Source organism: Microbacterium sp. GW821-FHT01D02 (assembly GCF_059422585.1).
Map to the genome: position 1 here is coordinate 170093 of NZ_JBWKXB010000004.1, position 56317 is coordinate 226409.

At 70.4% G+C, this 56317-nt stretch carries 55 protein-coding genes (2 of these 55 cut by a window edge); 28 read left to right on the plus strand and 27 right to left on the minus strand.

Features of this window, described 5'->3' with window-relative positions; genetic code table 11:
- Window positions 1–522: the final stretch of an arylsulfatase gene (locus AC07VM_RS17840; RefSeq protein WP_494912551.1), read on the plus strand. The gene continues 1833 nt to the left of window position 1, outside the view; only the last 522 of its 2355 coding nucleotides appear in the window; its start codon lies off the left edge, out of view; the stop codon is at window positions 520–522.
- A gap of 52 nt (window positions 523–574) precedes the next feature.
- Here AC07VM_RS17840 and AC07VM_RS17845 read toward each other — a convergent pair whose 3' ends face one another.
- The 5 genes from AC07VM_RS17845 to AC07VM_RS17865 all read right to left on the minus strand — a co-directional run bounded on the left by AC07VM_RS17845 (window position 575) and on the right by AC07VM_RS17865 (window position 6699).
- The gene (locus AC07VM_RS17845) at window positions 575–2788 is read right to left on the minus strand and encodes a heavy metal translocating P-type ATPase (protein WP_494912553.1); all 2214 of its coding nucleotides are present in this window, start codon (window positions 2786–2788) and stop codon (window positions 575–577) included.
- 68 nt (window positions 2789–2856) lie between these two features.
- Window positions 2857–3117, minus strand: coding sequence for a YHS domain-containing protein (locus AC07VM_RS17850; RefSeq protein ID WP_267418063.1), 261 nt, complete (start codon window positions 3115–3117; stop codon window positions 2857–2859).
- A 19-nt stretch (window positions 3118–3136) separates the two neighbouring features.
- The gene (locus AC07VM_RS17855) at window positions 3137–5464 is read right to left on the minus strand and encodes a heavy metal translocating P-type ATPase (protein ID WP_494912554.1); all 2328 of its coding nucleotides are present in this window, start codon (window positions 5462–5464) and stop codon (window positions 3137–3139) included.
- A 63-nt stretch (window positions 5465–5527) separates the two neighbouring features.
- Window positions 5528–6490, minus strand: a complete 963-nt coding sequence (locus AC07VM_RS17860) for a DUF8832 domain-containing protein (RefSeq protein ID WP_494912555.1) — start codon at window positions 6488–6490, stop codon at window positions 5528–5530.
- Window positions 6490–6699 carry a heavy-metal-associated domain-containing protein gene (locus AC07VM_RS17865; RefSeq protein WP_267418060.1) on the minus strand — a complete coding sequence of 70 codons (210 nt, stop codon included), beginning with the start codon at window positions 6697–6699 and terminating at the stop codon, window positions 6490–6492. Before AC07VM_RS17865 ends, AC07VM_RS17860 begins: the two co-directional genes overlap by 1 nt.
- A 214-nt stretch (window positions 6700–6913) precedes the next feature.
- Between AC07VM_RS17865 and AC07VM_RS17870 the strand changes: the two genes are divergently transcribed.
- Window positions 6914–7849 carry an HAD family hydrolase gene (locus AC07VM_RS17870; RefSeq protein ID WP_494912558.1) on the plus strand — a complete coding sequence of 312 codons (936 nt, stop codon included), beginning with the start codon at window positions 6914–6916 and terminating at the stop codon, window positions 7847–7849.
- Here AC07VM_RS17870 and AC07VM_RS17875 read toward each other — a convergent pair.
- Genes AC07VM_RS17875 through AC07VM_RS17885 form a run of 3 tightly spaced genes read right to left on the minus strand, consistent with a single transcriptional unit; the run spans window position 7833 to window position 10012 of the window.
- Window positions 7833–9176 carry a hypothetical protein gene (locus tag AC07VM_RS17875; protein WP_494912559.1) on the minus strand — a complete coding sequence of 448 codons (1344 nt, stop codon included), beginning with the start codon at window positions 9174–9176 and terminating at the stop codon, window positions 7833–7835. The two genes, AC07VM_RS17870 and AC07VM_RS17875, sit on opposite strands and share 17 nt — an antisense overlap.
- A 58-nt stretch (window positions 9177–9234) precedes the next feature.
- Entirely contained in the window at window positions 9235–9576 is a 342-nt protein-coding gene (locus tag AC07VM_RS17880; RefSeq protein WP_267418056.1) for an SHOCT domain-containing protein, read from the minus strand.
- 1 nt (window position 9577) lies between these two features.
- Window positions 9578–10012, minus strand: a complete 435-nt coding sequence (locus tag AC07VM_RS17885; RefSeq protein WP_494912561.1) for a DUF6325 family protein — start codon at window positions 10010–10012, stop codon at window positions 9578–9580.
- Window positions 10013–10170: 158 nt separating this feature from the next.
- Here AC07VM_RS17885 and AC07VM_RS17890 point away from each other — a divergent pair, with 158 nt between their 5' ends.
- A complete protein-coding gene (locus AC07VM_RS17890; RefSeq protein ID WP_267418054.1) occupies window positions 10171–10557 on the plus strand; it encodes an SHOCT domain-containing protein in 387 nt (128 codons plus the stop codon).
- Between the two features lie 12 nt (window positions 10558–10569).
- The gene (locus AC07VM_RS17895; protein WP_494912563.1) at window positions 10570–11013 is read left to right on the plus strand and encodes a DUF6325 family protein; all 444 of its coding nucleotides are present in this window, start codon (window positions 10570–10572) and stop codon (window positions 11011–11013) included.
- 22 nt (window positions 11014–11035) lie between these two features.
- Here AC07VM_RS17895 and AC07VM_RS17900 read toward each other — a convergent pair whose 3' ends face one another.
- Together AC07VM_RS17900 and AC07VM_RS17905 are read right to left on the minus strand one after the other, a co-directional pair.
- Window positions 11036–13492 (minus strand): winged helix-turn-helix domain-containing protein, encoded by a 2457-nt coding sequence (locus AC07VM_RS17900; protein ID WP_494912564.1) that lies wholly within the window; start codon window positions 13490–13492, stop codon window positions 11036–11038.
- Window positions 13493–13650: 158 nt separating this feature from the next.
- Window positions 13651–14718 carry a DUF998 domain-containing protein gene (locus AC07VM_RS17905; RefSeq protein ID WP_267418051.1) on the minus strand — a complete coding sequence of 356 codons (1068 nt, stop codon included), beginning with the start codon at window positions 14716–14718 and terminating at the stop codon, window positions 13651–13653.
- A gap of 56 nt (window positions 14719–14774) precedes the next feature.
- Here AC07VM_RS17905 and AC07VM_RS17910 point away from each other — a divergent pair, with 56 nt between their 5' ends.
- From AC07VM_RS17910 to AC07VM_RS17945, 8 genes are all read left to right on the plus strand, one after another.
- Complete coding sequence (locus tag AC07VM_RS17910) at window positions 14775–15710, plus strand: mechanosensitive ion channel family protein (RefSeq protein ID WP_267418050.1); 936 nt, start codon at window positions 14775–14777, stop codon at window positions 15708–15710.
- Between the two features lie 77 nt (window positions 15711–15787).
- Window positions 15788–16939 carry an AI-2E family transporter gene (locus AC07VM_RS17915; protein WP_494912565.1) on the plus strand — a complete coding sequence of 384 codons (1152 nt, stop codon included), beginning with the start codon at window positions 15788–15790 and terminating at the stop codon, window positions 16937–16939.
- 141 nt (window positions 16940–17080) lie between these two features.
- Complete coding sequence (locus AC07VM_RS17920; RefSeq protein WP_494912567.1) at window positions 17081–18760, plus strand: SulP family inorganic anion transporter; 1680 nt, start codon at window positions 17081–17083, stop codon at window positions 18758–18760.
- The gene (locus AC07VM_RS17925) at window positions 18761–19432 is read left to right on the plus strand and encodes a GAP family protein (protein ID WP_494912569.1); all 672 of its coding nucleotides are present in this window, start codon (window positions 18761–18763) and stop codon (window positions 19430–19432) included.
- Between the two features lie 27 nt (window positions 19433–19459).
- Window positions 19460–19891, plus strand: a complete 432-nt coding sequence (locus AC07VM_RS17930; protein WP_267418046.1) for a DUF6325 family protein — start codon at window positions 19460–19462, stop codon at window positions 19889–19891.
- 7 nt (window positions 19892–19898) lie between these two features.
- Window positions 19899–20240: an SHOCT domain-containing protein gene (locus AC07VM_RS17935; protein WP_267418044.1), complete on the plus strand. Its 342-nt coding sequence runs from the start codon at window positions 19899–19901 to the stop codon at window positions 20238–20240.
- A 30-nt stretch (window positions 20241–20270) separates the two neighbouring features.
- Window positions 20271–20987 (plus strand): GAP family protein, encoded by a 717-nt coding sequence (locus AC07VM_RS17940; protein WP_267418043.1) that lies wholly within the window; start codon window positions 20271–20273, stop codon window positions 20985–20987.
- Window positions 20988–21047: 60 nt separating this feature from the next.
- Window positions 21048–23390, plus strand: a complete 2343-nt coding sequence (locus AC07VM_RS17945) for an arylsulfatase (RefSeq protein WP_494912571.1) — start codon at window positions 21048–21050, stop codon at window positions 23388–23390.
- Window positions 23391–23420: 30 nt separating this feature from the next.
- Here the strand turns inward: AC07VM_RS17945 and AC07VM_RS17950 are convergent, their stop codons facing one another.
- The 3 genes from AC07VM_RS17950 to AC07VM_RS17960 form a co-directional block, all read right to left on the minus strand.
- Window positions 23421–26012, minus strand: a complete 2592-nt coding sequence (locus AC07VM_RS17950; RefSeq protein ID WP_494912573.1) for a winged helix-turn-helix domain-containing protein — start codon at window positions 26010–26012, stop codon at window positions 23421–23423.
- Window positions 26013–26111: 99 nt separating this feature from the next.
- Entirely contained in the window at window positions 26112–27092 is a 981-nt protein-coding gene (locus AC07VM_RS17955) for an FUSC family protein (RefSeq protein WP_494912574.1), read from the minus strand.
- 123 nt (window positions 27093–27215) lie between these two features.
- Window positions 27216–28889 (minus strand): SulP family inorganic anion transporter, encoded by a 1674-nt coding sequence (locus AC07VM_RS17960; RefSeq protein WP_494912576.1) that lies wholly within the window; start codon window positions 28887–28889, stop codon window positions 27216–27218.
- Between the two features lie 189 nt (window positions 28890–29078).
- On the opposite strand from AC07VM_RS17960, the gene AC07VM_RS17965 reads away from it, so the two are divergent.
- The 3 genes from AC07VM_RS17965 (at window position 29079) to AC07VM_RS17975 (ending at window position 31013) form a co-directional block, all read left to right on the plus strand.
- Window positions 29079–29546, plus strand: a complete 468-nt coding sequence (locus AC07VM_RS17965) for a MarR family winged helix-turn-helix transcriptional regulator (RefSeq protein WP_494912578.1) — start codon at window positions 29079–29081, stop codon at window positions 29544–29546.
- A gap of 22 nt (window positions 29547–29568) precedes the next feature.
- Complete coding sequence (locus AC07VM_RS17970; RefSeq protein WP_494912580.1) at window positions 29569–30546, plus strand: zinc-binding dehydrogenase; 978 nt, start codon at window positions 29569–29571, stop codon at window positions 30544–30546.
- Between the two features lie 65 nt (window positions 30547–30611).
- On the plus strand, window positions 30612–31013 hold the full coding sequence (locus AC07VM_RS17975) for a RidA family protein (protein WP_494912581.1): 402 nt from the start codon (window positions 30612–30614) through the stop codon (window positions 31011–31013).
- Window positions 31014–31025: 12 nt separating this feature from the next.
- Here AC07VM_RS17975 and AC07VM_RS17980 read toward each other — a convergent pair whose 3' ends face one another.
- The 5 genes from AC07VM_RS17980 to AC07VM_RS18000 are packed head-to-tail and all read right to left on the minus strand — an operon-like array spanning window position 31026 to window position 35098.
- Window positions 31026–32102, minus strand: coding sequence for a DNA polymerase IV (locus AC07VM_RS17980; RefSeq protein WP_494912583.1), 1077 nt, complete (start codon window positions 32100–32102; stop codon window positions 31026–31028).
- 45 nt (window positions 32103–32147) lie between these two features.
- Window positions 32148–32540 carry a DUF1304 domain-containing protein gene (locus AC07VM_RS17985; RefSeq protein WP_494912584.1) on the minus strand — a complete coding sequence of 131 codons (393 nt, stop codon included), beginning with the start codon at window positions 32538–32540 and terminating at the stop codon, window positions 32148–32150.
- Window positions 32541–32596: 56 nt separating this feature from the next.
- Complete coding sequence (locus AC07VM_RS17990) at window positions 32597–33484, minus strand: CPBP family intramembrane glutamic endopeptidase (protein ID WP_494912586.1); 888 nt, start codon at window positions 33482–33484, stop codon at window positions 32597–32599.
- Window positions 33481–34206 (minus strand): tRNA (guanosine(46)-N7)-methyltransferase TrmB, encoded by a 726-nt coding sequence (gene trmB, locus AC07VM_RS17995; RefSeq protein ID WP_267418032.1) that lies wholly within the window; start codon window positions 34204–34206, stop codon window positions 33481–33483. Before trmB ends, AC07VM_RS17990 begins: the two co-directional genes overlap by 4 nt.
- 52 nt (window positions 34207–34258) lie before the next feature.
- Window positions 34259–35098 carry a DUF3097 domain-containing protein gene (locus AC07VM_RS18000; protein WP_267418031.1) on the minus strand — a complete coding sequence of 280 codons (840 nt, stop codon included), beginning with the start codon at window positions 35096–35098 and terminating at the stop codon, window positions 34259–34261.
- 122 nt (window positions 35099–35220) lie between these two features.
- Here AC07VM_RS18000 and AC07VM_RS18005 point away from each other — a divergent pair, with 122 nt between their 5' ends.
- The 4 genes from AC07VM_RS18005 (at window position 35221) to AC07VM_RS18020 (ending at window position 39371) form a co-directional block, all read left to right on the plus strand.
- A complete protein-coding gene (locus AC07VM_RS18005; protein ID WP_494912588.1) occupies window positions 35221–37260 on the plus strand; it encodes a TPM domain-containing protein in 2040 nt (679 codons plus the stop codon).
- Between the two features lie 58 nt (window positions 37261–37318).
- Complete coding sequence (locus AC07VM_RS18010) at window positions 37319–38062, plus strand: PspA/IM30 family protein (protein WP_267418029.1); 744 nt, start codon at window positions 37319–37321, stop codon at window positions 38060–38062.
- Between the two features lie 65 nt (window positions 38063–38127).
- Window positions 38128–38931: an arginase family protein gene (locus tag AC07VM_RS18015; RefSeq protein WP_494912589.1), complete on the plus strand. Its 804-nt coding sequence runs from the start codon at window positions 38128–38130 to the stop codon at window positions 38929–38931.
- Window positions 38928–39371 (plus strand): Fe-S oxidoreductase, encoded by a 444-nt coding sequence (locus AC07VM_RS18020; protein WP_494912591.1) that lies wholly within the window; start codon window positions 38928–38930, stop codon window positions 39369–39371. The genes AC07VM_RS18015 and AC07VM_RS18020 overlap by 4 nt, the downstream gene beginning before the upstream one ends.
- Window positions 39372–39375: 4 nt before the next feature.
- Here AC07VM_RS18020 and AC07VM_RS18025 read toward each other — a convergent pair whose 3' ends face one another.
- The 3 genes from AC07VM_RS18025 to AC07VM_RS18035 form a co-directional block, all read right to left on the minus strand.
- Complete coding sequence (locus AC07VM_RS18025) at window positions 39376–39846, minus strand: SIP domain-containing protein (protein WP_494912592.1); 471 nt, start codon at window positions 39844–39846, stop codon at window positions 39376–39378.
- Window positions 39847–39911: 65 nt separating this feature from the next.
- The gene (locus tag AC07VM_RS18030) at window positions 39912–40634 is read right to left on the minus strand and encodes a tyrosine-protein phosphatase (RefSeq protein ID WP_267418023.1); all 723 of its coding nucleotides are present in this window, start codon (window positions 40632–40634) and stop codon (window positions 39912–39914) included.
- Window positions 40631–41107: a carboxymuconolactone decarboxylase family protein gene (locus tag AC07VM_RS18035; RefSeq protein WP_267418021.1), complete on the minus strand. Its 477-nt coding sequence runs from the start codon at window positions 41105–41107 to the stop codon at window positions 40631–40633. Before AC07VM_RS18035 ends, AC07VM_RS18030 begins: the two co-directional genes overlap by 4 nt.
- 173 nt (window positions 41108–41280) lie before the next feature.
- Between AC07VM_RS18035 and AC07VM_RS18040 the strand changes: the two genes are divergently transcribed.
- From AC07VM_RS18040 to AC07VM_RS18065, 6 genes are all read left to right on the plus strand, one after another.
- On the plus strand, window positions 41281–42207 hold the full coding sequence (locus AC07VM_RS18040) for an alpha/beta fold hydrolase (RefSeq protein WP_494912594.1): 927 nt from the start codon (window positions 41281–41283) through the stop codon (window positions 42205–42207).
- A gap of 92 nt (window positions 42208–42299) precedes the next feature.
- Entirely contained in the window at window positions 42300–43814 is a 1515-nt protein-coding gene (locus tag AC07VM_RS18045) for an ABC transporter substrate-binding protein (RefSeq protein WP_494912595.1), read from the plus strand.
- Between the two features lie 17 nt (window positions 43815–43831).
- Complete coding sequence (locus AC07VM_RS18050) at window positions 43832–44782, plus strand: ABC transporter permease (RefSeq protein WP_267418018.1); 951 nt, start codon at window positions 43832–43834, stop codon at window positions 44780–44782.
- A complete protein-coding gene (locus tag AC07VM_RS18055; protein ID WP_267418017.1) occupies window positions 44779–45648 on the plus strand; it encodes an ABC transporter permease in 870 nt (289 codons plus the stop codon). The genes AC07VM_RS18050 and AC07VM_RS18055 overlap by 4 nt, the downstream gene beginning before the upstream one ends.
- Complete coding sequence (locus AC07VM_RS18060; RefSeq protein ID WP_267418016.1) at window positions 45645–46436, plus strand: ATP-binding cassette domain-containing protein; 792 nt, start codon at window positions 45645–45647, stop codon at window positions 46434–46436. Before AC07VM_RS18055 ends, AC07VM_RS18060 begins: the two co-directional genes overlap by 4 nt.
- Complete coding sequence (locus AC07VM_RS18065) at window positions 46433–47230, plus strand: ABC transporter ATP-binding protein (RefSeq protein WP_494912596.1); 798 nt, start codon at window positions 46433–46435, stop codon at window positions 47228–47230. Before AC07VM_RS18060 ends, AC07VM_RS18065 begins: the two co-directional genes overlap by 4 nt.
- A gap of 113 nt (window positions 47231–47343) precedes the next feature.
- On the opposite strand, the gene AC07VM_RS18070 is transcribed toward AC07VM_RS18065, so the two are convergent.
- From AC07VM_RS18070 to AC07VM_RS18080, 3 genes are all read right to left on the minus strand, one after another.
- Window positions 47344–47961, minus strand: a complete 618-nt coding sequence (locus tag AC07VM_RS18070) for a GNAT family N-acetyltransferase (RefSeq protein WP_267418014.1) — start codon at window positions 47959–47961, stop codon at window positions 47344–47346.
- A gap of 728 nt (window positions 47962–48689) precedes the next feature.
- Entirely contained in the window at window positions 48690–49406 is a 717-nt protein-coding gene (locus tag AC07VM_RS18075; protein WP_494912598.1) for a uracil-DNA glycosylase, read from the minus strand.
- Between the two features lie 2 nt (window positions 49407–49408).
- Complete coding sequence (locus AC07VM_RS18080; RefSeq protein ID WP_267418012.1) at window positions 49409–50191, minus strand: SDR family oxidoreductase; 783 nt, start codon at window positions 50189–50191, stop codon at window positions 49409–49411.
- A gap of 196 nt (window positions 50192–50387) precedes the next feature.
- On the opposite strand from AC07VM_RS18080, the gene AC07VM_RS18085 reads away from it, so the two are divergent.
- The 3 genes from AC07VM_RS18085 (at window position 50388) to metX (ending at window position 54073) form a co-directional block, all read left to right on the plus strand.
- The gene (locus AC07VM_RS18085) at window positions 50388–51710 is read left to right on the plus strand and encodes a bifunctional o-acetylhomoserine/o-acetylserine sulfhydrylase (RefSeq protein ID WP_267418011.1); all 1323 of its coding nucleotides are present in this window, start codon (window positions 50388–50390) and stop codon (window positions 51708–51710) included.
- 128 nt (window positions 51711–51838) lie between these two features.
- The gene (locus AC07VM_RS18090; protein WP_494912599.1) at window positions 51839–52783 is read left to right on the plus strand and encodes an endonuclease/exonuclease/phosphatase family protein; all 945 of its coding nucleotides are present in this window, start codon (window positions 51839–51841) and stop codon (window positions 52781–52783) included.
- Between the two features lie 84 nt (window positions 52784–52867).
- Window positions 52868–54073 carry a homoserine O-acetyltransferase MetX gene (gene metX / locus AC07VM_RS18095; protein WP_267418009.1) on the plus strand — a complete coding sequence of 402 codons (1206 nt, stop codon included), beginning with the start codon at window positions 52868–52870 and terminating at the stop codon, window positions 54071–54073.
- 55 nt (window positions 54074–54128) lie between these two features.
- Here metX and AC07VM_RS18100 read toward each other — a convergent pair whose 3' ends face one another.
- The 3 genes in view from AC07VM_RS18100 to AC07VM_RS18110 are tightly spaced (at most 9 nt apart) and all read right to left on the minus strand, a layout consistent with a single transcriptional unit that may run on beyond the window.
- Complete coding sequence (locus AC07VM_RS18100) at window positions 54129–54740, minus strand: NUDIX hydrolase (RefSeq protein WP_494912601.1); 612 nt, start codon at window positions 54738–54740, stop codon at window positions 54129–54131.
- A 9-nt stretch (window positions 54741–54749) separates the two neighbouring features.
- Window positions 54750–55979 carry an MFS transporter gene (locus AC07VM_RS18105; RefSeq protein ID WP_267418006.1) on the minus strand — a complete coding sequence of 410 codons (1230 nt, stop codon included), beginning with the start codon at window positions 55977–55979 and terminating at the stop codon, window positions 54750–54752.
- Window positions 55980–55988: 9 nt separating this feature from the next.
- Window positions 55989–56317 carry the 3' portion of a GNAT family N-acetyltransferase gene (locus tag AC07VM_RS18110; RefSeq protein WP_267418005.1) on the minus strand. It continues 148 nt past the right edge of the window, so only the last 329 of its 477 coding nucleotides appear in the window; the start codon falls outside the window, past its right edge; its stop codon occupies window positions 55989–55991.

Genomic DNA, 56317 nt, shown 5'->3' on the forward strand with positions numbered 1-56317 from the left:
GTCGCGCTGAACGTGAAGAACCGTTCCTACTCGGTGACCGCGCAGATCACGGTCCCGGCGGACGGCTCGCTGGAGGGCGCGCTCGTCGCGCAGGGCGGGCGCACCGGAGGCTGGTCGTTCTTCGCGGAGGACGGGAAGCTCGGATACCACTACAACTACTGCGGGCTGGTCCGCACGACGGTGATCTCCGACAACCCGATCGGCAGCGGTGAGCACCTCGTCCGCGTGGAGTTCGCCTACGACGGCGGCGGGATCGGGAAGGGCGGCGACGTCTCGCTGTTCATCGACGGCACCGCGGCGGGCACGGGGCGCGTGGAGCACACCCACCCGCTGTACTTCTCATTCGACGAGGGCATGGACACCGGTGAGGACACCGGCATGCCCGCCTACGAGGGCTACAAGGAGTGGGGCGGCAGGTTCAGCGGGACGATCTCCTGGGCGGAGGTCGCGCTCGGCACGGACGACCACAACCACCTGGTCGATCCCGAAGAGCACCTGAACGCCGCACTGCGGCACCAGTAGATCGCGACACGAAGAGGGCCCCGTCCGCACGGACGGGGGCCTCTTCGTGTGATCAGCGGTCGAGGATGGCGCGGGTGGTGACCTCGGGCCGCAGGTCGAGGCGACGTAGCAGCTGCGCGTTGAGCGCGACGACGATGGTCGACAGCGACATCAGCACCGCGCCGACGGACATCGGCAGCACGAAGCCGATCGGCGCCAGCACGCCCGCCGCCAGCGGCACGGAGAGCAGGTTGTACCCGGCCGCCCACCAGAGGTTCTGCTTCATCTTCCGGTACGCGGCGCGCGACAGCTCGATCACGGAGAGCACCGAGCGCGGGTCGTCGCCGGCGAGGATGACTCCGGCGGATGCGATCGCCACATCGGTGCCCGCGCCGATGGCGAGGCCCACGTCGGCCTGAGCGAGCGCAGGGGCGTCGTTGACGCCGTCGCCCACCATCGCGACCTTGCGCCCCTCACGCTGCAGCTCCTGCACCTTCGCGGCCTTGTCCTCCGGGCGCACGCCGGCGAAGACCCGGTCGATGCCGAGATCCGCGGCGACGGTCTGCGCGACCGCCTCGGCGTCGCCCGTGATCATGACCACCTGCACCCCGAGCGCATGCAGCGCGTCGACGGCCTCCCGCGACTCCGGTCGCACCTCGTCCGCGAGCTTGAGCGCCCCGATCACGCGTCCGTCCTGCACGACATGGAGGATGATCGCCCCGTCCTCGCGCCACTGCTCGGCGACCGAGAGCTCGTCCGCGTGCTCCTCCGACAGCAGGTGCGGACCGCCGACGCGGACGGTCCTGCCCTCGACCGTGGCGGTGACGCCGACGGCCGGCGACGACGTGAAGTCGCGGCTCGCCGGTACCGTCAATCGCTTCTCCGCGGCGGCCCGGACGATGGCCTTCGCGAGCGGATGCTCGCTGTCGGCCTCCGCCGCGGCGGCGAGCGCCAGGACCAGATCGGCGTCCTGCTCCCCCGCGACCGAGACCTCGGACACGACCGGCTCGCCCTTCGTGAGCGTTCCGGTCTTGTCGAACAGCACGGTGTCGACCGTGCGCATGCTCTCCAGCGCCAAGCGGTCCTTGACGAGGACGCCGCCACGCGCGGCACGCTCGGTCGCGATGGAGACCACGAGCGGGATGGCCAGCCCGAGGGCGTGCGGGCACGCGATCACGAGGACGGTGATCGTGCGGATGACGGCGGCGTCCGGGAACCCGACGAGCGTCCAGACGATCGCGGTGATCGCCGCGGAGCCCAGCGCGAACCAGAACAGCCAGCCCGCGGCGGTGTCCGCGAGGCGCTGCGCACGGGACGAGGAGCTCTGCGCCTCGGTCACCAGACGCTGGATACCGGCGAGAGTGGTGTCGTCCCCGGTCGCGGTGATCTCCACGCGGAGTCCCGAGTCGGTGGCGACCGTACCGGCCGTGACCTGGTCCCCGAGGCCGCGCGCGACGGTGCGGGACTCGCCCGTGACCATCGACTCGTCCATGGACGCGCGTCCGTCGACGATGCGCCCGTCCGCCGGGATGCTGCCTCCAGGACGCACCACGACGATGTCGCCCACGGCGAGGTCGGACGGCGAGACCACCACGACCTGTCCGTCCTCCACCCGCTCGGCCTCGTCCGGCAGCAGCGCGGCCAGCGAGTCGAGCGCCGAGGTGGTCTGCGCGAGCGAGCGCATCTCGATCCAGTGGCCGAGCAGCATGATCACGATGAGGAGCGCCAGCTCCCACCAGAAGTCGAGCTCGTGGTGCAGGATGCCGAGGCTCGCACCCCACGACGCCAGGAAGGCGACCGTGATGGCCAGGCCGATGAGCAGCATCATCCCGGGCCGGCGAGCGCGGATCTCGCTGACCGCACCGACCAGGAAGGGCTTCCCACCCCAGACGTACATGACAGTGCCGAGGACCGGAGACACCCACACCAGTCCGGGGATGTCGGGGAGCGGATAGCCGAGGATCATCGCGAACATGCCGGAGAGGGCGACGGTCGGGACGGCCAGGACCAGCATGATCCAGAACAGGCGCCGGAACTGGCCGACGTGGTCGCCATGACCGCCATGACCGCCATGCCCCGCGTGCGCGTCGTGTCCGCCCTGCGCCTCGTGACCGGCATGCGCCTCATGCCCGCCGTGACCGCCGTGCATGTCGTGACCGGCATGCATGTCGTGACCGGCATGCGCGTCGTGCGCCGTCGGCACGTCCGCGGCGGCGACGGGCTGTGGCGTGGTGCCGTGCGGCGCGTGCTCCGCGTGCGGGGTGTGGTCCTCGTGCGGGGTGCTCATGACTCGTCCTCCTCGGAAGATTCTCCGTGCGGGGCCGCCGGGTGGTGAGCCCCGCACGGGTGCAGCGGTCAGGCTGCGGCGGCGTACTTCGCGGGGTCGGCGTCGAACGCCGGTCCGCATCCTGCGCAGCAGAAGTAGTAGCGGGTGCCTTCGTAGTCGCGGTAGAGCCCGGCGGCCTCGGCATCCGCGATGACCACGGCGCTGCCGACCATCACCGGGCACTCCGCCATGCCACCCGCCGGCGGGGCGAGCAGATCCTTGCGGCCGTCGGCCGAGACGGCGGCGGTGCTGTTGACGCTGCAGCAGGAACCTGCGGGGGAATCGGACATGGTGCTCCTCTTTCGGATTTCAGTGGGTTCCTGCGGATGCCGGCGACACCGTGCGCTCGCGCGGTGCAGCGGTCTCCGTGGGAGAGGGATCCGCCGCCTGGCTCCGGAAGGACCGCAGGCGGAGGCTGTTGCCGACGACGAAGACGCTGGAGAACGCCATCGCCGCGCCGGCGAGCATGGGGTTGAGCAGCCCGAGGGCCGCGAGCGGGATGGCCGCGACGTTGTACGCGAACGCCCAGAACAGGTTGCCCTTGATCGTGCCGAGCGTCTTCCGGGAGAGACGGATCGCATCCGCCGCGCTCCGGAGGTCGCCCCGCACGAGCGTGATGTCGCTCGCCTCGATTGCGACGTCGGTGCCGGTCCCCATCGCGAGTCCCAGATCGGCCTGCGCGAGGGCGGCCGCGTCGTTCACGCCGTCGCCGACCATCGCGACGACCTTGCCCTCGCTCTGGAGCCGGGTGATGACGTCGACCTTCTCCTTCGGGAGCACCTCGGCGATGACCTCGGTGATGCCGACCTCGGCCGCGATCTGCTCGGCGACCGCCCGGTTGTCGCCGGTGAGGAGGATGGGCGTGAGTCCCAGCGCCTTGAGCTGCGTGATGGCCTGGGCGCTGCTCGGCTTCACCGTGTCCGCGACGACGAGCACACCACGCGCCTCGCCGTCCCAGCCCACCGCGATCGCGGTCTTGCCCTGACGCTCCGCCTCGGACTTCGCCGCCGACAGCGCGGCGGGGAGGTGCTGAGACCAGTCCGCGAGCAGGGAGTCGCGCCCGACGAGCACCGCGTGCCCCTCGACGACGCCCTGCACACCCTGGCCCTCGATGTTGGCGAAGTCCTCCGGGGTCGGCAGTGCGCCGACCTCCTGTGTCGCGGCCTTGGCGATCGCCTGGGCGATGGGGTGCTCCGAGGCGTCCTCCACGGCTCCCGCGAGCCGCAGCAGGTCGGCGCGGTCCACTCCGTCCGCCGTGAACACGTCGGTCAGGGTCATCTTGCCGCTCGTGACGGTCCCGGTCTTGTCGAGCACGACCGTGTCGACCTTGCGGGTCGACTCGAGGACCTCCGGTCCCTTGATGAGGATGCCCATCTGAGCGCCGCGACCCGTGCCGACCAGCAGCGCGGTGGGGGTGGCCAGACCGAGGGCGCACGGGCAGGCGATGATCAGCACCGCGACGGCGGCGGTGAACGCCGCGGAAGCGGGGAATCCGGCGCCGAGCCAGGCGCCGAGGGTGCCGAGCGCGACCGCGATGACGATGGGGACGAAGATCCCCGACACGCGATCGGCGAGGCGCTGCACCTCGGCCTTCCCGGTCTGCGCGTCCTCCACGAGTCGCGCCATCTGCGCGAGCTGCGTGTCGGAGCCGACACGGGTGGCCCGGACGACCAGTCGGCCGCCGGCGTTCACGGTCGCGCCGGTCAGCGCGTCGCCCTCGCCGACCTCGACGGGAACGGACTCCCCGGTCAGCATCGACGCATCGACGGCCGAGGTCCCCGAGACGATGATCCCGTCCGTGGCGATCTTCTCGCCGGGGCGGACGACGAACTCATCGCCGACCTGGAGCTCCGCGGTGGGGATGCGCGTCTCGACGCCGCCGCGGATCACCGCGACCTCCTTCGCACCGAGCTCCAGCAGGGCGCGGAGCGCGGCCCCCGCCTGTCGCTTGGAGCGCTTCTCGAAGTACCGGCCGGCGAGGATGAACATGGTCACACCCGCGCCCACCTCGAGGTAGATGTTCGCCGCGCCGTCGCTCGGCGCCACCGTCAGCTCGAACGGGTGCGTCATGCCGGGAACACCGGCGGTGCCGAGGAACAGGGCGTAGAGCGACCACAGCAGCGCGGCGATGGTCCCCATCGAGATGAGGGTGTCCATGGTCGCGGCGCCGTGGCGGAGGTTCGTCCAGGCCGCCTTGTGGAACGGCCAGGCCGCCCACACGATGACGGGTCCGGCCAGCGCGAGCGAGAGCCACTGCCAGTACGTGAACTGCAGCGCCGGGATCATGGCCATCGCGATGACCGGGACGGTCAGCACGATCGAGGCGATGAGGCGGTGCTTCAGGCTCGTCAGCTCGGCGTCGGGTGCGTCGTCCGCCTCCTCCGGCCCGGCCTTCCGCTCGGGAGCGGGAAGCGCTGCGGTGTACCCGGTCTTCTCGACCTCGGCGATGAGCAGCGCCGGGTCGAACCCGACGGGCGCGGTCACCTTGGCCTTCTCCGTCGCGTAGTTCACGGTCGCGACGACCCCGTCGATCCGGTTGAGCTTCTTCTCGATCCGCATCGCGCACGATGCGCACGTCATGCCGCCGATCTCCAGCTCCACGCTGGCTGCCGCGGCCGCGGACTGCGTGTCCGTCATGATGATCTCCTCGATCCTTGCCGTCCGTGTCCGAGGACGCGGCGGGAGTGCTGCGGGGCGGGGTCAGTGTCCGCCGTGGTCGTCGTCGCCCGAATCGGTCGACGCGTGTTCTGCGGATGCCGTGGCGTCCAGCACGAACGGCGCGGTGTGGACCTTCCCGTCGACCTGGAAGTCGAGGTAGAGCAGGTATCGCCCGGCTGTCGGCGCCTGCGCGGTGAAGACCACCTCGGGACCGGCCAGGTCTCCCGCTTCGGGTTCCTCGCCATGGGCGTGCACGTGCAGGTAGGCGAGGTCTCCCTCACGCAGGGCCACGAGGTGTCCGAACGCGCCCAGATACGGCTCCAGCGTGGTGACCGGCTCTCCGCCACGAGCGACCTCGACGGTCAGCTCGCTTCCGGTGCCGGCGACCAAGTCGCCCCTGATGGTCACATCGAAGCCGTCGACCGTCGCGCGGGTCTGCGTTCCGACCGGCGGCTCCGGTGCGAACGCTCCGGCGACGTCGACCGTCCGCGAGAGCGTGGTCCCCGAACCGCCCTCCGCCGTGAAGTCCGCGTACACCCGATAGGTGCCGGCGGCATCCCAGGTCCACGGCAGCGACCAGGTGCCCGTCTTCGCGTCCAGCTCGGGGTGCACGTGCCGGTATCGGCTGCCGTCGTTGCGGACGACGATCAGGTGCAGCTGCTTGCCGTGCGCCGTCTCGTAGGCGGTGACGGGTTCACCGGCGGCGTCCCGGATCTCGAAGGACAGGTCGCCCGCGAGGCCCGGCTCCCCCGGCGTGCTGACGGCTCCGAGGATGTACCCGGATGCCGCGATGGTGACTCCGCTCACGTCTGTTCCCTCTTCTTCCCCTGGTCCTGCGTTCTGTGCCGCTTCTTCGGCGGACTTCTCCTCGTGCCCCGCCGCGCCGCGCTCCGTCCAGGACGCCACGGCGCTGTCCGGGACGAGGGCGCCGGCCGCCGCGAAGGCGACGCCGAACACCACGACGAGCCCCGCGCCGTAGAGGCCGAGACGGCCAGCGGTGTTCATCAGGCTCGTACCGCCTGGTATCCGGCCTCGTCGACGGCCGCGAGGATCGCCGCGTCGTCGACCGGCTCGGTGCTCGTCACGACGAGCCGACCGGTCTGGGCGCTGACGTCGATCGAGTCGACACCCGGGATCTGGCCGACCTCGCCGCGGATCGCGACCTCGCAGTGGCCGCAGCTCATTCCGGTGACCTGGTACTCGCTCGTGCTCATGACGTTTCCTCTCTTCACAACCAACATACCCAGGTGGGGTACTCCTTCGGGTCAACCCTATACCCTCCAGGGGTATTCCCGTCAAACCGAGACGGCACGAAAAGGAGCGAAAACGCCTCACCCGGCCGGGGTGATCGACGCGCGAGGGAACCCGCCGACGATGCCAGGCTGAAGCTCCCCCGCCGGACTCGCGATCGAGACAGAAGGACCCGATATGGCCGACGACGTTTCCCTCTCCTCCTGGCGCGACACCGCCACCCGCCGTGCGATCGAGCAGTTCGTGGCCGCGGTCGTGGACGGTCCGGATGCCGTACCCGCCGTCGAGCGCGTGGCCGTGTTCGACAACGATGGGACGCTGTGGTCGGAGAAGCCGATGCCGACGCAGCTGCACTATGTGGTGGAGCAGTGGCGCGCAGCCGCGGAACGCTCTCCCGACCTCGCGGGACGGCAGCCCTATCTCGCTGCGGTGAGCGGCGACTTCGCCTGGCTGAGCACCGCGATCGACAAGCACTACTCGGGGGACGACTCCGATCTGAAGATCATCATCCAGGCCCTCGTCGGACTCACCGACGGGATGAGCGTGGAGGACTATGCGCGATCCGTCGCGGAGTTCTACCGCACCGCGCAGCACCCGACGCTCCGGCGTCCGTATGCGGACGCGGTCTATCAACCCATGGTCGAGCTCCTGCGCTACCTGGAGCACCACGGCTTCACCTGCTACATCGTCTCCGGCGGCGAGCGCGACTTCATGCGCCCGATGACGCAGGCCAACTACGGCATCCCCCCGGAGCGGGTCGTCGGATCCGCCTTCGGCCTCACGTGGGACGAGGCCGCGGGGACCGTGCGCTACTCCTCCGCCCTCGCCTTCTTCGACGACGGCCCGGAGAAGCCCGTGCGGATCTGGAGTCGCATCGGACGACGGCCCCTGTTCGCGGGTGGCAACTCCAACGGGGACACCGCGATGCTCGACTTCGCCCGTCGTGGCGAGCGCCCCGGCTTCGCGATGCTCATCCATCACGACGATCCCGATCGCGGGGATGCGCCCTATGACGCGGGCGCGGAGAAGGCTCTGGCCAGCGCGGCGGACGCCGGGTACACGGTCGTGAGCGTGCGGGACGACTGGGCGACGGTGTTCACACGGAGGGTGTGAGCTCCGTCGGGCTCTGCGCGATCTCCTCCTCCGCCGGCGGCACCTCCGCGTCACCCGACGTCGGACGCCGGAGCAGCTCGACCAGGATCGCGAAGACGATGAGCCCCAGCGTCACACCGAAGACCGTCCCGAACGACACCGGTCGCGTCACCATGAGGATGAGCAGCGCGAGGACCATCCCGACGATGAGGATCGGCCCGTGGAAGCGGTCGACTGCGAGGCCGAACCGCCCGGTCGACAGCCCCCGTCGCTCCCAGGTGCCGCGGACCGCCGAGAACAGGCCGTCGAGGACGCCCCGGACGCTCGCGGCGCTGCGGCTCGACCCCGCCAGCCACGCCCAGACGGCGACCAGCACCCCGACCAGGGCCAGCGCGACGATCGTCGAGCTCAGCAGCGAGGTCACCTCGTCGAAGAGGGACTGGGCGGCGGCCGCCGTCATGATCGACGGGCTGACCGCGCCGATGAAGAACGTCCTTCCGATACCCATCCCCGCGGAGAGCAGGAGGAAGGCCACGGCGAACGCCGCACTCGTCCAGAACAGGGCACGCGCACGGTTGCGGGCGAGCAGGATGCCGACGACGACCAGGCCGAGCACGACCCACGGGAGCCAGAACCCGGCAGCCACGGCGATCTGATAGACGGTCCACACCAGGACGAGTGCATCCGCCTGCGCGATGGGTATCGTCCGGTCGATCTGCGGGATGAGGTCGGCGAACCCGACGCCCCGCTCCGACAGCGTCGACTTCACCCTGTCGATCACGACTCCGAGGTCGATCGACAGCACGCCGTCGTCCGCGAGCTGCAGCGCCGTGTCGGGGCTGTCCTGCATGATCGCGACCGCGCGCTCGTGGGTCACGCGCAGCGTCTGCGCCCAGATGTCGGCGAACTGGTCGGAGGCGACGACGTCGTGGATGACGCCGTCGACGAGCGAGGTCAGCCCGCTGGCGGCCGGGGCCTCGAGGAGCGTGAGCGCCGATGCGGCGCGCGGGGGGAGGTCCAGCTCCCGCAGACCGTCGAACACCTCGCCGACCACGGCGGTGAGATCGACCTGCCCCTGGATCGCGGTGCTCACCTGGTCCGCGACGAAGTCCTGCACGTCGGGGTCCTGCGCCAGGGGTGCGAAGGTCGCCACGAACCGATCGGCGTCGACGAGCTGCAGCCGCGCCCAGGTCCCCATCGCCGCGATCGGCGCCATCAGCACCGCGAGTCCGAGCACGATGCCGGCGACGATGCTCCTCGCGACCGGTCGGCGACGCGGTGTCTTCAGCGCCTCGTTCTCCTGTTCGAGGAGGAGGACGCGGGCACGCAGGTCATCCAGTTCGCTCATTCGTCCTTCTCCTCGTCAGGCACACGTGCTCGGTCGCCGGCGACGGCGCATCCCCTCCTCAGCTCAGGAGCTTCTGCTTCGCCGCGACGAACTCCTCCTCCGACAGCACCCCGGAGTCCTTCAGGGCGGCCAGCTGCTGCAGCTTCGCGATCATGTCGTCGGCGGCCGCGGGGCCCGGTGCGGACGGAGCCGCGTACGACGAGGCCGCGCTCTGCGCCGCCGCATCGATCTGCGCCTGCTGCTGCGCGGCCTCGTACTGCTCCTGCTCGTACTGCCCCTGTGCTCGTCGTTCCTGATGCCGCATCGCCGCTCCGCTCACGGCGGTCGCGGTGCCGGCGACGACGGCGGTCCGGGCGGCGAGGCCGATCAGGCCGGGACGGCCGAATCTTCTCAGTGGCATGTCATTCACCTTCCTGATCGAGGATGTCCATCATGGCGTTCACGACCGGGGCCGGCACGCGCTCGCTGCGCAGCACCTGCCCTCCGGCGGCGGCGAGGCTCAGCGCGAGCGCCCGTGCGAAGGCGAGTTCCAGGACGACGACGGCCGCGGACTGCCCGGGCGGGAGCGTGCTCGCGAGCGCCTCGACGTCCTCCTCCCCCGCGAGTCCTGCCGCGATCGGCTGGAACTCCCCGAGCCCGAGCGTCCCCTCGTCCGATTCAAGTTCGACGATCTCGACCTCGCCGTCCGACGACTTGGTCAGGATCACGAAGTCCAGCAGGCGGACCACCCCGCTCTCGATGAGGTCGGCCAGGGCGCGGAACGTCGCCGGATCGGGACGCTCCCCCTCGAAGCCGACGAGATAGAACTCGGCCGGGCCGAATCGGAAGTCGTTCATGGGGTGCCCTTTCACGCGAGGAGGCGACGCGATCATGCTCGCACCGGCCCGTGCGGAGCGGATGCGGCGCTCACCCCAACCGGGTGAGCGCCCCGCCCGTGCGGCCCCGCGCACTGCCACGATCGCGATACGCCGTAACTCAACGAAAGGAGTCGGACGTGTCCATATGGACTAGCTTCTGGGACATCATCTGGTGGTTCTTCTGGGTCTTCGTGTTCATCTCCTACCTGATGGTGCTCTTCAACATCGTGGCGGACCTGTTCCGGGACCATGCCCTCAACGGGTGGTGGAAGGCCTTGTGGATCATCTTCCTCATCTTCGTCCCGTTCCTGACGGCACTCGTCTACCTGATCGCCCGCGGCAAGGGCATGGGCGAGCGCAGCGTGTCCGCCTACCGCGACCAGCAGCACGCGGCCGACGAGTACATCCGCACGGTCGCGGGTTCCAGTCCGAGCGACGAGATCGACAAGGCGTCGAAGCTCCTCGCGTCCGGCACCATCACCCCCGACGAGTTCGCGTCCATCAAGGCGCGTGCGCTGAGCTGACGACGAGGACGGGTGGTCGGTGTGAAGGAGCGCACGCTCGGCGACGTCGAGTTCGTCGTCGTGCACCTCGACACCGGCCACCTCAGTCCGACCGTCCTCGAAGCGCTCCTGCGTCAGGTCGAGGCCGGTGCCGTGCGCCTCCTCGACCTCCTCGTCGTCGAGCGGCTCACCCGCGACGAGTACCGCCTCACTGAGGTCGACCGCGACGAGTTCACCCTCGCCGGCCTCGGCTTGCACACCCCCGGGCTGGTCGGCGACGAGGATGTGCGGCACTTCGCCTCGGGGCTCCCCATCGGCGCCGTGGCCGCGCTGATCCTGGTCGAGCCGACCTGGGGCGAGCGGTTCTCCCGCGACATCGGCCGGCGCGGGGCTCGCATCCTCGCCCGACAGCCCATTCCCGCCGCGGTGGCGAACACCGTGCTGGCCTCCTCCCCGAAGCAGCCGCCTCCGCGCTGAGCCCCCGCCGCCGGTCGCCCGGTCAGACCGTGGTCTGCACCGCCTCGCGCCGGGAGGACACCCCGAGCTTCCGGTAGATCGCGCGCTGATGCGTCTTGACCGTGTTGATCGACACCTCCAGCTCCCGGGCGATCTCATGCAGGGTGCGTGCGGTCTGGAGCTGCTGGAAGACGTCGTGCTCGCGTTCCGAGAGCGAGCTCACCGGGGACCCCGCGGCGTCCACGGCGAGGCAGCGGCCGATGAAGTCCTCATACTGGGTGCCGAAGTGCACGTGCTCGCCCAGCAGCCGGCGCACGGCCGACTCCCGCGGTCCGAAGGGCAACCGGATGCCCTCCCCGGCGGCGACGGCGACGGCGGCCTCGCACAGCTCATGCGCCTCGTCACGATGACCCGCGTGACGCCGCAGCACCGCCGCGGTGCTCAGGGTGGCGACCTTCACGTAGGAAACCTCCGCGAACACGTGCAGGGAGCGCAGCATCTCCAGCGCGGTCGAGTACTCGCCGGCACGCCGCAGCACTCCGGCGAGCGCCACGCTGACGACGGGAAGATCAGGGCACTGCACGTACTTCCTGGCGATCCGCAGGGCACGGTCCGGGCGTCCGACCGCCTCTTCGAGCAGAGCGACCGACGACTCCCGGAAGGCCGGCCAGGTGATCCCGTGGAGAACCTCGAGCGGGATCTCCTGGATCCCGATGGCCGCGCGCCGGCACGCGGCGACGTCGCCGGTCTCCGCGGTGGAGTAGGCGATCATCATGCGGGCGATCCCCGTGAACGAGCGATCCGAACCGCCGTTGGCGATCATGGCGCGGAACACTCGGATCGCCTCGTCGAACTCTCCCGCCCAGTAGGACGCGTATCCCGCCGCCGCTGCCGCACTTCCCCCCGCGTATGTGCTCCAGGGCAGGCTGACGTCGGCCGAGCCGTCGACGTACGCCAGCGATTCCCGCGCCTCGACCAGCCGCCCTGCCCAGGTCTGCCCGAAGGCGAGATGGCCGAGTGCGCGCTTCGCGAGCTCGCGATCGTCGGAGCCGCGCGCCTCTCGGGCCGCCGCGGTGAAGTACTCGAGCGGCACGGACGGACTGCCGCGATGGCGGATCCCGGTCCACCCCATGAGGTGGTACAGCGCCGCACGGTCGCCGAGATCGGTCGAGTCCGCATCCAGCAGCATCTGCCGCACGCTCTCGCCGGCACGGACGACCTCCGCGCGATCGTCGGCGACGAACAGGCGGGCGAGCTGCAGGACCGCGGGCTCCGCCGCGGCGCCGCTCCTGGCGATCACCGATTCCGCCCGTCGGAACAGCTCACGCGCCACCCGGTGGTCGCCAAGCACGTCGCTCGCGCTCGCCCGGACGAGGAGCACCTGTGCATCGTCGGGGGTGCGCCGCAGCATCTCCGTCGCCGTGCGCTCGACCTCGGCGGCGTGCGCACCGACCACGAGTCCGAGCCAATGACGCAGCAGGGTGTCCCTGGCCGTCCTTGGCTCCCCGGCCCCCAGGGAATGCGCGATCGAGGCGATCGGGTCGCCGACTTCGAGGGCCTTCGCCGCGCGTCGATGCGCCGCCGCCGCACGAGGACCGTCCAGCCCCGCGATCTCCGCGCATCGGCGCGCGAAGGAGGTGTGCCATCGATACACCGGTCCGTGCGGACCGTCGTACCGATCGAGGAAGAGCCCCGAGCGCACGCACCTGTCGAGCAGTTCGCCCGCATCCGCGCGCCCGGTGACCGCCGCGGCGAGCTCCGGGGTGAGTTCGCCGCAGACGCTGGCGTCGAGCACGAAGCCCGCGATGTCCGGGGCGAGCGCACCGAGCACGTGCTCCCGCACGTAGTCGCCGAGGAACCGCGCGGCGGTCTGCGCATCCGAGTCGGGACGTGCGCCGCCGATCAGCATCAGCCGCACGGCGATGGGCCACCCCCGCGTCTCCTCGAAGATCGTCTCGGCGGTGAGACCGTCCGGCTCCGCCGCGTGCAGGAGGCGGACCTCGTCCGGCGTGAAGCTCAGCAGGTCGGCGCCGAGAAAAGACTCCGGATGGGTCACGCCGAGCCGGGAGAGGGTGACCTCCAGCAGCGTCGTCCCCACGAGCAAGAGGTGGAGGGCGTCCGGCGGCTGCTCGGCGAGCATCCCCAGCAGACCCCGCCCCCAGTCCTCCCCCGCCCGGTGCGCGTCGTCCACGATGAGGTGGACGGGACCGTCGACCTCCTCCAGAGCCGCGCAGATCTCCTGATACGCGTGCTCCGGGTCGTCGAGGTCACGGGAGAGCGCGAGAGGGCTCCCCGTGCGCTCGGCACCGATGCGCAGCGCGTTCACGACGCCCTGGCTGAGCCGCCCGGGGTCGGAGTCGAAGGAGCTGAGCGCGAGCCAAGCCACCTGGTCGCGTCCGGCGGCCCAGTCGGCGACCGCGGTCGTCTTGCCGAAGCCGCTGGGAGCGCTCACCACCGTGAGGGCGCCGTGCGCCGTCGCCGCGGAGATCGCCGCGCTCACCCGGTCCCGCCGGATGGCGCCCGGTTGCGGGGCCGGGGGCCGGAAACGCACCGTCGGTCCTGGCCTCGCCGAGCGCACGGGGGGCGACATGGCACCAAAGCTAGTGTCCGCCTCACCCAGCTCTCAAGGGGATCACGAGCGCCTCGCCCTGGTGATCTTCACCCCTCCGGCGGTGCATGGGCGTCGCGTCTGAGCGCATCGGCGGTGCGGATGAAGAGGATGATCCAGGTGAACACCACGGTCCCGGCCACGAGCTCCACCGCCGTCAGGGTGTAGTAGCCGACCGCGAACAGGACCGCGAGCACGACGACCAGCGCGAGGAACAGGTAGCCGAGCATCAGGAAGGTGCGGGAGACCCCGGGAATCCAGCGCCGCAAGGCGAAGACGAGCACCCCGTACGCGACCACCATTCCCGATGCCACGGCGGTGTGCAGCGCGAAGAAGTCGTCGACCGGGAACACTCCGACGAGCCCCAGGAAGATGCCGACGATGATCAGACATGTCCGCACGCCGACCACCCCGCGCGGGTGGGTCGTGGGGATCCCTCGGGTGGCGTAGCGGGCGAGCGTCGTCACGAGGATGCCGGCGACGATCAGGGTGAGGTTGAAGGTCCGCGCCGACAGGTCGTCGGTCATCCCGAGCGCGCTGAGGTTCTCCTTCCACCACAGCGGATCGCTCGCCGTGAGCATGCTCGCGAGCACCCCGAACACGAGGAACAGCGCGAGCACCGTCGCCAGCAGCTGCAGGTCGAGGTGCGTCGCGGAGTAGTACGTCACGTAGGCGGTCAGCGCCGCCGCCGCCCCGGACAGCATGAGGACCGGGATCGGGAAGACGACGGCCCCCTGGAGGCCCGCCTCCATGATCGTGGCGGCCAGCGTCCACCCCAGCAGGGCGATCATCGCGTGGGCGAACGAGAACGCCGCGATGTCGATGATGTCGAGGACCCCGCGCTTCCGGCTCCGCTCCGGATCGGAGGCGATGACGCGGCCCAGGACGAAGACCACGATCGCGGTCACGGCGGACGCCAGCGCGACGAACTGCCCGATCGAGTCGGGACCGGAGATCGGAGCCGACCCGAGCCGGAACACGGGGAGCGCGACGAGCGCGGCGAGCACGAAGGCGAAGATCGCGATCTGGAGTCCGATCGCCTCCCGCGCGCGCTCCCTCGTCTCCCCGTGCGAGCGGGCCGCCGTGAGCAGATCCCGTGATGGTGGTGTCGTGGCCATGCGGACAGTCTCGATCTCCGCCGGTGCTCCGCGCGACGGGTACTCATCCGCGAGGGGTGATCCTGCTCGCGGGCGATGGCTCGGACCCGGCATCCTGTTCGTATGAGGAGCAGGATCAGCACCCGGACCAGTACTCGGACCCCGACGGGCCGGCGATCGTGAGCCTGGACGCGCTGTTCCCGTCGGGGGTGACGGCCTGGCAGGTCGTGCTCGCACTCCTCTGCATCCTCGTCGGATGGCTCCTCTCCCGGTTCGCCCGCAAGGGCGTGCTCAAGCTGACCAAGAGGACGCCGGGCATCTCCGACTCGGTGGCGCAGCTGGCCGCCCGGTTCACCCAGTACGCGCTGATCCTGGTCGGCATCGGCGTGGGCCTCGCGTTCCTCGGTGCGAACGTCCAGCCGCTGCTCGCGATCACCGCGATCGCCGTGGTCGTGCTCATCCTGGTGCTGCGCGGCGTCGCCGACAACTTCGCCGCCGGAGTGCTGATCCAGTCGCGGCAGTCGGTGAAGATCGGCGAGGAGATCTGCGTCGACGGCCCCGACGGACCGATCCTCGGCATCGTGCAGGAGCTCAACGGACGCGCCGTCATCCTCACCACCGTCGACGGGCGCACCGTGCACGTGCCGAACGCGGCCCTGCTCACCGGCGTCCTCGTGAACGACTCGCGGCACGGATCGCGACGCAGCGCGGTGTCGGTGCGCATCGACCGCTCGGGTGCGCACGGGCTCGACGAGGTGATCGACATCCTCAGCCGCACCGCCGGTGAGGTCGACGGCGTCCACGCGCGCGAGCACCCCGGTGTCGCGGTCGCCTCCGTCTCCCCCACACGATGGGTGCTGACCCTTCGGATCTGGCACCATCCCCTCCACGGCGCGACCGTCCTCTCCGACACCGTGCGCGGCGTCGCGGAGGCGCTGGAGGCCGCGGGCGTACCGGCCGTCGTCACCCCCGAGCAGGGCCCGCCGCCGCTCGTCGCCCCGGAGCCGTTCTGAGCCTGCGTCGGCAGCGGGACGACCGAACGGCCCGCGAGGCTGCGGAGATCGCGGGTGCCGGCGGCTACGCTGACCGCGTGACCCCCACACCCGCGACCACGCCCGATCCCCCGAGCGGGATGCTGTCCCCGAGCCTGCGGGTGCTCCTCACCCTCGCGGCTTCCGCGATCGCCCTCGCCGGGCTCTACTTCGTGCGCGACATCTTCGGCCCCATCGCGCTGGCCATCGTCATCGTCATCGTCTGCGAGCCGCTGCGCCGCCCCCTCGACCGGCGCGGGTGGCCGCGATGGGCGAGCACGACGGCGGTCATCGCCCTCGCGTACCTGATCCTGCTGGCGATGGGCGCGCTGCTCTGGCTCGCCGGCACCCAGTTCGCGCGTCTGATCGGGGATCTCGTCTCCGAGGGCGGCCTGACGAAAACGGCCGACCAGCTGGTCGCCTGGCTGCAGTCCCTCGGGCTGGACGAGGAGGCGTCGGCAGCCGCCGCCTCGGTCCTCGATCCCACGACCCTGCTGGGGATCGCACGCAGCCTGGGCGGCACCGTGATCGCGGTCGCCACCGCGCTCTTCTTCGTGTTCGCATACATCATCTTCATGGCCGTGGACGCCGCCCGATACCGGCAGGCGCCCGCGCTGTTCGGCGCCACGAAGGGTGCGGTCATCGAGCGGATCACCCGGCTCAACTCCGGCATCCGCCGCTACTACATCGTCAACGCCGCGTTCGGCGCCATCGTCGCCGTCATCGACGGCCTGGCCCTGTGGTGGATGGGCATCCCGGTGCCCATCGTCTGGGCGATCCTCGCCTTCGTGACGAACTTCATCCCCAACATCGGGTTCGTCCTCGGGCTGGTCCCCCCTGCGATCCTGGCCTTCGTCGTCGGCGGATGGCCCCTGTTCCTCGGCGTGATCGCCGTGTACTGCGTCGTGAACGTCGTGCTGCAGGTGCTGGTCCAGCCGAAGTTCGTCAGCGACGCCGTCGATCTCAGCCTCACCCTGAGCTTCTTCTCCGTGATCTTCTGGACCTTCATCATCGGTCCGCTCGGGGCGATCCTGTCGATCCCGCTGACCCTGCTCGCCCGCAGCCTGGTGCTCGAGGGCGATCCCGGAGCGACGTGGCTGCGCTGGCTCTCGGGCGACCGCACGGCGGTCCCGCCCGACCCCGCACCCGAGCCCGAACCCGCCGGGGGATTCCGCCGGCGACGCCGGCGTCCCCGCTCCGGTCGCGACTGACGGCGACCCCGCGCCCTCTTCGCCCTCCCACCCCCGGAAATCACCAGGGGGAGCTTGCCCGCCGAGTCTGTCCCACGGCCCGTTCCCGGTGGGATCGTGGAGGCGAGCTCGCTCGGACGGAGCGCAGCCGAAGGAGGGGGCATGCAGCGACCACTCGCCGGGCTGACCACGCGGAACCTCGTCACGGAGCTGACCGCGGGCGTGACACTGCTCGCGATCGCGATCCCCCTGAACATCGGGTACGCGCAGATCGCCGGGCTTCCCGCGACCGCCGGTCTCTACGCGCTGATCGTGCCGACCATCGTCTATGCCCTGGTCGTCTCGTCCCGGCAGCTGGTCGCCTCGCCCGATGCCGCGGCCGCCGCGCTGGTCGCCTCGTCGATCGGCGGCCTCGCCACGGCCGGGAGCGCGAGCTACGCCACCCTCGCGCTGGCCCAGGCCATCATCTGCGGCGGGATGTTCGCGCTCCTCGCCATCTTCAAGCTGGGGTTCCTGGCGAACTTCCTGTCGAAGCCCATCCTGATCGGCTTCGTCGGCGGGCTCGCGCTCGACATCATGGTCAGTCAGATCGCGAAGATGCTCGGCGTGAAGATCGACTCCGGGGCCGACTTCCTGGGCAAGGTCGGCGACCTGGTCTCGGGCTTCACCGGGCTCAACGGCTGGTCGGTGCTGATCTCGGCCGCCTCGGTCGCGGTGCTGCTGCTCGGACGCGTCTTCCTCCGCGCGGTGCCCTGGGCGCTGGTGGTCCTCGTGCTCACGACCGTCATCGTGGTCATCGCCGGCCTCGACTCGCAGGGGGTGTCGGTCCTCGGGGAGGTGCCGGCCGGTCCGCCCGCGCTGACCTGGCCGGTGATCGACTGGTCGCTCTGGCTCGCCCTGGTGCCGTCGGCCATCGCGCTGACCCTGGTCACGACCGCCGAGGGGCTGCTGGTCTCGCGCTCCTACTCGGAGAAGCACCGCTACCCGTTCCACGCCAACCGCGACCTCTGGGCCTTCAGCGTCGCGAACATCGCCGCCGGCGCGCAGGGGAGCTTCACGGTCGGCTCCTCGACCTCCCGCACCGCGGCGATGGACCAGGCGGGATCCCGCACGCAGCTCCCGGCACTGGTGCTCGCGGTCGGGACGCTGCTGCTCCTGCTGTTCGGGACCGCGCTCCTCGCCGACATCCCCTCCCCGGCCATCGGCGCGATCGTGGGCGTCGCGATCATCCCCCTCCTCGGGATCCGGGATTTCATCGGCCTGTGGCGCAGCGATCGGTTCGAGTTCCTGATCGGCGCCACCTGCTTCCTCGTCACGCTCCTGATCGGCTCGATCCCCGGCATCCTCGTGGCCTTCGTCCTCGCTCTCATCAACATCGCCAAGCGCGCCTCGAACCCCGCGATCGACGTGCTGGAGTCCAGCGGCGATCCCGGTGAGTCGCTGCTCGAGGATGCTCCGGCCGGCACCGTCACGGCTCCCGGGGTGATCGTCATCCGCCTCGCCGCCCCGCTGTTCTTCGCGAACGGGTCCGTGTTCGCCACCGCCGTCAAGGACGCGATCCGCTCCGCGGGCGAAGGGACCGTGCACCACCTCGTCGTCGACATGGAGGCCGTGACGGACGTGGACGTCACGGGTGCGGAGTCGTTCGCCTCACTCAAGGAGTGGCTCGCGGACCAATCGGTCTCCCTTGCGTTCTCCCGGGTCCGACCGAACACCCTGCATCGGCTCACGAAGCTCGGTCTGCTCGCGTCGGAGCCCGTGTACGCCACCAACCGCGCGGCCATCACGCAGCTCGCGCCGACCGCCGGTGCGCCGTCGTCACCCGAGAGAGAAGGTCAGTAGATGGGATCCGTCATCGGGGAGATCCTCCCCCTCGCCCTCGGCATCGCGATCAGCCCCATCCCGATCATCGCGGCGATCCTCATGCTCCTGTCCCCGAAGGCCCGCGTGACGAGCGTCGGGTTCCTGCTCGGCTGGGTGGTCGGCATCGTCGTCGCGGTGACGGTGTTCACGCTGCTGTCCGCGATCCTGCCCGCGGAGGACCCGGACGCCTCGCGTCCCATCCGCGGCGTGGTGCAGCTGGTTCTGGGACTGCTGCTGTTCGTCCTCGCGTTCGGACAGTGGCGCAAGCGCCCGAAGCCCGGCGAGGAGGCCGCTCTGCCGAAGTGGATGCAGGCCATCGACAAGGTCACGTTCATGGTCGCGCTGGGACTCGGATTCCTCCTGTCGGCGCTCAACCCGAAGAACCTCATCATGGCCGTCGGGGCGGGCGTGGACATCGGCAGCGCCGCCCTTCCCACCGGTTCGACCGTCGTGGTCATCGCCATCTTCACCCTCATCGCCGCCTCGACCGTCCTCGTCCCGGTCGTCGGCTATCTGATCGCCGCGGAACGGCTCCGCGCACCCCTGGACGCCCTGCGCGGATGGCTCGCCAGGGAGAACGCGGTCATCATGGCGGTGCTGCTGCTGGTCATCGGCGTCTCGATGGTCGGCAAGGGCATCGGCAGCTTCTAGAACGACCCGGAACGAAGGGAACAGCACATGGAGAGATCAGCGTTCGGCCCGATCGAGTTCTACCTCGTGGGCTTCGCCGGGGACGGACCCGGAGAGGAGTTCCCGACCGTCCTCGCCGACCTGCTCGAGAATCCGAGCATCCGCCTGCTCGACCTGGTCATCATCCGGAAGTCGGCGGACGGCGCGGTCGAGGTCGTCGAAGTCGAGGAGGACCCCGGCGCGCACGGCTTCGTCGACATCGAGATCGCCGCCGCCGGCCTCACGGGCGACGAGGACATCGACGAGTTCGCGTCGCTCGTCCCCGCCGGGAGCGCCGCCGCCCTGGTCTGCATCGAGCTGCGGTGGGCGGCGAAGCTCGCGCAGGACGTGGCGGCATCCGGCGCGACCGTGCTGGCCGTGGAGCGGATCCCCGCGCCGGTGGTCAACGCCCTCGTCGACGCCGTGTCGGCCGGAGAGTGAGAGAGCCATGCCGTTCATGAGACGATTCGGCCGTCCGGGGCTGCTGGGCCTCGCCGCGCGCACCGCGGTCGTGGCCGGGACCGCGACCGCCGTGTCCGGGGGGATGATGCGCCACCGCGAGCGCCGCGCCCAGGAGGAGTACGAGCAGGAGCAGTACGAGTCGGCGCAGCAGCAGGCCGCGATCGACTCCGCCGCGCAGGCCGCGGCGGTTCCCCGCACGGCCGCCCCGCCCGCCGCGGCGGGTGGATCCGACATGGTCGCCGAGCTGCAGAAGCTCGCGGCGCTGCGGAGCTCCGGCGCTCTGACCGAGCAGGAGTTCGACGCCGCCAAGGCCCGGCTCCTGGCCTGACGTCGTCGAGGACAAGACGGGGAGGACAGCATGGGCGAACTGATCCTGGCCCTGGTTCCGGTCGCGCTCGGCGTGGTCCTGAGCCCCCTCGCGATCATGGCGCTCGTCGCCGTGCTGCTCTCCCGCAACGCCCGCGCCAACGGCATCGCCTACCTCATCGGCTGGTTCATCGGCCTTGCGGGACTCGTCGTGCTGTGCCTGTGGCTCTTCCGGCTGTTCGCCGTGCACGAGTTGAGCGAGCCGCCGCTGTGGGTGCCCGTCGTCCGCCTGGTCCTCGGGCTCTTCCTGACCGCCGCGGCCGTCTGGGTGTATCGCAAGGGACGAGCGCACATCGTGCAGATGGCGGCCGCCGCCTCCCCGAAGGACGTCGTGGCCGCGTCGCCGCAGCTGCCGGGCTGGCTCCACTCGGTGGAGTCGTTCCGCCCCGGGCGCACCCTGCTGCTCGGACTCGGGCTGTTCGTCCTGAATCCGGTCGATGCCTCGTGCGCGGTGATCGCGGCCCTCGACATCTCGCTGGCCGATGTCAGCACGAGCTCGGGCGCGTGGGTCGCCGCGATCTTCGTGGTGATCGGCACCCTGCCGATCGCGGTCCCCGTGATCTACGTCGTCGTCCGTGGTGCGGCCGCCCAGCCGCTGCTCGACCGCGTGCGGACCTGGATCGCCGGGAACACGCACGTGCTCAACGCGGCGCTGCTGCTCGTGATCGGCGCCCTCCAGCTCGAGAAGGGGATCGCCGCGCTCCTCTGAGCGCCGTCGGTCGCCCTCGCCCTGACCCCGTCGCATCGTTCCACCGAGAAGGAGAAGAACATGGCTCGTGAATTCCAGGGAAAGATCGAACTCGACGTCCGCGATTCCGTCGCGGACTGGGACGCCTTCCGAGCGCCGAAGCCGCAGGACGGCGCACCCAACGTGCTCGTCGTGCTGTACGACGACACGGGCATGGCGGCGTGGTCCCCGTATGGCGGACGGATCAGCATGCCGACCATGGACCGTCTGGCGCGGAACGGCCTGACCTACTCGCAGTGGCACACGACGGCGCTGTGCTCGCCCACGCGCTCCACGTTCCTCACCGGTCGCAACCATCACCAGAACGGGTTCGCGACCATCTCGGAGTCCTCGACCGGCTTCCCGGGCTACAACTCGCACATCCCGGAGTCGAACGCCACGATGGCGCACATCCTCCGCGATGCCGGATGGTCGACGTTCTGGGTGGGCAAGAACCACAACATCCCGATCGACGAATGGACCGCCGGCGCCTCCAAGAAGCACTGGCCGCTGGCGCAGGGCTACGACCGCTTCTACGGATTCATCGGTGGCGAGACCAACAACTGGTACCCCTCGCTCGCCGAGGACAACCACTACATCGATCAGCCGTACCTTCCGGAACAGGGATACCACCTGTCGAAGGATCTCGCGGACCAGGCGCTGACGATGATCCGCGACGTCAAGCAGACCGAGCCCGACAAGCCCTGGTACCTGTGGTTCTGCCCGGGCGCCAACCACGCGCCCCACCACGCGCCGCAGGAGTACATCGACAAGTACAAGGGGCAGTTCGACGACGGCTACGAGGCGTACCGCGACTGGGTCCTCGAACGGATGGTCGAGAAGGGCATCCTCCCGGCCGACACGGCGCTGACGGACCTGAATCCGATTCCCGACGGCCGATTCAACCCGACCGATGAGGTGCGCCCCTGGGACTCTCTGAACGCCGACGAGAAGGCAATGTTCTCCCGGATGGCAGAGGTGTACGCCGGCTTCAGCGAGTACACCGACTCGCAGGTGGGTCGGATCGTCGACTACCTCGAGGAATCGGGTCAGCTCGACAACACGCTCATCATCTACTGCGCCGACAACGGTGCCTCCGGTGAGGGCAGCCCGAACGGATCGGTCAACGAGGGCAAGATCTTCGGCGGCTACCCGGACGACGAGGCGGAGAACCTGCGCATGGTCGACGAGCTCGGCTCCCCGGCCACCTACAACCACTACCCCACCGGGTGGGCGGCGGCATTCTCGACGCCGTACAAGATGTTCAAGCGCTACACCTACCAGGGCGGCGTCTGCGACCCGCTGGTCATCCACTGGCCCGCCGGGATCACGGCGCGGGGCGAGGTCCGTCATCAGTACCACCACTCGACGGACATCGTGCCGACCATCCTGGAAGCCTGCGGGGTGGAGTTCCCCGAGGTCTACAACGGGGTCGAGCAGACACCGCTCGCCGGCGTGTCGATGGGCTACTCCTTCGACGCCGCGCCGGAGGGGCCGACGCGGAAGAAGACGCAGTACTACGAGATGCTCGGCCAGCGCGGCATCTGGCACGAGGGCTGGAAGGCCGTCGCGGTCCACGGACCCATGAGCGGGCTCAGCGACTTCGCGAACGACGAGTGGGAGCTGTACCACACGGACGTCGACCGCGCCGAGGCCACAAACCTCGCGGCGCAGCACCCGGACAAGGTCGAGGAGCTCAAGGCGCTCTGGATGGAGGAGGCGAAGGCGAACGACGTGCTCCCCCTGAACGACCTGCAGATCATCGGCAATCCGAAGGACTTCGAGACGTTCGTCGGGATGGAGTTCCACCAGCCCGCGCCGCCGTCCGGACAGTTCGTCTACTACCCCGGCACGACGGAGGTGCCGGAACGGGCGGCCGCGAACGTCCACGGCGTCTCCTACAAGATCGCGGCGGAGGTCGAATTCACGCCCGACACCGAGGGGGTGATCTTCGCTCACGGCTCGCGCTTCGGCGGTCATGCGCTCGTCGTGAAGGACGGGCAGGTGCACTACGTGTACAACTTCCTCGGCATCCCGCCGGAGGATCACGTGTCCGCACCCGTGCCGACGTCGGGAAAGCACATCATCGGCGTCGAGTTCACGAAGGAGGGCGTGGGCGAGTACCGCGAGGGCATCGGTCCCGTCACGCTGTACATCGACGACCAGCAGGTCGGCCAGAAGCGGATCCGCACGGTGCTCGGTCACTTCTCGCTCTGCGGCGAGGGACTGACGATCGGCCGCGACAGCGCCGACCCGGTGTCGTCGCTCTACGGCTACGGGTTCGACTTCACCGGCGGAGAGATCGTGAAGGTCGTGTTCGACATCGCGGACGACGCCTACCTCGACCTCGAGGCGCACCTGGCGGCGGCCATGGCGCGCGACTGACGCCCCGCCACCCGCGGCGGCCGCGTGCGCTCACTCGATCCCGAGCGCGTGCGCGGCCGCCGTCACGCTGTCCCGGTCCGAGACGCCGAGCTTCCGATAGATGTTCCGCACGTGCGTCTTCACCGTGTTCGGGGAGATGAACTCCTGCTGGGCGATCTGCCGGAGGGTCGCGTTGCGGCTCAGCGCCGCCAGCACGATGCGCTCGCGCCGCGTGAGCTCCTCCTCGACGAGGACGCCCTCGGCGGCCAGCCGCTCCCGCACCCGGTCGGCGAAGCGCGACCGCGCACCCGTCGTGGCCCGGGCCGCGAGGAGGCGCGCGACGACCGGACCGGCCTCGGCGATGCGTCGCACGTGCTCCTCGGGCTCGGCGAGGACCAGGGCCATGGAGAGCGACACCTGGGCCTGCTCCGTGTCTCCGGCCTCCACGTCGAGCACCGCCGAGACGAGCCACGCGTCCACCATCGACGCCGCCACGAGCGGAGGGGCGGTGCCGTCGAGCACCACGGCGAGCGCCGCACGGGCCGCGTCGGGACGGTGGTCGTGCAGCGCGGCGATCGCGTGCAGCACCGCCACGTCGCCCGTCGCCCCGAGCGCGCGCTCGGTGTCGGCGATGAAGCGGTCGCGCATGACGGGCTCGTCGAGCCGGTCGAACGCGTGCACGGCGAACGGACTCACCATCGCGTACCAGTGCGCCGGGAGCGGCAGGTCCTCTCGCGGGGTGAGGTTGTCGCGCAGCGTGACCGCGGCGAGGTGCGGATCGGCGGCGGCATCCGCGTCCCGCAACGCGATCATGCCCTGCAGCCCTCGGGCGATGGCATGCTCCGTCCCGCTGCCGATCACCGCGGTCGCTGCCGCGAGGATCTCGGTGCTCACCGCGCTGTCCATCCGTTCGAACGGGACCCAGTATCTCCACACCCGGCTGACCTGGTAGAACGTGCTGTCCGGCTCGCCGAGCTCCCGCCAGCGCTCGTCCAGGCGCGCTCCCGACTCGAGCACCTCGCGCATCCTCCCCCGGAACAGCGTGCCGGTGTTGAGGATCGCGTTCGCCTGCAGCTCCGCCGCCCCCATGCCGGTGGTCCGCGCCTGGTCCGCGGCGAAGCGCGCGAGGCGCTCCGCACGGTCCAGCCGTCCGACGTAGAGCTCCCCCATCGCCGCCTGCAGGGAGGCATAGGTGTCGAGCTGCGGCTCGCCGGTGGCGGCATCGAGGGCGACGGAGAGACGCGCCAGCGCCTCGGCGATCCCTCCCCGCCGCACGGCCGTGTGCAGATCGAGCCCGGCCTGCCAGTGCCGCGTCACCGCGGACGCCTCTGCGTCGCGCAGCCGAGCGAGCACGGCGGCCGCGGCGGACTCGTCGCCGCGCGCCAGCTCCGCGGCGGCGATCAGCATCTGCACCGTCGGCTCGGTCCGCACCGTCGGGCTCATGCCCGCCGCCGCGTCGAGCACATCGTCGGCATGCCCCATCAGGATCAGCTGCATCCCGCACCGCCGCAGGACGACCGAGACGCAGACGGCATCACCGCTGCGCATGGCATGACGCAACGCCGAGAGGTGCTCCTGCCGCGTCGCGAACCACTCCGCGGCGGTCTTCTGGAGCTCGCCCACCGCGCGCGGGCCGCGGTCCTCCAGGCGCGCGAGCAGGAACTCCCGCAGCAGCGGGTGGTAGTGGTAGCGCACGGGATCCTCCCCCGTGCGCTCGATCAGCGCGTTGAGGCGCGTGAGGCGTTCGACCATGCCGCCGGCCGGTGCCCCTCCCGACAGCGTGTGCGCGAGGTCGAGCGTGAACTCCTCGGGCACCGCCGTCGTGAGGAGGAACTCGACGAGGTCGTCGTCGAGTTCCGCGAACACCTCCTCGGCGAAGTAGTCCACGACGGCCGGAGCGTTTCCGTGCAGCGGACGGTCGATGGCCTTCCGATCCTCGAGCGCCGCGACCGCCATCAGCTGCAGACCGGTCGCCCACCCTTCCGTGCGCTGCAGGATCGCGCTGACCTCCCCCTGCGAGAGGCGCACGCCCCGGGTACCGAAGAAGGAGCGGACCTCGGCCGGTGTGAACGCCAGGTCGTGGTTGTCGAGGGCCAGCGCGATCCCCGCGATGCGGCGCCGCGCCACCCGCACCAGCCCGGTCCCGCGCCCCGACATCACGACGTGGGCGTTGCCGGGCACCGCGCCCGCGAAGGCCGACAGATCGTCCGCCAGCGCGCGGTCCTCCACGTGGTGGATGTCGTCGAGGATCACGACGATGCGTCGTGTCGAGGCGCGGAGAGCCCGGGCCAGCGATCGGGCGGCGTCCGGTACCGGGGCGGTGGCCGCCCGCGCGAGACTCGTGCGGAGCCCCTCGTCGTCGACCTGTTCGAGGGCCGCGCGCAGCGGTGCGAGATCGGTGTCACCCCGTCGGAATGCGAGCCAGACGACGTCGGTCCCGGGGTCCGCCCCGACCTCGTCCGCCCAGTGCAGGAGCAATCGGGTCTTCCCGGCACCCGCCGGCGCCGTGACCAGCGTCAAGGTCCACGGCTCGTCCATCGCGGCCGTCAGCCGCGTGAGCAGCCTCCGCCGCCGCACCTCTCCTCGCCCTTCCCTCGAACCCTTCTCCTCCGGCACGCCCGAGTTCCACGTGTCCTCATCCATCGGCACCCCCCGATTGAATCGACCAAGAGCCTCCCCGCCCTTGTGGGCAGTATGTCAGCACGGCCGGAAGCACTCAAGGGTCTGCAGAGGACGGCGTGACTATGCCGTCATCCGGCGTCGGCGCCGCGTGAGCGCCGCCAGGAGAGCGGGCACCACCGTGCCGAAGAGCAGCGCGAGGCCGACCCCGACCACGGTCTCGACGGTGCGTTCGAGAAAGCGCTCGCCCGGCGAGGCCGAGGAGGTCGAGAGGATCAGCAGGAGCACCAGGAAAGTCGTGAACGCCGGGGCGACGTACCAGCGGCTCGCCTGCGTCGCGCTGAGGGCGCCGACGACGAGTCCGATCGAGACCGCGACCACCGGCGGTCCCGGTGAGAGCACCGCGAGGGCCGCGGCGGCCAGGGCTCCCGCGAGCACCGAGAGCGCACGTCCGGCACTGCGGGCGATGAGCTGGCCGCGGACCGGGCGCATGACGAGCAGGACCGCCCCGGTCGCCCAGCCGACGTGCTCCAGGCCCAGCAGGAAGCCGACGGCCGCGGCCGTCGCTGCGGCGGTGCCGAGGAGGAGGCCGTAGACGAGCATCGCCCTTCCGCGCGGCACGGGAGGAGCCGCCAGTGCGGGAGCATCCGTCTGCGGCCAGAGCAGGGACACCACCCAGGCGTAGACCGAACCCGCCACCATGCATCCGGCGAGCGCGAGAGTGACGGTCGACCACGCGAGGCTCAACCCGAGACCCACCATCGGCAGTGCCAGGACCAGCACCAGCTGTGCGAAGCGCCCGCGGGTCGCGTTGACGCTCGCGAGCACGGCGAGCACGAACAGGGCACCCACGGCGATCATCGGGGACAGCGCGAGGAGCGATCCCAGCAGCAGTCCGGCCGCACTGAGCGCGCCGATCATCACGATCACACCCCGTGCGCGGCGACGCGGCGGGAGCCCGAACGCAGCCGCGGGGAGAACGCCGACGGCGACGGCGAGTCCCAGCGTCGGAGCGAAGGGGGTGACGGCCAGAGCCGGGAGCGCGAAGACGACGCCGAGCCCGAATCGCGACCAGTTCCAGCTCAGACCCCTCTGGTGATCCACCCTGTCCGCCTCGGCGACGTCGTGCTTCCGATGCCGATCCGCATTCCTGCCCCCTCGCTGATCGAGCCGCGGCGGCACTGCCGCCCGCTCTCGTGGTCAGCCTAAGGATCCGCCGGGCCCGCGTCAGCGCGCGTCGTCGACTTCACCAGGGTGAACGGCATCGGTTCCGCCATCCCGCCTCCCCGTGTCGGCGGCTGCGGCCATCCCCTCGTCGACGGAGTCGTGGACGCGACCCGCCGCGACGAGGTGCTCGAACCACGGGGTGCGGCTCGCGACGGCCGCCGCCGCCGGGGGCAGGGCGGCGAGACGAAGGATGACGCCGCGCTGCGCGAGCTCCCGATCGAGGTCCTGGAGCGCGTCGAGAACCGTGATCGTCATGACCTCCTGCGGCTTCATACCGACCACGACGGTGTCGACGGGAGTGGCCTCGTGGTCGAGCAGGGCGAGGATCTCGCGCTCGTTGACCAGAGCGTTCGCGGTGTAGAGCCCGCGTTCGAGGTCGATGCCGAGGGCCCCGTCGGCAGGCCCGACCTTCCGCAATCTGGGCTTGTTGACCTCGCGCAGCACGAGGATCAGCGTGACGACCACGCCCACGGCCACGGCGGGCAGCAGACCCGCGGTGAGACCGATGATCGCGACGGACAGCGCGATCCAGAAGTCCACCCGGCTGATGCGCGCCCACCGCACCAGCTCCGGGATGTTCACGAGCCCGGCGACCGCGACGAACACCATGGCGGCGAGAGTGGCCTCAGGAAGCAGGCTGAGGACGGGACCCAGGAACAGGGCCACGAGGATCGCCAGCACGACCGTGACCACCGTGGAGACCTGCGACCGCGCTCCGGCGCTCTGGTTCACGGCGCTCTGCGAGAAGCCGCCGGCGGCGGGCATGGTCCCGAAGAACGCGCCGAGCGTGTTCGCGGCTCCGGTGGCGAACAGCTCTTGATCGCTGTCGATCTGAGGCTCCTTCGCCGCCCGCAGGCTGCGGGCGACGGCAGCCGACTCCAGGAATGCCATGACGGCGATCGCCAGGGCTCCGGGAACCAGGGCGATCGCCTGGGCGAAATCGGGGATCCCGGGGACGGGCAGCCCGCTCGGCACCTCCGTGATCAGTCCGACCCCGAGCCGGTCGATCCCCGCCAGCCAGACGAGGAGGATGCCGCCGACCACGACGACGAGCGTCCCCGGGATCTTCGGGGCGAACCGCTTCAGGAGGAGCAGGACGACGATCGATCCTGCGGACAGCGCGACGGTCGGCCAGTTCACGCTGTCGAAGGCCTGTGCGACGGCGGCCAGGGACCGGAGGAACCCATGCCCGGAGAAGTTGAAGCTCTCCCCCAGCAGCTTGGGCAGCTGCCCCACGGCGACCGTGGCCCCGACGCCGATCTTGAGTCCGAGCACGGTCGCTCCGCTGATGTTCTCGACGAGCGTTCCGAGGCGGCAGAGGCGGGCGAGCAGCAGCACCACGCCGACGAGCAAGGTCAGCATCATGAGAGAGCCGATCGCGTCGTCCGATCCTGCGGCGACCCCGGCGGAGACGAGGGTGGTCGCGGTCAGCGTCGCGATCGTCGACGTCGTCGACACGCTCATCGCCCGGCTGCCCCCCAGGAACGCGTACACGAGCATGGGCAGGATGCAGGTGTAGAGCCCGACCTGCACCGGCAGATTCGCGATCGTGGCGTAGGCCATCCCCTGCGGGATCACGACGGCACCGGCGGACAGACCCGCGATGACGTCTTTGACGATCCACTTCTGCTGGTAGCCGTCGAGCGTGCTGAACAGCCACGGCGGTCGTCTCACGGCGCCCTCCTGCCTCCGGGGATCGGTTGGCCCGAGCGTACTGCGGCGCGAGCGTCGGGTGACGGCGTCCCTCACCCGCGACGGGTGGGCTCACCCGGGTGAACTCGCCCGTCGGGCCACCCGCTCGACACTCCGATCGTCATCGGAATTTAAGTTGTGCACAACTCAATCGTGTGCAATCCTTGAGCCATGGCCATGACCGAAGAGATGGTGTGCTTCTCGCTGTACTCCGCCGCCCGCGCCACGACGCAGGCGTATCGGGCGCTGCTCGCGCCCTGGGGGCTGACATACCCCCAGTACCTGGTGCTCGCCGCGCTCTGGCTCGAGGGCGATCAGACAGTCGGCTCGCTCGGGGCGCTGATGCGCCTCGACTCCGGCACCCTCTCCCCCCTCATCCGTCGGCTCGAGCAGAGCGGTCTGGTCTCCAAGGCCCGCGACGGCGCCGACGAGCGGGTCGTCACGGTGCGCCTGACCGAGCGGGGCCAGGAGCTCCGCTCCGAGGTCGCCCCGATCCACTCCCGGATCGCGGAGGTCGCCGGCCTCCACGACGACGAGCAGCGGCGCCGACTGATCGCCGAGCTGCAGGACATCACCGACCGCCTCCAGCGCGAGACCGCCGAGCTCGGCGCGATCGCGCGCGGCGACGGCACCCACTGACGACAGAACAGGAACCCACCCCATGCGCGCACTCATCCACCCCACCTTCGGCGAGCCGGAGCAGGTCCTCCGCGTCGAGGACCGTCCCGTCCCCGAGCCCGGAGCGGGCCAGGTCCGCCTGCGGGTCGTGCTCTCCCCCATCCACAACCACGACCTGTGGACCGTCCGCGGCACCTACGGATTCAAGCCCGAGCTGCCCGCGCCGTCGGGCACGGAAGCGCTCGGTGTCGTCGACGCCGTCGGCGCGGGCGTCGAGCACCTCTCGGTCGGACAGCGGGTCGCCACGGGCGGCACGTTCGGCGCGTGGGCCGAGTACCTCGTGACGAACGCCGCCGGCCTGGTCCCGGTACCCGACGCGATCCCGGACGAGACGGCCGCGCAGCTGGTCTCGATGCCCTTCAGCACGATCACGCTGCTGGACTTCCTCGACGTGAAGGAGGGCGACTGGATCGTGCAGAACGCCGCCAACGGCGCCGTGGGACGCATGCTCGCGCAGCTCGGAGCGGCGCGCGGGGTCAAGGTCCTCGGGCTCGTCCGCCGCACCGCGGGCGTCGAAGAACTCCGCGAGCAGGGCATCGACGAGGTCGTCGCCACCGATCAGGACGACTGGCGGGAACAGGTCGACGCGTTCACGGGCGGGGCACCGATCGTCGCGGGCGTCGACTCCGTCGGCGGTGCATCGGCCGGCCAGGTCCTCTCGCTCCTCGCCGAGGGAGGAACGCTGGTCGCCTTCGGCGCGATGGACTCGCCCACGATGGAGATCGCCTCCTCCGACGTCATCTTCAAGCAGGCCACCGTGAAGGGGTTCTGGGGCAGCAAGGTGATCCCGCAGCTCGACGCCTCGACGCGCAGCGCCCTGTTCGGCGAGCTGTTCCAGCGCCTGGGCGACGGCACCCTGACCCTTCCCGTCGCCGGCGTGTTCGACGCCGCCGACATCCGTGCGGCGGTCCAGGCGAGCAGCACCCCCGGACGCGTCGGCAAGGTGCTCCTCCGGTTCTGATCCCGCATTCCGCCCGGGGCCGGGCAGGGGTTCCCGATGTCCGCCCCCGGGTGCAGAGTGTGGGCATGGAGATCACACTCGCTCAGCCCGAGGGACTCGTCGTGAGCCCCGCATTCAGCCACGTCGCCGTCGTGCCTCCCGGCGCCACGACGATCTACGTCGGAGGCCAGAACGGCATCGACGAGACCGGGAAGGTCGTCTCCGCGGACGCCGGCGAGCAGTCGCTGCGCGCCGTGGAGAACGCCCGCATCGCTCTCGAATCCGCCGGGGCCGGCCTCGACGACGTGATCAGCTGGACGGTCCTCATCCATCAGGAGGCGGATCTTCGCGCGGCCTACGGTGCGGTCGCGTCGAGGCTGGCGCGCGAAGGCGCCCCGCCCCTCGTGACCGCGGCGATCGTGGCGGGGCTGGGCGTCCCCGGCGCCCTCATCGAGGTGAGCGCGGTCGCTGCCGTCATCCGCGACTGAGGGCCGGCGGACTCAGATCCGTCCGCGCACCGGCGTCCGCTCGGCGCCGTCCGCGTCATCCGGCATCGTCATCTCCGCGCGCACACCGAGCAGCCGGATCTCGCGCTCCGGGTCGAGCGTCGTCCCCAGCGCGAGTGCCGCGGCGACGAACTCCTCGCGGTCCTCGGTCGGACGCGGCAGCTTCCGTCCGATCGTCTTGGTGTCGAACGGGGCGTACCGCACCTTCAGGTGCACGCGCACGGCCGGCCTGCCTTCAGCCCTGCAGTCGTCGAAGGCCTGGACGGCGAGCTCCCGGATCGCACCCTCGACCTGCGACGGCGTCGTGAGGTTCTGCTGATAGGTCGTCTCCCGGCTGTGACTGCGGGCGACCCAGGGCGTGTCGTCCACGGTGCTCGGCCCGATCCCGGATCCCAGGCCGTGGTACCAGACGCCCATCCGCGGGCCGAACTCCGCGACGAGCGCCTCCTCGTCGGCATCGGCGAGTTCGCGCACGGTCTCGATGCCGTGCGCGGCCAGACGCTTCTGCACCTTCGAGCCCACGCCCCAGAGGTCGCGGGTCGGCTTGTCGCCCATGACCTCGAACCAGTTCTCCGCCGTGAGCCGGAAGATCCCGCGGGGCTTGCCGAACTCGGTCGCGATCTTGGCGCGCACCTTGTTGTCGCCGATGCCGACCGAGCAGTGCAGCTCGGTCGCGGCGAGCACGGCGGCCTGGGCGCGGCGGGCGACACCCTCCGGATCATCCGTCGTGACGCCCAGGAAGCACTCGTCCCATCCGACCACTTCGAGCACGACCTCGGGCAGTGCACGGAGCGCCGCCATCACGTCCCCCGAGGCGACCGCATAGGCCTCGTGGTCGACGGGCAGGAACACCGCGTCCTCCGGCGCCTTGCGAGCCGCGATCTTGAGGGGCATCCCCGAGCCGATCCCGAACTTGCGCGCTTCGTACGAGGCGGTCGACACGACGGCGCGCTCGGTCGGGTCACCGCGACCGCCGACGATCACCGGGAGACCGGCGAGCTCCGGGCGACGCAGGACCTCGACGGCGGCGATGAACTGGTCCATGTCCACGTGCAGCACCCAGTCGGCCATGCAAAGAGTGTGACTGCTGCGGGGGCGGATGTCACCCCATGACCGTCAGGCGATGGCGACGCCGATGCCGGTGGCGATCAGCGCGAGCAGCGGGAGCGTCCCCTGCATCAGCGCGGCGCGAGCCTTCGAGCGGTCCGACAGCACCAGGACGAGGGCGGCGGCGAACATCATGGCCGTGCCTGCGAACACCAGGGTCAGGCCGACCGTCTGCGCCCCCACGATCACCAGACCGATGCCGAGCAGGGTCGTGAGCGCCAGGAAGAGGTTGTAGAAGCCCTGGTTGAAGGCGAGCTGCTTCATCGTGATCGCATCCGCCTCACTGGCGACACCGAAGATCTTCCTCGTCTCCGGGTCGGTCCATCGCAGCGACTCGAGCGCGAAGATGAAGACGTGGAACGCAGCGGCCGCTGCGGCGAGGACGAGACCGACGATGAGCATGGGCTGATTCTCCCGTTCACCGGGGTCGCGGGGCAAGCCGGACGCGGCCGGAGCACTCAGACGAGGAAGATCGGCAGCAGCCCGGGATTGTGCGCGTGCACGAGCACGGCGAACACCACGGCGTCGAAGAGCAGGTGCACCGTGACGACGTAGGCGAGTGAGTGCGTGCGGAGGAAGATGTAGCCCTGCAGCAGGGCGAACGGGATCGTGAGCAGAGGCCCCCACTCGCGATAGCCCAGCTCCCAGAGGAACGAGACGAACACGATGGCCTGCAGCAGGTTCGCGACCAGATCCGGGAAGTGACGGCGCAGCAGCGCGAACACCGTGCAGATGAAGAACAGCTCGTCCCAGATGCCGACCGCGCCGACGCCGACGAAGAGCCGGGCGATCAGCTCCGGCGTGTCGACCACCGGCCAGTTCTGATAGACGCCGCTGGTGATGAAGTAGAACGGCAGGATCAGCCAGCCCAGCACCAGTACCGCCACGAGCCATCCCCACTGCAACCGCCCCCAGCGACGGTGCGTACGCCACGGGAAGCCGATCGCCCGGTCGCGATACACGAACCGCGAGACGACGTACGGCACTGCCACGGCGCCGCCGAGCGCGAGCGTGAAGCGCAGCATCGCGAGGTTGTCCAGCTCGGCGGCGAGCGGGATGACGCTGACGATCAGCATGCCGATGGCGATCAGCGAGAGGTCGCGGGTGAGCGACGGCGGGCGCACATCCGCCACCGAGGCCGTGTCACGCCGCGCCCCGACGCGCACCACCTGATCCTCGACGTTCCGCGCCCGCTCGATCAGCCAGGCGGACCCGACCCCGAGAGCGAGCAGCAGCCAGCCCAGCCACGGGATCTCCAGCACGAAGAAGGCCGGAGCTGCGGCGCACACGAGCACGGCGGGCGCGATGCCCACCCGCAGCGGCGTGACGCGCCGCACGTCGGTCACGCGCGAGCCCTGCGCCGATAGACCAGATCGCGGATGTCGCGTCCCTTCGCGATGCCCTTGCGCTCGAACGCGGTCATGACGCGTCCGTCGAAGCGTTCCGCCCACTCCCCCTCGAACGCGCGCTCGAACAGCGGCTCGGCGTCGAGCACCTCGCGCATCTGCAGCGCGTAGTCCTCCCAGTCGGTGGCGAGGCGGAGGAGCCCGCCGTCGCGCAGCGCCCGTGCCGCGGTGTCACCGAATCCCTGCCGCACCAGGCGTCGCTTGGTGTGCTTCTTCTTGTGCCACGGGTCGGGGAAGAAGATCCACACCTCGCGAGCCGCGGCTTCGGGCAGGTACGACGAGAGCACCTCGGGGGCATTCGCCTCGACCACGCGCAGGTTGCGGGCGCCCTCCCGATCGGCGTCGAGCATCGTCCGCGCGAGGCCGGCGCGGAACACCTCCACGGCGAGGAAGTCGTCGTCGGGGCGCGCGGAGGCCGCGGCCACGATCGCGTGCCCCTGGCCGGATCCGATCTCCACGTAGAGGTCGGCGTCGCGTCCGTACTCGGTCGCCGGGTCCAGGCGCGCCTCCGGGTGCACCGAGGTCCAGGCGACGTCGCGCGGGACGTCGAGCAGGTAGTGCGGGCCGAGCTCGGTGAAGGCGCGCTCCTGCGCGTCGGACATCCGGCCGCTGCGGCGCACGAACGACACCGGCTCGTCTCGGAAGGTACGGGGTTCGGGCATGTGTTCCAGGGTAGCCGCCGGGCCCGCCCCGTCCCGCGCGTGCAGACCCGCGTCAGGCCGGCGGGGCCGTCACGAAGTCGATGAGCTCTTCCACCCGACCGAGCAGGGCGGGCTCCAGGTCCCGATAGGTCGTCACCTTGGAGAGGATGTGCTGCCACGCCCGCCCGGTGTCGCCCTGCGTCTCGTACGGCCAGCCGAACGCCTGGCAGATGCCCGTCTTCCAGTCGGTGCCGCGCGGGATCTCGGGCCACTTCGCGATGCCGAGGGCGCGCGGCGTCACACACTGCCAGACGTCGACGAACGGGTGTCCGACGATGCGGATATGGCGGCCGTGCGGGCCGCGGGCGACCGCCTCCGCGATCCTCGACTCCTTCGACCCGGGGACGAGGTGGTCCACGAGCACGCCGTAGCGCCGCGTCGCGCTCGGCGGCTCGGCGGCGAGCAGCTCATCGAGCAGATCGACGCCCTGCAGGAACTCGACGACGACGCCCTCGACGCGGAGATCCGCGCCCCAGACCTTCTCGACGAGCTCGGCGTCGTGCTTGCCCTCGACGAGGATGCGGCTGGGCAGGGCGACCCGCGCCCGCTGATCGGCGACGACGAAGGACCCGGAGGCCGTGCGGCGCGGGCCCTGTTCCCTCGCAGCGGGCGGGACGAGGCGGACCGGAGCCCCGTCGATGAGGAAGCCTCCGCCGAGCGGGAACAGCCGACGGCGGCCCACCCGGTCCTCCAGCTCGACATTGCCGCCCTGCACGCGGGTGACCGCGCCGCAGAAGCCGTCGTCCGCGACCTCGACGACGAGATCCGTCTCCGCCGCGATCTGCGGCACCTGCTTCGCACCGCGCTCGCGCCAGCCGGTCGCCAGCACATCCGCTCCGTACATGTCGTCCATGCCATCCAGCGTATGTGTCTCCGCTCAGGGCGAACGGCGAACCCGCCTCTGATGCTGTCGCGTGTCGGGCTCTGTGCATAGACTCATGGCATGGGGCTCGGCTGCCGGTCGGAGGGAACACGATGACGAAACGGTGGCTGGCGCTGGCCGCCCTCACACTGGCCGCAGTCGCCGGAGCGTTCACCGCCTCCGCGGCCTCCGCCACCGATCCGGTCACCCTCGACGCCGGGTACGTCACCGATCAGGCCGGCGTCCTCAGTGCCGACGACGAGGCCACCGTCGAAGCGCGGCTCCAGGAGCTGACCGACAACTCGAGCGCCGACCTGTTCGTCGTCCTCGTCGACGACTTCACGAATCCGAGTGACAGCGTCGGCTGGGCCGATACGGTCGCGCAGGCGAACGGGCTCGGAACGGATCAGTACCTCCTCGCGATCGCCGTCGACGGGCGCAACTACTTCATCCACGCGAACTCCGACGGCCCGGTGAGCTTCGATCAGCTCGACGCGATCGAGGACAAGATGGTCCCGCTCGCCGCCCAGGGCGACTGGGTCGGGGCGATCACGCTCGCCGCGGACGAGATCCAGGGCGACGGAGGTGCCGGAGCCCTCAGAGTCACGCTGATCGTGATCGGCGTCATCGCCGCCGCACTCCTCATCTGGCTCGTCGTCGCGCTCGTGCGCCGCGCCCGCCGCAGGGCCGAGATCCGCGAGCGGGGCGCGATGCCCGAGACGCCGGATCCGGCCGACCCGTTCTCCACCCTCACCGACCAGCAGGTCGAGACGCAGGCGGGCCTCGCGCTCGTGCAGGCCGACGACGCCATCACCTCCAGCAAGGAGGAGCTCGGCTTCGCCGTCGCTCAGTTCGGTGAGGGCGCGACCGAGGAGTTCACGCGCGTCGTCGATGCCGCCAAGGCCAAGATCGCGGAGGCGTTCGACCTCAAGCAGAAGCTCGACGACGAGATCGAGGACACGATCCACGACCGTCGGGCCTGGCACATCCGCATCATCCAGATCGCCGACGAGATCGACGACGTCCTGGACGACAACACCGAGGCGTTCGACGCCCTCCGCAAGCTGGAGCAGAACGCCCCGCAGGAGCTGGAGCGCGTCCGCGGTGAGCGTGCCGCGGTGGAGCCCGTCCTCGCCGCGGCCGCACCGGCCCTCGCCGCGCTCTCTGCGACCTACGCCCCCGCGGCGCTCGCGATGGTGGCGGACAACCCCGCTCAGGCCCGTGAGCGCGCGGATCTCGCGGATCGCTCGATCGACGCGGCGGCGCAGGCGATCGCGGCCGGCCGCTCCGGCGAGGCGGCCTTCGCAATCCGTACGGCGGAGCAGTCCGTGGCCCAGGCCGCGCAGCTCGCCCAGGCGGTCACGACCCTCGGCAGCGAGCTCTCCGCGATCGAGGCGCAGTCCCAGGCTCTCGTCACCGAGCTGCAGGGAGACCTCGCCGCCGCTCAGCAGCTGCCCGATGCCGACGGCTCGATCGCGGCAGCCGCCTCGACGACCGCCCAGCAGCTCCAGGTCGCACAGTCCGACCTCGCCGGGTCCGCACGCAACCCGCAGCGGGTGCTCGAAGCGCTCACCGCCGCGAATGCCCAGATCGATGCCGCGATCGCGCAGGGCAGGGAGGGCGTCGAACGGGCTCGCCGTGTGCAGCAGATGCTCGAGCAGACCCTCGCGCAGGCGAACTCGGAGATCCGCGCCGCCCGGGAGTTCATCGAGACGCGGCGCGGCACCGTGGGCTCCACCGCGCGCACGCGTCTGGCCAACGCCGAAGCCAGCCTGAACCAGGCGCTGAACCTGCGCGCGAACGATCCGGAGGCCGCGCTGGCGGAGGCCAATCGGGCCCTCGCGCTGGCGGGGCAGGCCACCTCCGCGGCCCAGGCCGACATGCAGGCCTACCAGCCGCCCGGCTACGGGAACGACAGCCTGGGCGGGCTGTTCGGCGGATCCGGCTCCTCGTCCGGCGGCTCCGGACTCGGCGGCGACATCCTCGGCGGCATCATCGGCGGATTGCTCGCCGGCGGTGGCGGCGGAGGCTCCTCGCACCGGAGCAGCAGCGGCTGGCGCTCCTCCGGTGGCGGCGGATTCCGCAGCTCCGGCTTCGGTGGCGGCGGGGGCTCTCGCGGCTCCAGTCGCCGATCGGGAGGTCGACGCTTCTGATCCCCTACACAGACACTTACGCCAAGCTCTCGAAGACGCCCTCTGAAAGGAATCACGCATGACCAAGCAGTCCATCTTCGGACGAATCTCTACCCTCGTCCGCGCGAACATCAACTCCCTGCTGGACTCCGCAGAAGACCCGCAGAAGATGATCGACCAGCTCGTCCGCGACTACACGAACAGCATCGCCGACGCCGAGTCCGCCATCGCGGAGACCATCGGCAACCTGCGTCTGCTCGAGCGCGACCACGAGGAAGACGTCCAGGCCTCGACCGAGTGGGGCAACAAGGCCCTCGCCGCCAGCCGCAAGGCCGACGAGATGCGCTCCAGCGGCAACGCCGCCGACGCCGACAAGTTCGACAACCTCGCCAAGATCGCGCTCCAGCGCCAGATCAGCGCCGAGCGCGAGGCCACCGGTGCCGAGCCGCAGATCGCCGCGCAGACCGAGATCGTCGACAAGCTCAAGAGCGGCCTGAACGGCATGAAGGACAAGCTCGTCGAGCTCAAGAACAAGCGCAGCGAGCTCCTCGCCCGCGCCAAGGTCGCCGAGGCACAGACGAAGGTGCAGGATGCGGTCGGCTCGATCAACGTGCTCGACCCCACCAGCGAGCTGGGCCGGTTCGAGGACAAGGTCCGCCGTCAGGAGGCCATCGCGCAGGGCAAGATCGAGCTGGCCGCGTCCAGCCTCGACGCCCAGTTCGAGAGCCTGGAAGACCTCGGCGAGCTGACCGAGGTCGAGGCCCGTCTCGCCGAGCTCAAGGCCGGCGGCAGCGCTCCCCGTCAGGCCATCGAAGGCAACTGACACGACCGGCGGATGTCCGGGGACACGCTCCCCGGGCATCCGCCCTCTCTTCTTCGGAGGCCCCCATGGTGCGATTCCTCGTCATCCCGCAGTGGCAGGGCTCCCCCGCACCGCGGGCCATGCTCCTCGTCGACGGCGCCTCCGCGATCGCCGGCGACCTCCCCCGCGCAGCCACGACGGTGCTCGACGTCCCGGTCGAGGCCGGTGAGTCCCTGGGCACGGGCGTCCGCCGCCTGAGCGCCCTGCTGCGCACGCGCGAGCTGGTGCACGGACACGTCGATGCCGACACCGTCGTGATCGGCGGCGACTGCAGCGTCACGGTCGCGGCGCTGGACGCGCTCCCGGGCGGGACGGACGACCTCGCCGTGGTGTGGTGCGATGCGCACGCCGACATGCACACCCCTGAGACCTCGCCGTCCGGTGCCTTCTCCGGGATGGCGCTGCGCGCTCTGCTCGGCGAGGGCGAGGAGCAGCTCGTGCTCTCCCCCGCCATCCCTGCGAACCGCGTGGTGACCGTGGGCATGCGCAACCTCGACGATGCGGAGGTCGAGCAGCTCGACCCGCTCACGAACCTCTCGGTCGACGACCTCGGACGACCGGACGCACTACTCGATGCGGTGCGCGCCACCGGCGCATCGCGCGTATGGGTGCACATCGATATCGATGTGCTCGACCCCTCGGACTTCGCCGGCGTCTCGTCGTCGGTGCCCTTCGGTCTCTCCCCGGCCGCCCTGAGCGCCGCCATCCGTGCGCTGCGCACGGAGGTGCCTCTCACCGGAGCGACGATCGCCGGTTTCGCACCGCGCTCACCCGCCGATGCGGTCGACGACCTCGGTGCGCTCCTGCGGCTGGTCGGGGCCGTGGCATGAGCGCGCGCGACGACTGGCGGCCGGCGGCCGAAGAGGCGCTGGCCCGCGGGCGGCGCTTCGACCGTCGCATCCCCGCCTTCCTGCTCCGCTCCCCGGTCAGCCGCCTCGGCTACGCCTGGGGCACCGCGGTGGGCTGGCTCTGGGGTTCGCTGTGGAGCACCGGACCTGTCGAGCGCCGGGCCGGTCTGTGGATCTTCCAGGGCATGCCGAACTGGACCTTCAATCGAGGCGGCGTGTGCGTCGGCGGCTGCTTCCTGACGGGCGACGTCCGACCCACCGACGCCGTCCTCCGTCACGAGGCGGTGCACAAGGCGCAGTGGCTCCGCTACGGCTTCCTGATGCCGTTCCTGTATCTGTTCGCGGGCCGTGACCCGCTCCGCAACCGCTTCGAGATCGAGGCCGGTCTGGAAGACGGCAACTACGTGCGACGCTCGCGCTGAGGCGTCAGCGGTCAGCGGGGAGCAGACCGAAGCGCTCCGGTGCGTGGATGAGCGCCGGCGAGATCTCCAGCGCGTTCGTCAGGTGCTCGACGATGTCGGCCGTTCCCAGGTACCCGCCGAGAAGGGTGACGTTGGTCTCCAGCTCGTCGTCGCACATCATCTCGTCGGCCCAGGCGCAGGTCGCCCGCGCCAGAGCCTGACCCGGTGCGCAGGCACGACCGCTGCCGGGGGTGCCCGAGCGCTGCTCGCGAGCGAGCCAGGTGACGGTCATACGTCCGGGAGCGTCGATCACGCCGATGTCCGAGACCTCGGGCACCTCGATGAAGATGCGTCCGGAGGCGCAGAGCGGCAGAGTCGTCAGGAAGACCTCGAGCTCGGTGAGCGAGTGCTCGTCCGCCGTCACCAGGTGGTGTGCGCGCTGACGTGCTGCGCGGCGTTCCGCACGCGTGCTGCGGGTCTCGAGCGAGGTGTCCATGGTGATCTCATCGTACACCAAGTGAAGGCTTGCCTAACCTTGCTCCAGCTGAGTATCCGCCGGGGTCAGCGGGGCGAGGGCACCGGCTCGACGAGGGCCGCTTTCAGGTCCGCGAGCTCGCCCTCGGTCATGCCGTTCGCGCGCAGATAGCCGGCAGCCGAGCCCCAGCGCTCGTCCACCTGCTCGAGGAGTCGGCGCATCACGGGCGCGGGCGACTGGGTGGCGAGGGCCACCGCGTGCACGGCCTCCGGATGCTGGGCCCGCAGATACTCGGCGATGCGCCGCGACCGCTGGGCGGGCAGCTGCGACTCCGTGAGCGCGTAGTCCGCGATCACGGCCTCACGATCGGCGCCGACGGCCGAGAGCGCCAGAGCGACGGTCACCCCGGTGCGGTCCTTGCCGACCGTGCAGTGCACGAGCGTCGGCTCCCCCGCCGCGATGACGCGGATGGCGTCGACCAGGCGCTCGCCGCTCTCCTCGAGAAGGTGCAGGTAGAGATCGTCGAGGCTCGTGTCCGATTCGAAGAAGGAGCGGACCGAACCCAGGAACAGCGGAAGGTGCGTGGTGGCCGGCCCCTCGATCTCGGTGGGCTCCGCCGCGACCTCCTCCCCGTCGCGAAGATCGACGATGTGCCGCACGCTCGACCGCACTGCCGCCGCGCCGGCGGTGGTCGCCCCGGACAGCTGGCCCGATCGCAGCAGCACGCCGGAGCGGATGCGACCGCCCGTCGCCGGGATGCCGCCGACGTCGCGGACGTTCGTGACGCCCTCGACGTCGAGGATCGTCATGCTTGGGCCTGCGGAGTGCGGGGCGGCACCGGGTAGCGGCCGGCGATCACGATGCGGTTGAACGCGTTGATGGACACGCACGCCCAGCTCAGAGCGGCGTACTCCTTCTCGGTGAAGACGCTGCCGACGAGGTCGTACACCTCGTCGGAGATGCCGTCCTCGGCGATGAACGTGAACGCCTCCGCGAGTTCGAGCGCCGCGCGCTCCCGCTCGCTGAACACACCGCTCTCGCGCCACGACGGGATCTGGGTGAGCGTGTCGGTGTCGATGCCCGCCGCAACGGCCCTGTCGACATGGATCCGGGTGCAGTAGCTGCACCCGTTCAACTGCGAGCAGTGGATCATGACGATCTCCTTGAGGCGATCGTCGATACCGTTGGCCGCGCAGATCTCGCCCACCGTCTTCGAGAAGGCGTCCAGCGCCTGGTAGGCGGTCGGCTCGGTCTTGGACAGGTGCACGCGCGTCTCGCTCATGACTCCATGCTATTCGGCCGGGGGCCTCGTGGCCCTCGAGGGCGCGATATCAGAGCGAATGCAGAATGCCAATCCATGTCCGAGACATTATGTACATAAATTACGGCCTGAGTCCGAAATCACTTGTCATGATGCTCTCGCATTTCTCCGGCGTCCCTGCAAGGGCGCAGAATGTGGACGTGGCGATCGACATCAGCGAGTTCAGCTATCTTCCCGCACAGGCCGATGCGCTCGGCGTTCCGCTTCCGGAAGTACAGCGCCTCAGCCTCCCCCTCGATGACGGACGCACCCTGAGCGCCCTGCGCTTCGGGACGGAGCCGCCGCGCGTCACGCTCCTGCACGGGGCAGGGCTGAACGCCCACACCTGGGACACGACCGCCCTCGCCCTCGGGCAGCCGCTGCTCGCGATCGACCTCGCCGGACACGGTGACTCGTCCTGGCGGGACGACGTCGACTACACGCCGCGCACGCTCGCCCGCGATGTCGCGGCGGCGCTCGAGGCCTGGACCGCCGCGCCGCAGATCGTCGTCGGGCAGTCGCTCGGCGGCCTCACCGGCGCCGCACTGGCCGCCTCCCGACCCGACCTCGTCGCCGAGCTCGTGATCGTCGACATCACTCCCGGCATCGATGTGACCGCGGGACCCGCCGCGCTGCGCGAGTTCTACGCCGGTCCCACCGACTTCGCGACCCGCGACGAGCTCGTCGACAAGGCGATGTCGCTCGGCTTCGGCGGCAACCGCGCCGAGACCGAGCGCGGCGTGTTCCTCAACACCCGCGTGCGCCCGGACGGACGCGTGGAGTGGAAGCACCACTTCGCCCACCTCGCCGCCCAGGCGCTGGCCGCCCACGATGCCGGCTCCGCGACCGCGCCGTCGGTCCTGCACGAGACGGGGTGGGACGACCTGGCCGGGGTCAGCGCCCCGATCACCCTGGTCCGCGCCGAGCGGGGATTCGTCAGCGCCGCGGATGCGGCCGAGCTGCAGCGGCGCGTGCCCTCCGCCCGCGTCGTGGTCCTGGACGCGACGCACAACGTCCAGGAGACCGCGCCGGTCCTCCTGGCCTCCCTCATCGAATCGGCATCCTCCGCTCGCGGAATATGACGTTCCGTTCCACACCCGACCCGCACCCCGCCACGCATCTCTAGGCTCGATCCGACGGCACACAGCAAATGCCGCACCGAGAGGAAACGCCCATGTTCCGACGCACCCGACGTCTCGCGCTGATCTCCGCGCTCGCGGCCACCGCCGTGATCCTGAGCGCCTGCTCCGGCACCCCCGACCAGGCGCCGTCCAGCGCACCGAGCTCGCCCGACCCCGACGCGACCCTGCACGTCGGCCTCGTCCTCGAGCCGACCAACCTCGACATCCGCCACACCAGTGGCGCCGCGCTCGAGCAGATCCTCATCGACAACATCTACGAGGGGCTGGTCAGCCGCACGCAGGACAACGAGGTCGAAGGGCGTCTCGCCTCCGACTACGAGGTGTCCGACGACGGCCTCACCTACACGTTCACCCTGAACGACGGGATCGTGTTCCACGACGGCACCCCGCTCACGTCGGCCGATGTCGTCTCCTCGTACGAGACCGTGCGCACCGACAAGACCGTACAGGGCAACGCCGAGTTCGCCGCCGTCACGTCGATCACCGCACCCGACGCGACCACGGTGAAGATCGTGCTCTCCGAGCCGAACCAGAACTTCCTCTTCGCACTGACCGGCCCCGCCGGCCTCGTGTTCAAGACCGGCGACAAGACCGATCTGAAGACGGCGGAGAACGGCACCGGGCCGTTCACGCTCACGCGCTGGAACACCGGCAGCAGCATCACCTTCGCGCGCAACGACGACTACTGGGGCGAGGCGGCCGGCGTCGCGCAGGTCGAGTTCCAGTACATCCCCGACTTCACGGCGGGCGTCAACGCGGCCCTCGCCCACGACGTCGACGTGCTCACCGCCGTGGACCCGAACCTCGCATCGCAGCTCGAGGACGACTTCACCCTGACGAAGGGACGCACGACCGACAAGGCGACGCTCGCCTTCAACAACAAGAAGGCTCCGCTGGACGACGTGCGCGTGCGCGAAGCGCTGCGACTCGCGATCGACCACGAGGGCCTGATCGAGGCCGTCGGCGCCGGAACGACCCTGTACGGTCCGATCCCCGAGCTCGACCCGGGCTACGAAGATCTGTCGGACGTGATCTCCTACGACCCGGAGAAGGCCAAGTCGCTCCTGGCCGAGGCCGGTCAGGAAGACCTGGAGCTGACCCTCACGATCCCCTCGTTCTACGGCACGACGGTCCCGAAGGTGCTGATCTCCGACTTCAAGAAGGTCGGTGTGACGCTCGACGTCAACTCGGTCGAGTTCCCCACCTGGCTGGAGGACGTGTACACCAACCACGACTACGACCTGAGCTTCGTGCTGCACGTCGAGCCGCGCGACTTCGGCAACTTCGCCAACCCGGACTACTACTTCGGCTACGACAACGCGAAGGTGCAGGACCTGTACGCGAAGGCGCTGGAGGAGGTCGACCCGGACAAGTCCGCGGAGCTCCTCGCACAGGCTGCCCGCATCGTGTCGGAGGACCACGCCGCGGACTGGCTGTACAACGGTGAGACCATCACCGCGGTGAGCCCGATCGTCTCCGGGTTCCCGGAGGACTCGATCAACTCGCGCATCAACCTGGCCGACGTCACCGTCTCCGCTGAGAAGTAACGAGCGGTCACCCCTTCGTGATCCGCTACGCGCTCGTCCGAGGAGCCCTGCTCATCGCAGGGCTCCTCGTGTCGAGCGTTCTCATCTTCCTCACGCTGCGCGTCTTCCCCGGTGACGTCGCGCAGCTGATCGCCGGCACCCAGGCCTCCCCCGCCGAGGTCGATGCGCTTCGCGAGTCGCTCGGCCTGAACCGCCCCCTGCTCACGCAGTACACCGACTGGATCGGCGGGATCTTCCGCGGTGACCTCGGAACGTCGCAGCTGTCGGGCGCCTCGGTCGGTGCGGAGCTGTTGCTCAAGGCTCAGGTGACCGTGCCCCTGGGGATCATGGCCCTGCTCATCGCCGTGATCATCGCTGTGCCGTTCGGCATCCTCGCCGCCCTCCTGCGCAACCGGCGGGGCGGCACCGCACTCAGCGTGGGCGCGCAGGCCCTGGCCGCCGTGCCCGTGGTCTGGGCGGGCATGATGCTCATCGTCGTGTTCTCGGTCTGGCTCGGCTGGCTGCCACCGCAGGGCTTCCCGCGCACCGGCTGGTCGACCCCGGGCAAGGCCATCGAGTCGCTGCTGCTCCCCGCGCTGACGATCGGCATCGTCGAGGGTGCGATGCTGATGCGGTTCGTCCGCAGTGCGACCCTGCAGGCCGCCGGACAGGACTTCGTCCGCACCGCCGCTGCGAAGGGACTCACCCGCACGCGCGCCCTCATCCAGCACGGCATCCCCGCCGTCGGCCTCTCGATCATCACGGTGCTCGGACTCCAGGTCGCCGGGATCATCGTGGGATCGGTCGTGATCGAGCAGCTCTTCACCCTCCCCGGCATCGGACGGATGCTGGTCGCCGACGTCGGCACCCGCGACCTCATCAAGGTGCAGAGCGAGCTGCTCGTGCTCACCGGATTCGTGTTGATCGTGGGCTTCGTGGTCGACCTCCTGCACCGCGCCATCGACCCTCGACAGCGGGAGGCCGCATGACTCCGCGTTGGCTCGGCAGGCTCTGGAGCACGGCCACGGGGCGCTTCGGGATCATCGTCATCGCCGTGATCGTCCTCGCCGCGATCGTGTCGCTGTTCTGGACGCCCTTCGACCCGCAGGCATCCGACATCGGCGACCGCTGGCTCCCGCCGAGCTGGCCGCATCTCCTCGGCACCGACGACACCGGCCGCGACATCCTCAGCCTGCTGATGGCCGGCGCGCGGACGACCGTCTTCGTGAGCATCGGCGCCGGCATCGTGGCGACCGTCGTCGGCATCGCCCTCGCCGCCCTGGGCGCACTCACCGCCCGCTGGATGCGGGAGACGGTCGCCGTGCTCGTCGACATCCTGATCGCCTTCCCCGTGCTGCTGATCGCGATGATGATCTCCTCGGTGTGGGGCGGCTCGCTCTGGGTCGTGATCTGGGCCGTCGGGATCGGCTTCGGCGTGAACATCGCCCGCGTCACGCGCCCGGAGCTGCGTCGCGTGCAGCAGAGCGACTTCGTGCTCGCCGCCCGCGCGTCCGGCCTCACGCCCACGCAGAACCTCGTGCGGCACCTGCTCCCCAACGTCGCTCCGGTCTTCATCGTGCAGCTGTCGTGGTCGATGGCCGTGGCCGTCCTCGCCGAGGCCGGCCTGTCGTACCTGGGCTTCGGCGCCTCGGTCGTGGATCCCAGCTGGGGTCTGCTGCTCGCCGACCTGCAGCGGTACATCGGGGTGCATCCGCTGTCGGTGATCTGGCCCGGTCTCACCATCACGATCACGGTGCTCGCCCTGAACCTGCTGGGCGACGGGCTGCGCGAGGCGACCGACCCGACCCTGCGCCACCGCGCCGCCGAGATCCACACCCCGGCGGTGGTCGCATGAGTCTCTCCGTGCAGGATCTCGTGATCGAGATCGATGGACGCCGGGTGGTCGACGGCGTCTCCTTCGAGGTGCCGGACGGCGCGCGCCTGGGCCTGATCGGCGAGTCGGGGTCGGGCAAGTCGCTCACCGCCCTCGCAGTCCTCGGGCTCCTCCCCGACGGCGCGACCGCGAGCGGCAGCATCCGCTGGAACGGCACCGAGCTGATCGGGATGCCGGATCGTGAACTGGCGCAGCTGCGCGGCGACGACATCGGGATCGTGTTCCAGGAGCCGCGCACGGCCCTGAACCCCATCCGCACGGTCGGGCGGCAGATCGCGGAGTCGATCCGGATCCACGAGGGGATCGGCCGCCGCGAGGCGAGGGAGCGCGCGATCGCCGAGGCGGCCCGCGTGCGGCTGCCCGATCCGGAGTCGATCGTGGACCGGTATCCGCACCAGCTCTCCGGCGGTCAGCGGCAGCGTGTCGCGATCGCGATGGCGCTCGCGTGCCGCCCGAAGCTGCTGATCGCCGACGAGCCGACGACGGCCCTCGACGTCACGATCCAGGCCGAGATCCTCTCGCTGCTGCTCGCCCTCGTCGCCGACGAGGGCATGTCCCTGGTGTTCATCACGCACGACCTCGCCGTCCTCGCGCAGGTCGCCACCGAGGGCGTGGTGCTCGAGCACGGGCGGGTCGTGGAAGCGGCACCCGTGTCGCGGCTCCTGTCCGCGCCGACATCGCCGATCACCCAGGGGCTGCTGCGTGACGCGACGGCGACCCTCTGGCGTCCGGACGGAGGAGTCGCGTGACCCTGATCGAGGCCCGGGGACTCGGGCGCGACTTCTTCGCCCCTAAGCGGACCACGTTCGAGCGCGCGCGCACCCAGACGGCACTGTCACCGACCGACCTCGACATCGTCGAGGGCTCATCCGTCGGCATCATCGGCGAATCCGGGTCCGGCAAGTCCACGCTGGTGCGGCTGCTGCTGGGGCTCGACCGGCCGACCACCGGGACCGTGAGCATCGACGGGCGACGGGTGGACGCCGCGGCCTCCGCGAAGTCGCTGCACTGGCTGCGACGCGAGACCGGCCTGGTGTTCCAGGACCCCTACGCGTCCCTCGACCCGAGGATGACGGCCGGACAGATCGTGGGCGAACCCCTGTGGGCCCTGGACATCCCGGGCGACCGCCGGGCCCGCGTGCACGAGGTGCTCGCCCAGGTCGGCCTGGAGCCGGAGATGGCCGACCGCTACCCGCATGAGTTCTCCGGAGGGCAGCGGCAGCGCATCGCCCTCGCGCGGGCGATCGTGCACCGCCCCCGCATCCTTGTGGGCGACGAGCCGCTGTCGGCGCTCGACGTGACGGTGCGCGCACAGATCCTCGAGCTGCTGATCGAGCTGCGGCGGACGACGGATCTCACCCTGGTGCTGGTGTCGCACGACATCGGCGTGGTGCAGAACCTGTGCGACACCGTCATGGTCATGAAGGACGGCCACATCGTGGAGCGCGGCTCCACTCAGGACGTGCTCCTGCGCCCCGCCCACGAATACACGAAGACGCTGCTCGCCGCGATCCCGGTCATCCCCGGCAGCCCCGGTCGCTGAGCGACCGCCACCCCTCCACCGGTCGTCGAGCGAGCGCCCGCGAGACGAAACGTCCCCTCACCGCGACTCCTCCACCGGTCGTTGAGCGAGCGCCAGCGAGACGAAACGTCCCGTCAGCGCCGCGCCCCGAAGAGGCTCCCCCGACGTCGCCCGGTCGGCTTGAGCACGCGCCGCATGTACACGGTGCCCAGCTCCCGACCGAACTTGTAGCCGACGCGCCCCATCCGTCCCGCCTCGACGAACCCGAGCTTCGCGTGCAGTCGGACCGATGCCTCAGCGCCGCTGTCGCTGATGACCGCGACCATCTCGCGGAGGCCGATCTGCTCGCAGGCGTCGATCAGCGCCTGCAGGAGCGCGGCGCCGAGCCCCTTGCCTCCCGCGCCCGGTCCGAGATAGATGGAGTCCTCGACCGTGTACTTGTAGGCGTTCTTCCCCGCCCAGGGCTGAGCGAGCGCGTACCCGATGACCACCCCGGCGGGCGACACCGCGACGAGGAACGGCAGCCCGAGCCGCGTGAGCAGCGCGTACTTGTCCCGCCAGTACGGGATGCTGCTGCGCCGTTCGTCGAGCGTGACGGCGGAGTTGCTCACGAAGTGGTTGTAGATCTCGCGGATGTGCGGGAGATCCGCCGGCCGCGCTGCGCGGATCGTGTACGAGAACACCTCGGGCGCCGATGCGGGCCGCAGGTGGCGCGGCAGGACGCGGCGACGGTCCCCCGGCTCGAACTGCATGCGCTCAGCCTATTCGGAGCACGTTCTGCGGCGGTAGGTCCGCACGCGAGCGCGCACATGTCACGATTGCAGTGGACGACCGCGGCGACCGCACGGGACTCATCGGAGGGCGTCACCCTCCTGACCATCGCGGCGGGCACTGGATGATCTCCGCGGACCGGTGCCCGCCCCCGACTCGGCCCCGATCCACCGATTCAGCGCTTCCGACGTACGTCGCGCCGTTCGCCGATTGCAGACGCTCCCGTGCAAGCGAACAGTGTCGCCATTCCGCAGTTCCGCAACCACGCGACCGCTCTCCAGTTGTCCCCCGTAAACGGTCCAGCCAGCGACGAACAAGTATCCCTTGTATGCCTCCTCGCGAAAGCGAGCGATCTCACCCTTTTCGTAGGTGCGCCTCCGCCACCAAGAGGTGACGAAGATGCGATCTCCATCTATGCGGATTCCTGTAAACGGCAGCCGAATCCAGCACCACGCACAGATCAGCACCGAGCAGGACAGGAGGCAGATCACGTAGGGCGGAATCGTCGCACCGATATCGATCAGCGCGAGCAGCGGCAAGAGGCCGAAGAAGAACGTGGCCGGCCCGAGCCTCCTCGCTCTTTCGGCGAGAGCCTGCTTGCGTATCGACCTAGAAGACCGCGGATACAACGATTCTCCCCGCTCGGAAGTATGGACCCATCGGCTTGCTGACAGGTCTGGGCTTCAGCGTCCTGTCCAGGACATGGCGGCTAGATCACGTCGAGCTCCGCGGGCTCGCCTTCCACTCTCCAGTCGACCGGATCGGCGCCCTGCTCCGCGAGCAGAGCGTTCGCGCGGGAGAACGGGCGGGAGCCGAAGAACCCGCGACGGGCCGAGAGCGGAGACGGATGGGCCGAGGCGATGATCGGCGTCTCGCCGAGCAGCGGCTGCAGGTTCGCGGCATCCTTCCCCCACAGGATCGCGACGAGCGGCTGGTCGCGGGCCACGAGCGTGCGGATCGCGAGCTCGGTGACCTTCTCCCACCCCCAGCCGCGGTGCGAGGCGGCGGCACCGGGGCGCACCGTGAGGACACGGTTCAGCAGCAGCACGCCCTGGTCGCTCCACGCGGTGAGATCGCCGTGCGGAGCGGGCGGGATCCCCAGATCGCTCTCGCGCTCCTTGTAGATGTTGGAGAGGCTGCGCGGCAGCGGACGCACCACCCGGTCGACCGCGAACGACAGGCCGATGGGGTGCCCCGGCGTCGGGTACGGATCCTGCCCGGTGATGAGCACCCGCACATCCGCCAACGGCCGCTGGAACGCCCGGAGCACGTTCTCCCCGGCCGGCAGATAGCCGTGCCCTGCCTCCTGCTCGGCGCGGAGTCGCTCACCGAGCTCGGTGACCACGTCCTGCACCGGCGCGAGGGCTTCCGCCCACCCGGCGTCGATCCGGCCGTCCGCGGCGAGCTGGGCCAGGGACTGCGCCATCGTCAGTCGATCGAGCGCACGCGCAGCGGTCCGCGAGCGAGCAGGTGCTGGGCCGACTGTGCGACGGGACGCATCGTGATCAGGTCGAGGTTGACGTGGGCCGGCGACTCCAGCGCGTAGGCGATCACGTCGGCCACGTCGTCGGCCACGAGAGGAGCCTCGACTCCCGCGTAGACGGCCTCGGCGGCGACGGAGTCCCCACCCAGGCGGTTGAGCGTGAACTCCTCCGTGTGCACCATGCCCGGAGCGACCTCGACGACGCGGATCGGCTCGCCGTTGAGCTCCTGGCGGAGGACCTTCACCAGCATCCCCTCGGCCGCCTTCGCCGCGTTGTACCCGCCGCCGCCCGCGTACGCCGACTGCGCCGCCGTGGAGGTGACGAAGATCGTGTCCGCGTGGCCGTCGACCTCCGCCGCACGACGCAGCAGGGGAAGCAGGCCGGCGACCAGACGCTGGCTCGCCAGGACGTTCGCGTCGAACATCCACTGCCAGTCCTCGGTGGAGGCATCCTCGATCCGGTCGGTGCCGCGGGCGCCGCCCGCCACCTGCACCAGCGCGTGCACCGGCCCCGACGCCGCGAGTTCGCCGATGAGCGCCTCGACAGCCGCGGCATCCGTCAGGTCGCATGCGATCGCTGATGCTCCGGTCTCCGCGGCGAGCGCGGACAGCCGATCCTCGCGCCGGGCGACCCCGACGACATCCCATCCCCGAGCGCGGAGCGCACGCACCGTCGCTGCGCCGATGCCGGAACTCGCACCTGTCACCACTGCACGTCTGTTCACCATGCCTCCACCGTACGATGTTCCCCGCGGAATGCAGAGTCCCGCACGGGGCTGTCGCAGATCCCCTCAGCCCCGTGTTTCCGGGGCTGAGCTGTGTTACGTCACATTTCCCGACTGTTGTTGACAAGGGACGATGTTCCGTACTCTCGCTGCAACGGCATCCGCCACCCGACCTTCCGACCACTCCTGGGGGAAACACATGTCCGCACCCGAGTCCTGGCGCTTCGAGACCAAGCAGATCCACTCGGGCGCTGCCCCCGACCCGGTCACCAAGGCCCGCGCCACGCCGATCTACCAGACCACGTCCTACGTGTTCGACAGCGCGGACCACGCGGCGAACCTCTTCGCCCTCGCGGAGTTCGGCAACATCTACACCCGCATCCAGAACCCGACGCAGGATGTGCTGGAGCAGCGTCTCGCCGCCCTCGAAGGCGGCACCGGCGCCCTCGTCCTCGCCAGCGGCCAGGCGGCCTCGACGTTCGCGATCCTGAACATCGCGCAGGCCGGCGACCACTTCGTCGCCTCGAGCTCGATCTACGGCGGCACGTACAACCTCTTCAAGTACACGCTCGCGAAGCTCGGCATCGAGGTCACGTTCGTCGAGAACCAGGACGACCCCGAGGAGTGGCGCCGCGCCGTCCGCCCGAACACGAAGCTGTTCTTCGCGGAGACCATCGGCAACCCGCAGATCAACATCCTCGACATCCGCGCGGTCTCCGACATCGCGCACGAGAACGGCGTGCCGCTCATCGTCGACAACACGATCGCCACCCCGTACCTGATCCGCCCGTTCGAGTTCGGCGCCGACATCGTCGTGCACTCGGTCACCAAGTTCCTCGGCGGCCACGGCACCACCATCGGCGGCGCGATCATCGACGGCGGCACCTTCGAGTGGTCGAAGAACGTCGACACCTTCCCGGGCCTCACGGTCCCGGACCCCTCGTACCACGGCGCGAGCTACACCGCCGCCGTCGGCGACCCGCTCGCGTACATCATCAAGGCCCGCGTGCAGCTGCTCCGCGACCTGGGCTCGGCGATCGCCCCGCAGAGCGCGTGGAACCTCATCCAGGGCATCGAGACGCTGTCGCTGCGCATCGAGCGCCACGTGCAGAACGCCCAGGAGATCGCCGAGTGGCTCGACGGCCGCGACGACGTCGCGACGGTGAACTACTCGGGTCTGCCCTCCTCGCCCTGGTACGCCAAGGCCAACGAGTACGCTCCCCGGGGCGTCGGCGCGGTGCTGTCGTTCGAGCTCAAGGGCGGCGTGGAGGCCGGCCGCGAGTTCGTCAACAGCCTGTCGCTGTTCAGCCACCTCGCCAACATCGGCGACGTGCGCTCGCTCGTCATCCACCCGGCGTCGACCACGCACGCGCAGCTCACTCCCGAGCAGCAGCTCACGGCCGGTGTCACCCCGGGCCTCGTGCGCCTCTCGGTCGGCATCGAGAACATCGAGGACCTCAAGGCCGATCTCGACCAGGCTCTCGCCGCCGCACGCGCCGTCTCGGAGGCCGCACGCGCCTGACGCCCTGACCACCACGAGGATGCCCCGGACCGAAAGGTCCGGGGCATCCTCGCGTCCGCCGGAGCTCCCTCATCCGGCCGACCCACAGGCTGTTCCCTCCACAATGGAACTCCCGCCGTGAGGAGTGCATGATCGACGTCGAACAACGACCCCCGCGGCTCCGGCGAACCACGACGCGTCATGCCAGACGGCTCGCGGTCGCCGCCGTCGTGATGCTGGTCGTGGTCATCTGCGGATGGGTGCCCGGCGTCGTCGGCACGGCGGTCGCCGCCGCGCTCCCCTGGCTCGGCCTGCTCCTCCTCGCGATGATGGTAACGGCGCTGTTCCTCGCCCGTCGGGTGATCGTGCTCATCCTGGTTCCCACCCTGCTCTGGTTCCTCGCGATGTCGCCGGCTCTTCCCACATTCCCCGCTCCTGCCGGCTCGACATCCGCCTCGGCCTCACCGCTCACGGTCGTGAGTCAGAACGTCCGCGCGCGCTCCGGTGGGGCCGCCGCATCCGCGACCGCGCTCGCCGAGAGCGGCGCCGACGTGATCGCGCTGACCGAGCTCGACGGCGACAGCCTCGCCGCCGCGAGCGAGGTGCTCGCCGAGGAGTACCCACACTCGTTCACGGTCGGCACCGTCGCCGTGTGGAGCCGCTATCCGCTCACCGACGCCGAGCCGCTCACGCTCGGCCTCAGCTGGAAGCGCGCCCTCCGCGTCGAGGTGCAGACGCCCACGGCACCCGTCGCCGTCTACGTGCTGCATGCCGCGTCCGTCCGCCCCGGTCATCAGCAGGATCGCGACACGATGCTGGGCGGCATCGCCGAGCAGGTCGCGGCCGACCCCGCCGACGCGCTCATCGTCGTCGGCGACTTCAACGCGCCGTCGACCGACCCGGCACTGGCGGCGCTGCGCGCGGAGGCCGACTGGGTCCGACCGACCGACCGATCCCTGGGATTCACGTGGCCGGTGGCGTTCCCCCTGGTCCGGATCGATCAGGTCTTCGTCCGCGGACTCGACGTGATCACCTCGAGCACGATGCGTGCCGGGCACAGCGATCACCTCGCCACGGTGACGCGGGTGCGCTGAGAGACGCACCGCGACGCGCCCGAGAGGCCGACACCGGGTCGTAACCTGCCGCCGCGGGCTCCTCCGCCAGGCGAGAATGGAGACATGGACTGGCAGACGACCTCCGAGGACACGGTGCCGTCGGCGCCCGTGACGGAGGCCGACGTCCGGCTGCTCCGTGCCCGCCCACCCGCTACGGGTGCCTGGCGCGACGGCGACCCCGTCGGCGGCCGGCGCTTCGCCGCGTTCGGCGCGTTCGCGACCGAGAGCGGCGCCGAGCTGCCCGGCATCCGGATCGCCTACGAGTCGTGGGGCGAGCTGAACGCCGCCCGCGACAACGCCGTCCTGGTGCTGCACGCCCTCACCGGCGACAGCCACGTGCGCGGCGCCGCCGGATCCGGCCACCCGACCGTGGGGTGGTGGGAGGACATCACCGGTCCCGGCGCCCCGCTCGACACCGACCGCTGGTTCGTGATCGCCCCGAACATGCTCGGCGGTTGCCAGGGGTCCACGGGGCCGGCGAGCGTCGCCCCCGACGGCTACGAATGGGCCTCGCGCTTCCCGTACCTGACCATCCGCGACCAGGTCACCGCGCAGGTGCGCCTCGCGGACGCCCTCGGCATCGACAGCTGGGCAGCGGTCATCGGCGGTTCCATGGGCGGAATGCACGCCCTGGAGTGGGCGGTGATGCAGCCCGAACGCGTGCAGCGGCTGGCCGTCCTCTCGTCGCCCCCGGTCACGACGGCCGACCAGATCGCCCTCAACACGGTGCAGCTGGAGACGATCCGGATGGATCCGCGTTTCCAGGGCGGCGAGTACTACGACCTCGGCGACGGCGACGGCCCCCATCGCGGTCTCGCGCTCGCGCGCCGCATGGCGCTGCTGAACTACCGCAGCCCGATCGAGCTCAACCAGCGCTTCCAGCGGTCCTGGCAGTCGGATGTGTCGCCGCTCGGTCATGGCGGACGTTTCGCGGTGGAGTCGTACCTCGACTTCCACGGCAACAAGTTCACCCGACGATTCGACGCGAACAGCTACATCACGCTCGTAGAGGCCATGAACTCGCACGACGTCGGTCGCGGACGCGGCGGTGTCGAGGAGGCCCTGCACGCCGTCACCGCCACCACGCTCGTGCTCGGCATCGACAGCGACCGCCTGTTCCCCGTCGACGGGCAGCAGCGCATCGCCCGCAGCATCCCCCATGTGATCGACGACGAGGCCGTGGTCCTCACCAGCGACTTCGGACACGACGGCTTCCTCATCGAGACGGATGCCGTCGGCTCGAACCTCCGTCGACTGCTCGAGAGCTGAGCCGCGCCGCACGAAGCCGCGCCGAACGGAGACGCGCCGGACGGAGACGCGCCGCTCAGTCGCCGACGAACCGCCAGGGCAGTGCACCCGCTTCGAGGCGCCCCTGCTCCCAGGCGAACGCGCGACCGGCCTCCGTCTCGAGCACCCTCGTCTGGAACAGCTGCGCCGACCCGCCGGACGACAGCGCGGACGCGGCGTCGGTGAAGGCCGTGAGCTGATGCAGCGTGATCCACGTGGGCGGATACAGCGTCCACTCCCCCGCGCCGTGACGCGCCAGAGCTTCGGCCGGAGTCGTCCAGGTCAGCTCCGCCACCTCCTCGGCGGACGGCACGGGCTCCCCGTCCGGCGCCTCCGCCAGGAAGAACCAGGTGCGGATGCGGGTGGGGGCTTCGCGCGGCGGCCGCCACTCCGACAGCACCACCGGATCATCGACCACGAGTCCGACCTCCTCGAAGGTCTCCCGGATCGCGGCGCGGCGCGCGTCCTCGACCTCGTCGTCGCCCGCACGGCGGTCGCTCGGCTCGACCTTGCCGCCCGGGAAGACCCAGGCGTCGGCGAACGACCCGCGATCGGGCCGACGCATCAGCAGCACCTCGAAGCCCGCCGGGGCGGGGCGCAGCAGCACGGCGGTGCCGGCGACGGGGAGGGACGGCTCTGAGGCGCTCACCCCGTCACTCTACGACGCGGTGTGCCCCACCGCTGCGGGACGGCGCGCCTCGACCCGATAGGACAGCAGCGCGATGAGCAGGCCGGCGATGGCCAGGACCGCCCCGGTCCACGCGGGCGCCGTGAAGCCCCAGCCGACGGCGATCACGATGCCACCGAGGAAGGCACCGAGGCTGTTCCCGATGTTGAGGGCGGAGTGGTTCATCGCCGCGGCGATCGACTGGTTGTCGCCGGCGACGTCCATGAGACGCGTCTGGATCGTCGGACTCAGCACCGAGGAGACGAAGCCGACCACGACCACGAGGAAGCCGAGGCTCACGATCCAGAAGGACAGCAGCGCGAGCGACGCGAACACCAGCGCCATCGCCGCGAGCCCGAACAGCAGCGTACGACGCAGGTCGATGTCGGCCAGGTGCCCGCCGACCAGGTTTCCGGCCGTCATGCCGATGCCCATCAGCACGAGGATGATCGGCACGACCCATTCGGGCGACCCGGCGACCTCCGTCACCAGCGGGGCGATGTAGCTGTAGACGGCGAAGAAGCCGCCGAAGCCGATTGCGCCGACGCCCAGGGTGAACCACACCTGCGGGAAGCGGAACACCCGCAGCTCCTGCCGCATCGTGCGACCGGGGTCACCAGGGTGCTCCGGCACGAACAGGGCGATGCAGAGCGTGGCGAGGGCGAACACGATCGCCACGACGGCGAAGGCCGCGCGCCAGCCCCATTCCTGCCCGAGGAAGGTGCCCAGCGGCACACCGACGACGTTCGCCACCGTAAGGCCGGTGAGGATGAAGGCCACGCCCTTGGCGCGGTTGCCCGGTCCCATGACGTCGGCCGCGACGAGGGCGCCGATGCCGAAGTAGGCGCCGTGCGGAAGCCCGGCGAGGAAGCGGGAGGCGGCGACGAGCTCGAAGGTCGGCAGGATCACGGTAAGCGCGTTGAACAGGGTCAGCGCCAGCGCGAGCACGATCATCACCCGATGCCGCGGATAGCGTGCGACGAACCCGGCGATGGTCGGGGCGCCGACCACCACGCCGAGGGCATACAGCGAGATCAGCCAGCCGGCCTGGCTCAGCGCCTCTTCCTGGCTGGTCGCCCAGAGCGAGGGCAGCAGGTCGGCGGCGATGTTGGGCAGCAGGCCCATGACCACGAACTCGGTCATGCCGATGCCGAAGCTGCCTATGGCGAGAGAGAGGAGCGCCCTCTTCGCCGCACCCCTCGATTCCGTCGAGGGATTCACCGGATCAGCTTAGCGGTCGTCGGAGTGGTCGATGACCGCTCCGGCGCGGTCGCGCCCCATGAAGACGTCGATCTCGTCCTGCCGCTCGACCTGGAACCCGTGGCGCTCGTAGAGCCGGCGCGCGGGGCTGCCCTGGAGCACGTTGAGCCGGTAGCGCCGGGACTCGTCGAGCAGCATCGCCAGGACGCGACCGCCCACACCACGGCCCTGCTGCGCAGTCGCGATGTAGAAGTGCTCGAGCCAATGCGCCTCGCCCTCGCGACGGAGGGCCACGGAGCCGCTGTCCTCGCCGTCGACGAGGATGATCCGGGTGTCCGCCGGGTCGAACGCGTCCCGGA

What these genes read in the sequence shown, in the direction of transcription:
- AC07VM_RS17845 (WP_494912553.1), bottom strand. Translation starts at nt 2,788, where the DNA reads ATGAGCACCCCGCACGAGGACCACACCCCGCACGCGGAGCACGCGCCG.
- AC07VM_RS17850 (WP_267418063.1), bottom strand. Translation starts at nt 3,117, where the DNA reads ATGTCCGATTCCCCCGCAGGTTCCTGCTGCAGCGTCAACAGCACCGCC.
- AC07VM_RS17855 (WP_494912554.1), bottom strand. Translation starts at nt 5,464, where the DNA reads ATGACGGACACGCAGTCCGCGGCCGCGGCAGCCAGCGTGGAGCTGGAG.
- AC07VM_RS17860 (WP_494912555.1), bottom strand. Translation starts at nt 6,490, where the DNA reads ATGAACACCGCTGGCCGTCTCGGCCTCTACGGCGCGGGGCTCGTCGTG.
- AC07VM_RS17865 (WP_267418060.1), bottom strand. Translation starts at nt 6,699, where the DNA reads ATGAGCACGAGCGAGTACCAGGTCACCGGAATGAGCTGCGGCCACTGC.
- AC07VM_RS17870 (WP_494912558.1), top strand. Translation starts at nt 6,914, where the DNA reads ATGGCCGACGACGTTTCCCTCTCCTCCTGGCGCGACACCGCCACCCGC.
- AC07VM_RS17875 (WP_494912559.1), bottom strand. Translation starts at nt 9,176, where the DNA reads ATGAGCGAACTGGATGACCTGCGTGCCCGCGTCCTCCTCCTCGAACAG.
- AC07VM_RS17880 (WP_267418056.1), bottom strand. Translation starts at nt 9,576, where the DNA reads ATGCCACTGAGAAGATTCGGCCGTCCCGGCCTGATCGGCCTCGCCGCC.
- AC07VM_RS17885 (WP_494912561.1), bottom strand. Translation starts at nt 10,012, where the DNA reads ATGAACGACTTCCGATTCGGCCCGGCCGAGTTCTATCTCGTCGGCTTC.
- AC07VM_RS17905 (WP_267418051.1), bottom strand. Translation starts at nt 14,718, where the DNA reads ATGGCCACGACACCACCATCACGGGATCTGCTCACGGCGGCCCGCTCG.
- AC07VM_RS17920 (WP_494912567.1), top strand. Translation starts at nt 17,081, where the DNA reads ATGCAGCGACCACTCGCCGGGCTGACCACGCGGAACCTCGTCACGGAG.
- AC07VM_RS17925 (WP_494912569.1), top strand. Translation starts at nt 18,761, where the DNA reads ATGGGATCCGTCATCGGGGAGATCCTCCCCCTCGCCCTCGGCATCGCG.
- AC07VM_RS17930 (WP_267418046.1), top strand. Translation starts at nt 19,460, where the DNA reads ATGGAGAGATCAGCGTTCGGCCCGATCGAGTTCTACCTCGTGGGCTTC.
- AC07VM_RS17935 (WP_267418044.1), top strand. Translation starts at nt 19,899, where the DNA reads ATGCCGTTCATGAGACGATTCGGCCGTCCGGGGCTGCTGGGCCTCGCC.
- AC07VM_RS17940 (WP_267418043.1), top strand. Translation starts at nt 20,271, where the DNA reads ATGGGCGAACTGATCCTGGCCCTGGTTCCGGTCGCGCTCGGCGTGGTC.
- AC07VM_RS17945 (WP_494912571.1), top strand. Translation starts at nt 21,048, where the DNA reads ATGGCTCGTGAATTCCAGGGAAAGATCGAACTCGACGTCCGCGATTCC.
- AC07VM_RS17950 (WP_494912573.1), bottom strand. Translation starts at nt 26,012, where the DNA reads ATGGATGAGGACACGTGGAACTCGGGCGTGCCGGAGGAGAAGGGTTCG.
- AC07VM_RS17965 (WP_494912578.1), top strand. Translation starts at nt 29,079, where the DNA reads ATGGCCATGACCGAAGAGATGGTGTGCTTCTCGCTGTACTCCGCCGCC.
- AC07VM_RS17970 (WP_494912580.1), top strand. Translation starts at nt 29,569, where the DNA reads ATGCGCGCACTCATCCACCCCACCTTCGGCGAGCCGGAGCAGGTCCTC.
- AC07VM_RS17975 (WP_494912581.1), top strand. Translation starts at nt 30,612, where the DNA reads ATGGAGATCACACTCGCTCAGCCCGAGGGACTCGTCGTGAGCCCCGCA.
- AC07VM_RS17980 (WP_494912583.1), bottom strand. Translation starts at nt 32,102, where the DNA reads ATGGCCGACTGGGTGCTGCACGTGGACATGGACCAGTTCATCGCCGCC.
- AC07VM_RS17985 (WP_494912584.1), bottom strand. Translation starts at nt 32,540, where the DNA reads ATGCTCATCGTCGGTCTCGTCCTCGCCGCAGCGGCCGCTGCGTTCCAC.
- trmB (WP_267418032.1), bottom strand. Translation starts at nt 34,206, where the DNA reads ATGCCCGAACCCCGTACCTTCCGAGACGAGCCGGTGTCGTTCGTGCGC.
- AC07VM_RS18000 (WP_267418031.1), bottom strand. Translation starts at nt 35,098, where the DNA reads ATGGACGACATGTACGGAGCGGATGTGCTGGCGACCGGCTGGCGCGAG.
- AC07VM_RS18005 (WP_494912588.1), top strand. Translation starts at nt 35,221, where the DNA reads ATGACGAAACGGTGGCTGGCGCTGGCCGCCCTCACACTGGCCGCAGTC.
- AC07VM_RS18010 (WP_267418029.1), top strand. Translation starts at nt 37,319, where the DNA reads ATGACCAAGCAGTCCATCTTCGGACGAATCTCTACCCTCGTCCGCGCG.
- AC07VM_RS18015 (WP_494912589.1), top strand. Translation starts at nt 38,128, where the DNA reads ATGGTGCGATTCCTCGTCATCCCGCAGTGGCAGGGCTCCCCCGCACCG.
- AC07VM_RS18020 (WP_494912591.1), top strand. Translation starts at nt 38,928, where the DNA reads ATGAGCGCGCGCGACGACTGGCGGCCGGCGGCCGAAGAGGCGCTGGCC.
- AC07VM_RS18025 (WP_494912592.1), bottom strand. Translation starts at nt 39,846, where the DNA reads ATGGACACCTCGCTCGAGACCCGCAGCACGCGTGCGGAACGCCGCGCA.
- AC07VM_RS18030 (WP_267418023.1), bottom strand. Translation starts at nt 40,634, where the DNA reads ATGACGATCCTCGACGTCGAGGGCGTCACGAACGTCCGCGACGTCGGC.
- AC07VM_RS18035 (WP_267418021.1), bottom strand. Translation starts at nt 41,107, where the DNA reads ATGAGCGAGACGCGCGTGCACCTGTCCAAGACCGAGCCGACCGCCTAC.
- AC07VM_RS18045 (WP_494912595.1), top strand. Translation starts at nt 42,300, where the DNA reads ATGTTCCGACGCACCCGACGTCTCGCGCTGATCTCCGCGCTCGCGGCC.
- AC07VM_RS18055 (WP_267418017.1), top strand. Translation starts at nt 44,779, where the DNA reads ATGACTCCGCGTTGGCTCGGCAGGCTCTGGAGCACGGCCACGGGGCGC.
- AC07VM_RS18060 (WP_267418016.1), top strand. Translation starts at nt 45,645, where the DNA reads ATGAGTCTCTCCGTGCAGGATCTCGTGATCGAGATCGATGGACGCCGG.
- AC07VM_RS18070 (WP_267418014.1), bottom strand. Translation starts at nt 47,961, where the DNA reads ATGCAGTTCGAGCCGGGGGACCGTCGCCGCGTCCTGCCGCGCCACCTG.
- AC07VM_RS18075 (WP_494912598.1), bottom strand. Translation starts at nt 49,406, where the DNA reads ATGGCGCAGTCCCTGGCCCAGCTCGCCGCGGACGGCCGGATCGACGCC.
- AC07VM_RS18080 (WP_267418012.1), bottom strand. Translation starts at nt 50,191, where the DNA reads ATGGTGAACAGACGTGCAGTGGTGACAGGTGCGAGTTCCGGCATCGGC.
- AC07VM_RS18085 (WP_267418011.1), top strand. Translation starts at nt 50,388, where the DNA reads ATGTCCGCACCCGAGTCCTGGCGCTTCGAGACCAAGCAGATCCACTCG.
- AC07VM_RS18090 (WP_494912599.1), top strand. Translation starts at nt 51,839, where the DNA reads ATGATCGACGTCGAACAACGACCCCCGCGGCTCCGGCGAACCACGACG.
- metX (WP_267418009.1), top strand. Translation starts at nt 52,868, where the DNA reads ATGGACTGGCAGACGACCTCCGAGGACACGGTGCCGTCGGCGCCCGTG.